The following is a 53251-nucleotide window of genomic DNA, read 5'->3' as shown; positions in this document are numbered from 1 at the left end:
GTGCAGATTTTAATCAATGGGTTTCCGGTTCCGGTGCAACTGCAATTTTTAATAAATCGGCAAATATTGATTTCAGTGTTACCGGTATTTCCTATGATCCGAACGGCAATCTGCTCACCATGAATCAGAAAGGCCTCAAAGGAAGTACTTCACCATTGATTGATCAGTTAACGTATGGTTATCTGAATAATAGCAATAAGTTGAACCATGTCACAGATGCGGCCAGCGATCCCAATACCACGCTGGGGGATTTTAAAGATGGCAGTAATGGCGCCGGAGCTGATTATAATTACGATATAAACGGTAATCTTATTCAGGACAACAACAAGGCAATAAGCAATATTGCTTACAATTACCTAAATTTACCATCTGTTATCACTGTTACAGGAAAAGGAACGATAACCTATACGTATGATGCTGCCGGTAATAAACTGAAAAAAGAGATCGCTGAAAACGGGCAACCTCTTAAAACGATATTGTACACGGGGGGGGCTGTTTATGAAAATGACAGACTGCAGTTCATGATGCATGAAGAGGGAAGAATAAGAGCCCTAAAAGATGCCAATGACAATATAACCGGCTTTACCTTTGATTACTTCCTGAAGGACCATTTAGGGAATGTGCGTATGGTGCTTACCGAAGAGCAGGCAGTAAATATGTATCCGGCAGCGACTATGGAAACTGCTTCAGTTGCCGTCGAAGAAGCGTTGTATCGTAATGTAAACGACGCCACCAGAAGCAATAAACCGGCTGGTTATCCCAGTGATACTTCTGACAATCCAAATGAGAAGGTAGCGAAGCTCAGGGGCGATGGACAAAAAATAGGACCTGCTATTGTGTTGAAAGTAATGCCGGGTGATAAGTTTAATGTAAGGGTGAACAGCTGGTATAGATTGAATGGCGTAACGCCTGGTAAGCCTGTTAGTCCATTAAATGAACTTGCAATGGCGCTTGCTGCCAGCGTAGGAAGAGGGCCAGGCGGTAAAATTGCCGGCCAGCAGTTAAGTCCCGCGAAAATGTTTAACATTGGTGCATTGGAGTTTTTAAAAGACCAGCGTTATAATTCTTCACGGCCAAAGGCTTACCTGAACTGGATACTCTTCGATGATCAGTTACAGTATGTAAGCGGCGGAGTTGATCAGGTAGGTATCGACCAGGAGTTGAAGAAGCATCAGTTTGCCGGAGTTCCAATTAATAAAAGTGGTTTTTTGTATATTTACGTTTCCAATGAAACCCCGAACATTGATGTGTTCTTTGATAACCTGCAGGTAACGCATTTGCCCGGGCCTGTATTGGAAGAAACGCATTATTATCCATTTGGGTTAACGATGGCCGGGATTAGTTCGAAGGCGTTAGGCTATGGGGAGCCTGAGAATAAATTAAAATATAACGGAATTGAGAAGGAAGACGGATTAGATATTGAAATGTATGATGCTCAGTTAAGAGAACTCGATCCGCAAATAGGTCGATGGTGGGAAATCGATCCGAAAATAGAAGATCTGGAAATGTGGTCTCCATACGCCTCTAATTTTAACAATCCAATAAGATTTAGCGATCCGTTAGGTGATAAGGGCCAAACATGCTGTAAAGAACTTTGGAAGGATATTAAGGACGCAGCAGTAGAAACCGGAAAATCTTTATATGATGGTGCTGTTACTGTAGCGCGGGAAATAAATACTACGATTAATCCTCTTACTCCTGTTGTAGAACTTGTCACAGGGAAAAGTGCTGAAAGTGATTTTCAGGAAGATAAATCCAGGGCAGTTTCAGGTGTTCAAACAGCAATGATCTTTTTTCCTGTTGGAAGAGTTGAACAGGTTGCGACTAAAGTAACACAACGTGGTGTGGTTAGCTTAGATAATAATGCTCTTATTAAAGCCGTGGAAGGGGGCGGAAAAGATGCAGTTATTAAATCTATCGGAAGCGATAAGCCGATTGTTTCTATAACTGCTGCAAAAGAATTTCTTGCGAAGGGAGATAAACAGCAGTTAAAGAGCTTTATGATAGAGATTGGGGCAACAATAGGTAAAAATGGAGCATCTGCCAATCAGGTTCAGTGGCTTCAGGCTAAAGCAGCAAGCCTTGGGCGAAAATTGCATACGAATGATGCCAGTATTGTTGGAGGTGCAATTAATAATAACGCCTCTGTTCTTACAAATGACAAACGATTAATAAATTTTTTACAGGCTTTTGGAGTGCCATTTAAAACTCATTAGAATGAGCGCATTTAATATACTAATAGCAGAACTTCAATGTTCGAATTGTACGGTCTATTTCAAAGGTAGGATACAGTTTAAGTTTGGTGATACTTGGCAAATAGAATATAAAATAGGAGATAAGATTACATGGGGTGGAAATGATATAGGCAGGCCAGGTATAAAAGAAGTTAAAGTTTATGGCATATTGGAATCTAGTCATTGCCCTTCTTGTAATTATGAAATTCTTCCAAACGAATATGATATTTTTATTGAGAACGATATAATAAAGAAAATAGAGGTGCTTTCGGATATAAACGACTATTTAGTCGACGAAGGAGGCAATTACAAGATTTATAAAGAATGATTTTTTCATACGCACTCTTACCAATGAATTTTAAGTAGGCAGAGACTGTTGATATTGGTTTAAGATTTATGATTGGCTTTTAATGCGAGAAACTACTAGTATAATTATCTTAGAATAATTATACTAGCTGTATAAGTGATTCTGTCGAAAAACGAAGTTTGTAATAGGTTTTTGAAGGAAATGTTTAAGCCGCAGTGCAGTACTCGCTGCGGCTTTTTTACTTGCTGCGAGTGACATTTTAGATAATCTATGACTAATAGGCAGCCGAAGATGATTTAAAAGACATATATAAGATTGCTGCCCTTGTTAAAGTTGATAGGTTTGAAATTGTTAGGCTAATTTTTAACGAAAATCCTATTTTGAAAAGGCAGCCCAAAAAAGGAAAGCAACTTCAAGGAGGATGGATTAACTTATTAAGACTACTACAAGGAAGGCAACCGGTGTGCATTTATGCAACAAGTTAACCGTAATTCTTCTGAAAGTCAGTTGGCATTAATCGACAACTCACCGAAAAGATTATACGGCCGCCTACTTTGGGAAGCACTAAGTGTATGTGGCAACACTTGCCGTCTTTTAATCTCGAATAAGATTGTTCTAGCATTCGAATTGTCCTGCGATTTTTTTAATCTTTTGTTCCTATACTAGCAAGCACCTTACAGTAACTCCATTGATGCTGTTTTTTAATCATGTGATCATGTAAACTTTTTGACTAGCCAGTAACCCAGGAAATATAGTGGAAGTGCTAAGGTCGGTGCGTTATCGGTCAGGAAGCTAAAGCGCCGGTAGCTAATTAGTGTTGTTGCGCTGACAATCATCCAGGTAAAGATCCTACCCGTGGTGGGATTTAGTTGTAGTATGGACTTATCAATCAATCGTAACACCATCCATCCGGGGGCAAAACCGGTATATCCGATGCAAATTAGAAAAATCGGAATCCAAAGAAAGTTTTTTGCCTTCAACAGGGCTACGATCATTCCCTTTAAAAAATAGATAAAAAAGAAGTGCGCAACAGCAAAAATAGCAGTCGTGGTCATCCACAGGACGGCCGCTTCTTCTTTATTCAATAGTAAGTCGGATAATAGGTAACCGGTAAAAAGCAGCGGTAAATATAGGAAGGTTTCGAGCAGCAGTTTCCCGATCATCCATAGCCCTCCTAGATTACGGTCGAAAAGATATTGTTCACTATTGTTGTGTAGGTATTGCATTATGTCTTCATTTAAAATATTTATTTTATAAGCTATTCAAGCTGCCGTCCTGCCTTCCAATTTCAATATACATAGCAGGGCGGCAGCTTCCCGGCCATGTGTCCCTGCTGCAGCCCTAGGGTATATTCATATAAGCAAGGGCTTGCTACTTACGGGTCGTTTAAGACGTTTGGGGTGGGTTTAGCGAACGCACATAGGGTAAGTAGCGTTCTTCGGTCAAATCTTTTCCTTTCCAAAATGTACCAGTTTTGTGGTTGTAGTGTTCCTCGTAAAAACGGACAGTCTTTTTTTCAAGATCGATAACATACCGGTAGCTGGCATCTGTATGAAGTTCATTCACATGATCTGCAAAGGTTTCAATCCATTCGAGTTCTTTGGATGGGTCATTCAATGCTAGTAAGGGAGTAAGAAATTTTTCAACGATAAATCTTTGGCCTGGTGAACTGGTGCTGCCCAAAACAAAAAGTAGCTTTCTGCCGCCGGTGAGTTTGATATAAACATTTGATCGTGTCATAGCTTTTGTTTTTCAAGGTGAAATAAAAAGGGCTGGTAACGGGCTTTGGTGGCGCCCAGTGCTTTGAGTTGCTTTATGCTGATCAAAAACTTTCAATGATATTATATAACCTTTACGCTTACTGCCCAAGGGTGGCGCTTCCATAAAAAGTGGCCTGTGGTAATAGCGCTTATTTTTTTATCGCCCAGTTGGAGGCCGGGGTATAATCACGGCCAAACCGCAGATGTAATAATCTTAGCGACTATCATGCGGAGATAGTGATGGAATCCGCTCTAGTTGCTTCATAAGAAATGGTTAATGTGCTGAAGAAATGTGTGTTCGTTTCTAAGGAATAAACAAGCTGCCGTTTCACTACCGCACTAGATTTCATTCTTTTTGAAACGGTAGCTTTGCTGCGGGTTCAAGACTGAACAGGCATATAACGCCTTGCCGAAACGATACCCTCTGCGGGTAATGTAAGCTTGCAGGAGTGAACGGTAAACACGCCCAGATAGCCGCTGAAAAGTTCGTGGGGCAAACGCGTCGGGCTTGTGGTCTGTTCCTGCCGTTTGGCGGTGATGGTATCGGCCGCCTTTTGGGCCAGCTTGAGCCAACGGGCTGCGGCAATGTTAATTCGGATTTCGACTCACAGCTTTTTTAGTTTCCTGCCTAGGTTGTAAGGCCGTACTGTTCTATATGGGATAAAAAGCCCTTTATTTTGGTGGGTAAAAGCTCATGTAACAACGTCGCTTTTTCCCAGGGTTAGATAATTCGGTTGCTAGCCGCATTTTGGTTAATTCAATACTTGAAAATGGCCGGTGCGTTGCCCGGCGTTTTCGAAGAAAAAAGGAGCGGGGGAGGTGCCCCGCTCCAGGGGTGATTAGTTCAGGATCAAGGCATCGCTGCCATACTTCATATAAGACTGGCAAAGGTCAAATACGATCTGTGAGCGCTGTTGTGCGTAGCCACCATAATAAAGCGCTTCCATTTTAGTGTCAATCGATTTGTACTCGCGTACATTTTGAAAATACCCGGTGATGGCATTGTATGCCCCGTAAACCGTTCCTTTAGTAGTTTCCAGTTGCTGGGAAGGGCTACCTTGCGCATACCCGACGGCTGCTTCAACGGCGTTTTTAAACCGTGTAGATGTTTCTTCCTCTTTGCCATCCTTTAAGAGGGCGCGTGTTTCTTTAGAGGCGAGGGCTATTTGAATCAGTCGTTTTACCTCGGGGTCACTTATGCGGACTTTAGCCATCTGGTTAAGGATGCCGGAAAGCTGTTCAGTCATGGTATTGGTCATTCCCATCACTTCATGCGCTTTTAGTAGTCGGTCCCTAACATTGGCCGTATGCCGGAACCGTTTTACGTTCGTACAATTGCGGAGGGCTGCATTTAAGGTATTATTGCAGACAATACGAATAGGTGTAAATCCGATTACAATGGAGCCACTGCCATCGTGTGACGTGGTGAGAAACAGGTATTGCCTTAGGACATCGTCCCCGCTACCAACCCGTATATAATTCGGTAGCTTTGCCGTTATAAATATGGTTTCTCCTTTACCCAGCGCTCCCGCTGTTTCATACATGATGCCTCCTTCGCCACCTACAATAGCATCAAAAAAGCTAAACGCGTCCTCGTTCTGTACCACATGGTACTCTTTTCCGAGCTTGGTACCTAATATGTCGCCGTTATCCGTCCGGTAGGTATAAAATGAATCATCCGATACTTTTGCCAGAAATGCGGCGGGCGCGTTTTGATCGGCCATTGTATTGTTATGCAGTTTAGCGCTCAGTTTATCGCCCTGCTGGGTACTGAATGTGAAATAAGAATCCTTGTCTTCTTTATTCCATTGGTCCCCGACCACCGGGTACATATGAATGTTTGGTGCGATACCTACGGTAAAGTTGAGTTGTGCCGCCTTAATTGCTTCGGAGCTGGTAAGGTATTCGCTTACAATCTGCCCTTTTTGGTGCCAGGCAATTTCTTGTTTGGAGAAAAACGCGTATTTATTAGTTTGCTCGTTGAAATTCAGATTATGCATAAAATTTGATTTTAATTGTTATTGTATGGGTGGCGTCCTTAGGCGGGAATTAAAAAGGGAGATCATCCACGGGTTCAGCGATGGTTTCAGGCTTTTCTGTTGCTGCCAGCTTTGGTGCTTCTTCGGTGCTCAGACTTTTTGAGCGACGACCTAAAAATTTAATTGTCTCTATGGTTGCGGTGCTGCTGGCTTTTGCATTGCCGGCGCTATCAGTATAAGCACGTGCGACTACGTTGCATTGGACGCTAAGAATTGTTCCTTTGGTGATGTAAGGAGCTATTTTTTCCGGCTGGATCCAATAGATACAATTGTAATAAAAGGACTTTTGCACCCTTTTGCCGTCTTTATCCTTGTAGCTCATATTTTCTACCAGGTCGAAAGCGGCAAACTGTTTTCCGTTTTGGGTTGTAATAACTTTCGCGTCTTTGGTTACTGTTCCATTAAGGTGTGCCATAACTTTAGGTTTAAATTGTTAAGAAAGATTTTGTGTAGTTGGGGCTTGTAGCGCCCCGTTCTTTCTTTTTGGCCAGCAACGCTGTGCATTGCATCGTGGAGGCTGGAGAATTTTTCGAATAAAAAAATACGACCCCACAAAACTTCCGGTCATGCGTAGCATGACGCCAGCATGTGGGGTGGAGATTTTTTTTGAAGAAACAATTCGTAAGCTCGGAGCGATGCAATACTGATTCTAAAAAAATAAGGCGGTCTAACAAATGTGCGGGTCATTTTACCCAAAGGTTATAGATTTAATGCTGATGGATCTACTATTATTGGCTAAGATTAACAGGATGGCTGCTTCGCATGCATTGTTTACTGCTACACCAAAAAGTATAGTTGAAAAATATTCTTACGACTTTGAACCTACCGAAGGAAGTAAACCTTCACATAACTGGTATTACAGTATCTAATGCGAATTTCAAAGAAGTGGAAGGACAGCGGTTATATCATAACCTGACTGGCCCATCAAGGCGAAGACCCGGCAACGGAGCGTCACAACAACCGTTTGATCAGGGAACGAATCCTAGTAACTAAGATTGCCTTTAATTCATTTATTCTTGCTGCTGCAGGACACAGCCGTAACTACACTGTGTGCTGTAATTACAGTATAGATAATATAGTGCTGAGGGTTGCAGCATATTTTGACCGATGCCAGCCTGTATGTACTCGAATGCTTTATAGTCATAAGATTCGTTTTTATAAAATGCTCAAAAGCATCATGCGAGGAAGTGGGTATGAAAAATATTTTTACACATTCCGATTTAATTAAAAGTCCCGATGTAGAAACATCGGGGCTTCTGGTTAACGGTTCTGATTAGTAGCTTTTTTTTTAGCAGTGGCTGCCGGTCATTTGACTAATTATGTGAACCCAATATTTAGAATCTCGCTCCCAGAACTTCGTTAAATTCTTTTAGATAGCCGAAAGCCCAGGTTTGTTGCCACTAAATTCTAGCAACTTTGATTTATAATGGTCTAGCTGCTCTTTGGCAAAGCAAATAGTTTCTTTCTGTGATTCTACCAGGTTTTGCATTAATGCCAATTCTCTTTCCAGGGTAATTTTTTCCTGCATGATCTTTTGTATTTCAGATTTCAACAAGATAGTTTCATCATCGCGGATACTTTTCATAGGTTCTGCATCATAAAAGAATTTAATAAAATCCTTTTTGAGGGCTACCGAGATAGCCACTAATAAATCTATTGACATGGTGGCGCGATTATATATATCTGGCACTGTCTTTTCATTTTTATGAATGAGGGCACCAAATTCTTTTTGCGTAAGCCGTTTAAGCTCTACCTCCGCCTGAATTATATGTCCAATGTGAATAGGCACAAAATACGGGTGTACGATTTATAATTCTTCGAGTATTTCACTGTCGGCCAGCCCGGTTATTTCCCGGATTACTTTAAGGGCAGCAGCTTTGGTAAGATTGTCACTGTTTTTTTGAATATACCGGGCAATGGTAAACTCGGTACAATGTAAAACATCCATCAGTTGGCGGCGGATGACAGGATTGTTTATTGCTTTGAGTGCTTTTTGACTTAGTTTCATAATTGGATAGGTTTTTCGTTTTCTTTCAAAAAAAATTATCTTTCAAGATATTTTAATAATCGCTCATATTTATTTTTAGTTTCCATGATATATTCAACTGTACACGCGACGTCGTTAGAGCGCCACATCAATTGATCCAATTGCGCCACGGAAATGTCATTAGTTTTTATATCCCAACAAAACTGTACCATTCTTTGAAGCATATCACATAAGTCGAAAAAGCGCGGCATGCCAATTTTTTGCTTCAAGCTATCGGATACGTCTTTAAAGGTGAGCGCGTGTAGCACAGAAACTGAAGTAAGTAAATAAAGCTGAAGATGGTCTTCAAATTCGCTGTTGCCTAAAAGGTAATACACATCCGCCTCGATTTCTCGATCATATTCCATATCTTTCCTTTTTTCGTTCAGGTACTGCTCTATGACGTCTAATAAGTCCTTTTTCAATTGAGAGGGGCAATTACAATGTGTTTGCTCGGTAAGTTGACTGTTCGTGTTTCCCATAAAAAAAGTGTAAGAATTAATCGACTGCCATTGATGGCTTGTTAATCAGTACAACCATCAACGACTCCCAGTAAAAGGATTGCCTGTGATTTTAAAATACGATTGACAATTTCCATAACAGAAAATTTTAAAATCTAATTATTGCTGCGTTCACCTTAAAGATTGCCTCTATCTGTAGCCGAGTTCTTTCCATGGGTGGAAATTTATTCTGGTCCGGATTATCAGCAACCAGCTGAAGATAATTTTTATCTTCTCTCAGGTAAATCTTCCTTACAATTCCCTGAAAGTTGCTATCAATTATGTAATAGTACGATCCGCAGTTGAGCGTTTGAATATCTCTAATCCTGGTAATAATTATCCGGCAACCGTTGGGAAAGGTTGGCTCCATGCTATGGCCGATTACTTCAATTACACCATCCACCTTGCCAAGAAATGGAGCACTGATGCGGTCAACAATCAATTCCGGGTCATTATTGGTAAATAATATTGTGCCGCTGGCTGCTTTGCCATCTATTTGTGGAATAGGTGGGCCATCCGGATTCAAAGGAAGCTTTATAGTTACTGGTTGCTGTTTCTCGACTTCGAAGGCTTTATATTCCTGGCTTCTTTCAAGCTGGTCCAGATAGTCTTTTAATCTAAGATAATTGTTAAGGTTGCTGGGTTTGGTGCCTTTTTCCCATTTATATAGCGTTTCCTTTGCAATACCAGTTGCCGCTGCAATTGCAGGTATATGTATATTGCATCTTTGCCGGATGAGTTTTAACCGAATTCCAATATCATTCATAGTATTTTAATAAAAGATATAAGTAGAATCAATAACTAAAGCTTCATACAGTGGGAGGCACGCGCTTCGGAATCGACCATCAGGTTAAGAGTAAAGCCCCAATGTAGACACATCAGGACTTTATGGTTATGGCTTTGATTAGTAGTTATGTTAGAATGCCATGCGTTCGGGTGAACTGGCATCAGTTGTATGTAAACCGCTTTGATGATTTGGCCGATGTTCATTTGAAAGCAGGTCGAACCTCCAACTGATTAGTCTGTTGGCTGCTTTTATTAAACATAGTACATTACGGTATGTGATCAATGCGCTCAATGGGCTCATGTTTTCTGGATAGACACCAGTAAAACAAATCGATGCTTCCTGCCAGTCATTTAATTCACGGATCGCGTTATTTAAAGGGAATTGATCAAAGAAAGCAGATACTACCTGCATTGGGTTAGCGATTTGCTCTTGACTAAGTATCTGCTGTTTTTCAGCTTCTATCATGTGCCTTGTGGAAGATGAATTTTGGTTTTTTGCATAAATGATAAAAAGCGCCTCTGTCAGTTCAAGCAAATGATCATAAAAAGTTAGTAACTGTTCCCGTTGCTCGCCTTCTTCATATATTGCACAGTCAGCTGATAACGCTATATGTCTCCAGTCGCGCAATTGGTTTCTAAGAAAATCGAGCGATTCATTTTTAAAAACTTCGGTAATTACATACATTGGATCTTCATCCGTATATTCCTGAAGTTGTTTTGGCTTGTTTAATATATGTTCTTGAGTTGCTGCTTCATCAATTACCGTAACCGCATCTGATTTCGCATGCATATTAACTTTGCGGGACCCTGTTTCTGTTGAATGAGCAATTTTCTTAGATTTTATCTTTTGCCTTTTGCGCCTATGTTTATGTATTTTTCTCCTCAATATATGCGCAGCTTCGATTAGCCCTTCAACTTTTTCATAGAAGTAAAGATTGCTGCTGCGTTCAAGTGGTTCGCTCGCAATTTCATTTGGACTGGTTACCACTTCCGAGACCCATTCCCATAGTTTTTCTCGAACATCTCTTAAATGATAACATTCAAAAAAGTCATCTAATACCAGTAAAGGATCTCTTTTTTCTTTTTCGATAAGACGTATTGGCTGGTTGGACCATTGAGGGTGATGGTTGTGAGATTTACCAGAAAACCTTGTACGGCTGGCGGAATTGGTTAATGGCTCATTCATATAAGTATATTTAGTAATGAAAGGATTAATGAGCCTTGAGGGAGGAAGGTTCAGGGGCGGAGCTAAAAGAATTTTAAATACAATAGGGTTGGAACCCGCCTGCCCTTTGTCACGGAGGCCCTGACAAGGCCAACCATCTTTCGATGGCCAGACACAAAAGACATAAGCGAGCCCAACCCTATGTAAATATAAGGGCTGGGCATTACACTTACGTTCTCGCGTCTGTTGAAATTGTCAGGTTTCCGTGGCGAGAAGCTCATAAGTTAATGCCAAATCAATAAAATGTCTATACCGTTAAATCATACTGAATAAATTTTCTTTCATAAATGCTCATACTAAGGTAATAAAAATTTTGAGTTATATGCGATCGCATATCAAATATTTTTTAAAATTCCGTCATTTTCCCTTTTTAGATAAACTATGACTATTCAGGAGAAGGAAATACTGAAAATGAAATTCGGGATGGCTGTGATGAAGAGAATAGAGGAGAATAAGTTAATTGCTAAGGCAAATAAGCAAAAGGGAAAGCTGGATAATGTGACGATTGATAGTTTGAGAAAACTTGAAGCTTCTTCGGGCATACCATACGCTAGTATAAATCAAATAGTGAACGGAAGGAAAAATCCAAGTTTTACAACTATCTCAGCCCTGCTAGAAGGGCTAGACTTGAAACTGGACGAATTCTTTACCGGTTATTACTATAAAATTTCTGATATGGAGCTGGAGAAAAGGCTTAAGAGCAAAAAGGGAAAATAAGGGAGTATTAAATTGCTCAAAAGTCGGTGCTACGGGACATTAAAAGTCTTGCCAGGTGGATTTATTTCGAATCTTTCCTCGAACAGCGTCTATATCTTTCCAAGACATATATTGTAACTTATATTTTTTTTTAGTGAGGTAGGCTCCCCATCGCCAAAACTTAAAAGGGTACATAGGTGTAATCCTATACAATATTGTATCATTGTTGTGGGCCGATTTAAAGGCTTCGAAGATTCTAATGCACAAATCATAATTTCGACCTTTGGTGTTTACTTCGGCAAATGTAAAGGTGCCATTACCATTACTATATAATATATCATCGGGTCCGGTAATCAAATTTAAAGGTGGTAAATTAGTTATAAAGATTAAAGAAACTATGATCAGTAAAAATTTCTTCATACTAATGGGTTATTCGCATTCGCCATGTGATAATGGCGCTATTGTTTTTTTGGATTGATCTATCACAATGCAAGATGATTCTTTATCATTACTCTTTTTCAAGTCTTTAAGTTTTTTGAACAACATTTGCGGCGTTTTATCTAATATAATTCGCGCCGGATGTTTTGAAGGAAAACTAAGATTTGGAAGATAAAAAGTATAAGTATCTATGGTTATGGGTTGCCTTCTTACAGAGTTAAACAGATCCATCGCGAAATTAGTGCAATTGTAACTGTCAGCAGCATACTTTTGTTTAGCAAGCTCAAGCGCTTTTTTTCTAATTGTTTGTCTCGAATTGTTTTTCGGTCAGGTCCATCTCTATGCTTGCATTAATCTCTCTTAATTGGTTATTGTTTATTGTTCCTGGTAATGCCTTAAAGGGATCCAAATAGCCGGGATGTTTTATCGCGTAGAAACCGAACACCTGAGTAATGGATTTTGCTCCGGCTGTTTTTGTGACTACTATAAAAGTATGGCCGGTTTCGCTCCCAGTTGTAGGAGGCAGAAGCAATGGTTTGTCATTATTAGGCACATCGACGCATAACTTTATTGAATATTTCGTTGTGCCTAACGAGGGAACTGCATTGAAACAATTGAATGCTTTTTTTAAATCCAGTGAAGGAGGAGATATGACTATTTCCTCTTCTATTATCCAATGTATATCTCTGGTCGGTAAAGGTTGATTGGCAATTTCGCTGCCGTATCCTGGATAGCGATGCGGTAAGTTAAGATTACATCTTATAAAAGGGTTATTTGGGTGAAATTTTAAATAAGTCATTTCATCTGAATAGGGCAGGATTGCAACTTCGACATTAACGGCGATTTGATTAATTAGTAAGTTGCCCATAATGGATCGTTCTTGTTAAAGAAAATTTTAATATACGAAAAGGATATTGGCGGAAATTCTGGTAAACACAATATAGCAAATATTTATGAAATGTTCAACTCACTGTTGCCGTTAGTTGTTATATTCGTTATTATAGACAAATCTAAACCGCTAACAGTTTTATATGGAAGCCCTTTTCCAGCAGTTTAATTCGATACATCCAATGAGCGATGAGTTGCAACGATTCATCTTAAAGAATTTAAAAATGCGTAAACTAAAAAAGAGGGAACTCTTGCTCAAAAAAGGCCAAACCAATTCGATCGGTTCATTCTTAAGCTCGGGGCTTCTTCACTGCTATTATATAGAAGATGACAAGAAAATTACCTCTTGGTTTTTGCAGCAAAACAAGCTTGCAATATCCGTACAAAGTTTTTTCTCCCAGAAACCGTCCTATGAATGTATTGAAGCTTTGGAGCCTTGTGAACTTTGGTACCTCACATATGAGGAGCTGCAAACTGCATATAAAACATTTTTGGAGTTGAATTTTATAATTCGTGTCCAAATTGAAAAGTATTACATGCTCAAGGAGGAGCATGCCTACCAACTGCAGAGAGCAACGAAAACAAGGGAACGATTTGAGTGGTTTTTAAATAATTTTCCTGACTTAATCACGCGCGTACCAATGAGGTATGTTGCTTCATTTTTAGGCGTTTCAGAAGAAACGCTTAGCCGAATACGCAATCAAAAATATTGATAAATGTCAAGCTGAACCTTGTTGGGTTAGGCGTATTTTCGCTTGTCACCTTGTTCGTAAGAGGTTCACTACCTTAAAAACTTACTTTGGAAAGGTAAACGGGTAACGATTGTTAAGGCTGTTGATGTGCGACATTATTATACAATAAATGTTGGATATACTGCTGCTCACTTATTCTTCATAACAGGATTCTTCGTCAGGGCAGACTAACTTTTTTGCATTCCTATGTTTTATAGCGGCCGATAAACGATCGAAAACCCATTTGTTTAACTACTTAATTACTGATAAACAGAGATATTACCGGTTAATTATTGACATGGTATTCCGTTGTCCAGTGGAAATAGTATTCTGTTTTAATGTCTTATGATGTAGCATTGGTTCAAGGCCAAGTCATTTGCCAGCGTGAAATTGGTCATAGATGCAGATCGTCAAAAACGATATATGGCACAACTTTATCCGAAATGAGATTTTGCCGGCACGTTTGCTTAACGAAGCACCGGGCAGTTCAAACATTTCTTCCTATTTAGAAAAGTCCGGCAAGGAACGCAATGAGTTTATGGATCGGTTGATGAGGGAGGCTATCCACCAGCGAAATGAAGAGCAGTTCAGCATTCTGATTTCCGGTTACCAGGCATTGCTCTGTTTTCTACTCAATACGGTAGACCGGTACCTTCACCAAATCGAAAACGGGCGGCAGCTTCTTGACTTATACACCGCCGTGATGGCGGACCTTCAGCAGTGTCTGCGCTTTATTCAAGAATACTTTCCAAAACATGTTGACCGGAACGCTTATGCGCCTAAGCCGCTGCTGGAGTTGTTCCGAAAGGCAGTCCAGCAGGCAGAAGCGCAGCTGGTACGGTCCTTACAGCCGTCCCAAACCGAAGAGATCCTCCGTGACATCCTTTTGTCCGAACTCAGAAGGTTTGTCGATGGGCCGATACCGTTTGAACAACTTTCCTACCTGAATGGCTTTTTACAGGAGCTATCCATCAGGGAAGTATCCGGCAGGGAGCCTTTTTCGCCGGTGTCGCCGCTTGCTGCATATTGTATCGTAAAAAACTTTAATTCATCCGCATTTTTGCAATTCTGCTTTGGGATTTTTGGCGAACAACTTTCCGGCCTCCAAACGGATGCGGAAAAAAGGGAATGGTTGGAACACGTGCGCAGTTACTTTTACCAGCTTCCCTTTGAAGGGGAAAAGGCCCTGTACACCCAGCGGCCAGCGGTGCGCGATTATCTCGTCACATGGATCGAACACGAACTTTTAGCACGGCAGGCAGGCCAAAAGAAAGAAACAGTCACACGGGTCGAATCCGTCCCGAAGATCAACACTTCAGTGACCGTGCCGGTGCTGGCACTGCTCACACGGGTGTTCAAAGAAACGGGTGTGATCACAAACAGCAATCTCCAGGAACTGTTCCGTTCCATTTCGGCCTGTTATACCTCCCAGCGTACGGAATCCATTTCTCCCGGCAACTTTCACGGCAAGTACTACACAGTAGAGGAAACGACCAAACGTAAGGTTACTGACTTGCTTCTGGAGATGGTAAAAGTCGTGCGCAAAATCCCCTAATGTTGGTTGCCAAACGCCAACGGGCGAGCGGCATCTTTAGCGAAGGTTATACACCAACAATGTATCCGATTGCAGGCAAAAGACGCTGTCCTTTTTCCTCCAAGCTATGGTGTACAACCTTCCGGCGTCCGTAAGCTCCCTTTTGGATATGGTAACCTTACGAACATCCGGCAACCCGAGTGTCTTTTTAAACAGAGTATCATCATTCAGCTCTATTCTACTGTATTGGATCTTTCCTTCCGACCTATAAACAGCAGCTCCGGTGAGGCTATCCCTGTAATAGGTGCCATCGACTATTGGTTTATATAGTACCCCTTATATTGGCAGACATCCGGCGAGTAATGGTAGCCTTTGGCTACCTTGATATAGGTTGTTACGGTCACGCCCTGGTGTTCAGGCGGCTGGCTCCCCGTGCTTTTACACGATGCAATAACAGCGGCTATTGCTATACAATACAGCTTTGTCATCGTTATTTAAAGGTTCTGTTTTTGTTATTATACGTTGGGTCGGAGGCCGCTTTACATCATCACTTCCCTATTTTATATTTCCATCAGTCGACTCACCCGTTCCGTTACACGCTCGCATGGAGCGATTATAATATTCTTTTTGATTGGTTTTCAATAAGCTATTGAGGCTCCTAGGAGCAATAGGAGTGAAAACCCCTTCTTTTCAGTCGTTTCTTTGTTCAGGAAAGCGATTCACGAACAAAATTGAAAACTATGTTGCAGAAATTTTCCTGGAGCGAGTATTGGACGGTGGTGATAGCGGTTGTTGCTGTTTATTATGCGATTGTTTTTCTGCTGTTGTACAAATACGGCTTGTTAAAGACACCGGCATTGAAAAAGTTGGTTCTAACAAGGCCCCAGCAGCAAACGCCGTCGGCTGCGCCAACGAGCGCCCAGGCCGGAAGGACCATTGCAAAGCTACGTAACCAGGCGGAAACGGAAAATCAGTTAAAAAATCTTACCGATGAACTGCTCCAGTTCTTGGAAGACATCGCTGGTAAATCCTTTATCAAGGAGGAAATTATCATGGGCCTGCAGTTGATTGTACGGGAGTACAAGGAATTTTCAGAGACAAACTACAGAAGTGACATTGACGAATTTATTCGAGTGGAAACAGAAAATCATTGTTCTGTCGATCTGAGTGACGAAGAGATCCAGCGTGTATGGATGGGTTAGGATGACGGAATGGAGCTGCCGGTCCCCCCTTTAAGGGCGAACCCGGTTGACTCACCAAGGTTGCTTCGTGTGTACGGTTGATTATTTATCAGTTTAAATAAGCAAGTGAGTTATGAAAATGTGTGTAAGGAATTGCTTAAAAAGCAAAAGGAGGGTCGTGTATGCCTCCGCGTTTACAGTGGCGCTATTACTAGTCGGAGCATCGATCTATGCCCAGGATGGGGCTGCTGGTATCAATGAAGCGAATATGAAGGTGCGCAGCTACTACGCTGCGGGTACCAACCTGATGTATGCGTGTGGTGCTGTTGTCGGCCTCATCGGTGCAGTGAAGGTTTAGTGTGCCAAGAACTGATTGCTGCTTGAATAACAGCAATTGGATGCTTCGTAAAAGATGAGGGTAGGCCCCTCGGAACCAGCTTGCAGGAGCGGGTTTCAAACCAGTGCATGCGGCTTTAGTTAAGAGCTTTGGTCGTGAGCGATGCACGAAAAGTCGGTTTAAACCGGCAGGTAACTATGCAAAAGATGACCGCAAGGGAACCATCAATGAGGTACCGAAAGACGCAAAGACGATGTCAAAACCGAACGCTAAACTTAGTTCGGGATTAGCCTGAAGGAAACCTGTTTACTGTTCAGGCGGCATCCGGTATAGAGATGGCACGAGTTGCATAGAGGCTTTTACGAGGAACTTGGGAACCTGGGCTTAGATGCTAAGGGAAAAGTTCAAGCAGTGAACCTGTAAGAATGAAAGTACCGATGTTAAGCACAGGGGCAGATTGACCTGTAGTAGCGATGAAGCCTTTGTAATGAAGGTGGAGCGAAGGGGTCAACTTATTCAGCAAGTTAAATTAAACAACTAAGCAATTAGGAGGATTTAATGAAACAAGCAAAGTCATTTGAGATTTCCAAACAACTTGTTATGGAAGCGTATCAGAGAGTCAAAGCAAACAAAGGCGCAAGCGGGATCGATGATGTATCGATTGCAAAATTTGAGGAAAACCTCAAAGGTAATCTTTATAAAATCTGGAACCGCATGAGTTCAGGATGCTACGTACCACCTCCGGTAAAATTGGTAGAAATACCAAAATCCAATGGTGGGAAAAGACCTCTCGGTATTCCAACAGTTGGAGATCGTGTGGCACAGATGGTAGTAGTCTTAACTATTAATCTGTCCATTGAGCCGCACTTCCATGAAGATTCGTATGCGTATCAAAAGAACAAATCTGCGCTCAGTGCGGTAGCCAAAGCGAAGGATCGCAGCTACTTGTTTCATTGGGTTGTTGATCTGGACATTTCCAAGTTCTTCGATACAATAGATCACGAACTTCTCATCAAGGCAGTTAACAAGCATGTTACATGCAAGTGGGCATTGATGTATATCCAGCGTTGGTTAACTGTTCCTTACCAGTTGGCAGATGGGTCACAGGTGCAAAGAGACAAGGGAGTGCCACAAGGCTCAGTAATTGGGCCTGTACTCGCAAATCTTTTCCTGCACTACGCATTCGACGAATGGATGAAAAGGAAACATTCCAACATCTCTTTCGAGCGGTATGCAGATGATACGATCTGTCACTGCGTAAGCCTGAAGCAGGCACAGTTCATTCTGAAGGCCATTAAAGAACGGTTCGCAGAATGCAAGTTGGAACTCAACGAGACGAAAACAAAGATTGTTTACTGTAAAAAGAACCATCGCAACATTGAGTATGATTGTATTCAGTTCGATTTCCTCGGTTACACTTTCAGGCCACGGCGTGCAAAGGATAAAACCGGAGAATCATTCCTGAACTTTTCTCCAGCGATTAGTCATGCTGCAAAGAAAAAGATTTGGGAAGAAGTGAGAAGTTGGAATAGACGCTACTGGGTGCAACTCACACTTGAAGAAATTGCAAAACAAATCAATCCTATCATTCAGGGATGGATTAATTACTATGGTCAGCACAATGTAAAAGAACTTAAAAATGCATTGATGCCAGTAAACATGAAGTTGGCTCGTTGGGTTCAGGACAAATTCAAAGGGTTTCGACAACACAAGACCAGAGCGATCTACAGGCTTGGGGATATAGCGTTAGCTAATCCTAATCTGTTCGCTCATTGGAAATGGGGAGTCAAACCTACTGCGAGTCCTAAAAATAGGAAACAAGCAGCATGACTGAATAAGAAGAGCCGTATGAGCTGAGAGGTTCACGTACGGTTCTGTGAGAGGTTTAAGCTGAAATGCTTTTACCTACTCGATTCAAAAATGGAATAGTGGGGACCCAGACACCGGGCGCGTGGCGGCCGCTTGGTTTGGCAGCTGTGTTTTCCTGGTAGTCGTGGCCACTGTGATTAAATCCTTTTTCGGAATCCAATAAAACAATTGTTGTATGAAAACCAGACTACCGGTTGTGGAAATTAAAGGCGTCAGCTACCAGTATGACATGGAAGGAAAAAAGTTGATTGCGGTAGCGAATCCAAAGTATAGCATTCCATTTTCTCGATTGAAGAATGATAAGCAATTTGCCGGTTTTTTTCAGTCGGCCGAGGACATCCAGGATCTGAATCTCCGGGCGGTACATGTCATGATACAAAAACATGCACTGATGGATATAAAACCATCGAAGGAAGAGCAGGCATTTATGCAGAAGGTGTTGCCGCAACCATCCGAGCAACGATTGGAAGAACGCAAGCTAAAGATGAAACCATGTATGTAAACTTAAAAACAGATACGAATGGAAACGAGCGTATACCAGATCAATAAGGGCATTAACAAACCCGTGGAGTTCAAAGGCTTGAAGGCACAGTATATATGGTATTTGGGCGGTGCTCTATTGGCTCTCCTGGTCTTGTTCGCCATCCTTTTTATCTGTGGTGTCAATACGTTTATCTGTTTGGGAATCATTTTGGCGCTTGGCGCCTATGTGGTGACCTATGTTTATAAACTCAGTCATACGCATGGTCAATACGGTTTGATGAAAAAGATGGCAAAGCGGAGCATCCCAACCACTGTTAAAAGCTATTCGAGGAAGGAATTTACCGGACTTAAAAAATAATCAGTTCTGCCGAACAGCAGTGTGATTGAATTCGTGAGTTATGGAAAAAAAGCTGAAGGACATCATGCCCATACTGGGTATAGAGAATGATTGTGTACTGTCGAAGCAGGGGGACGTGACGGTAGCATACGAGGTGACACTTCCTGAATTATTCACATTGAGTGACCAGGAGTATGAGACCCTGCACCAGACCTTAATTAAAGCAATCAAGGTCTTACCCAAACAGTGCGTGTTTCACAAGCAGGATTGGTTTGCTGAATCGAGTGTGAAGGCCGATTTTGAAACCGAGGGGAGTTTTTTATCAAGGAGCAGTGAGCGGTTTTTTATGGATCGGCCTTACCTCGATCACAGTTGCTACATTATGCTGACCAAAAAGCCACAGGGCCGGAAAGCAGGTAGTTCATTATTCTCCAATTTGATTCGCAGCTCGATTGTTCCCGAGGAATCGGTAAAGCCAAAAGTACTGCAAGAATTTTTTGACGCCGTTGGCCAGTTCTGTCGCATTCTCCAGGACAGTGGATTTCTAACCCTACGGCGGCTGACCAGTGACGAGCTGGCGGGTACCGATAATCAGTCGGGGCTTATTGAACGCTATATGAACTTACAGCCCAATGGCGCGGGTGTTTACTTAAATGATATCAATTTTCAGGATGGTATCCGGGTGGGCGACAAGTACTGCCAGCTGTATACGCTGGCGGACGCGGCAGATCTTCCTTCGCACTGCGGTTCGCGGATTAACTATGACAAATTTTCGACCGAGCGTACAAAGTTCAGTGTCGGGTTTGCCTCGGTATTGGGCCAGTTGCTTCCCTGCAATCACCTGTACAACCAGTTCATATTTATTGAAGATGCACAGAAAACAATCAAGCAGTTGGAAAGCAAACGGCTCCGGCTGCAATCGCTGTCCGCATACTCCCGGGAAAACGCCATTGCCCGGGACGCTACAAATGACTTTTTAAATGAGGCCATCAGCCAGCAGCGGCTGCCGGTACGGGCACACTTTAACGTACTGGTTTGGACAGAGGAAAAAGAACGGTTGAAAGACCTCAAAAACCTGGTGAGTTCCGCCCTCGCCCAGATGGACGCGTGCCCCAAACACGAAGTGGATGGTGCGGCACAAATCCACTGGGCAGGCATCCCAGGTAACGCCGGTGATTTCCCATTAAACGATGCGTTCGACACGTTTGCCGAGCAGGCTTGCTGTTTTTTAAACCTGGAAACCAATTACAGGAGTTCCATTAGCCTGTTTGGCCTTCGGTTCGGAGACCGCCTCACAGGAAGGCCCGTGCACACCGACCTTTGGCAGGAGCCTATGGAACGGGGACTAACGTCCAACCGCAACCTATTTTGTCTATCGGGCTCAGGGGGTGGCAAATCGTTCCTGACTAACCATATTGTCCGTTCCTACTGCGAACAGGGTACGCATGTCTTGATCGTGGACGTGGGGCATTCCTATAATATTACCTGCGGATTGATGAAAGGGTATTACTTCACCTATGACGAACATAACCCCATCAAATTCAATCCGTTTTTTATCAAAGCCGGCGAAACGCTGGATACCGAAAAAAAAGAATCGATCAAAACGTTGTTGCTGGCCCTTTGGAAACGCAGTGACGAAAACTTTAACAGGAGTGAGTATGTAGCCCTGTCCAATGCCCTCCAGCTCTACTACAACAGGCTGAAAGAGCGTCCGGAACTGTTTCCCTGTTTTGATACCTTTTACGAATTTCTCCAGTCGGACTATATCGATGTGCTCAGGGCAGACCAGGTAAAGGAAAAGGACTTTGATGTTATGAACTTTTTGTATGTGTTGCGTCCGTATTACCAAGGTGGCGAGTTTGACTTTTTGCTTAATGCCACCGAAAACCTGGACCTGCTGGATCAGAAGTTCTTAGTCTTTGAACTGGATAATATTAAGGATCACCCGATATTGTTCCCCGTTGTAACCATCACGATCATGCAGACGTTCATCGAGAAGATGCGGAAGTTAAAGGGTGTGCGGAAGATGATCGTTATCGAAGAAGCGTGGAAGGCCATTGCCCGTGAGGGAATGGCGGAGTACATCAAGTACCTGTTTAAGACGGTGCGGAAGTTCGCCGGGTCGGTGGGCCTGGTAACCCAGGAGATCGAGGACATCATCAGCTCGGATATCATCAAGCAGGCCATCATTAATAACGCCGATGTGAAAATCCTGCTCGATCAGTCAAAATACCAGAACAAGTTCGACCTGATCCAGCAGATGTTGGGAATAACGGAAAAGCAGAAGGCTGAGATCCTTTCCCTGAACAAATCGCCCGAACCCGGGCGCCGGTACAAGGAGTTATGGGTAGGGTTGGGTAGTTCGTATTCGAAGGTCTACCGGTTGGAGGTGTCACGACAAGAATATTTCACATATACGTCGGACCAGAAAGAAAAACTGCAGGTGTTGCAGGCCGTGGAAAAGTTTGGGGGCGACTACCGGAAGGCCATTGAATATGTGGCCTCGCAGACCGAAGAATAATGTGCCTTTTTAGTGCACAAATGTGGATAACGATTCGGGTTAGAGTTATGGAAAACATGAAAAAAAAGAGCAAATTGTTAGGCCTTTTTGCTAATCAAAACCTTTTAAAAAATGAAGAATATAACTCTAAGTTTGGCAGTGGCGGTGCTCGTTTATGCATGTAATGAAGGCTCCGGCCAAGGACAACAGGCGGAGGAAAGCAGCCAAAATGCGGTGATTAATTTTATTCCTGGCATGTATGTGCGCAGTTTTTATGATTCGATCTATGAAACGACCAATGTAAGAGGTGTTGACACGCTCCGCATCAAAAGGCAGACGGAGACGGGTAGTGAAACGTTCCAGGTTGACCGGTCCAAACGGTTTACAAGAACTGCAGATGGAAAAACGCTCCCTGAATCATTTAGTACCGAGACATGGACAACAAGCTACCAGCCATCTGATAAAACACTTTATATAAAGAACACAGGAGGTACGATTGCTTTCGATGTAAAAAACAAGCTCTTGAAGATTGGCGCAAAAGAATATCAAAAAATTGAATGACCATGAAAAAGAAATTGTGTGTTGTGATCTTGTGCGGATTGATGCTTACTGTAATCCCAATTCAAAGCAGCGCTCAGGACCCGATCATGGAAGTGATAAAAGCGGCGGTGGTCAAAGCCATCAAAGCTATGGATTTACAAATTCAACGGCTGCAAAATGCGACCATCTGGTTGCAGAACGCCCAGAAAACGGTTGAGAATACCATGTCTAAATTGAAGTTGGATGAGATCAGTTATTGGGTCCAAAAGCAGAAGGATTTATACGATAATTATTTTGACGAGCTGTGGCGCGTTAAGAGTACATTAGCCACCTATTATAAAGTAAAAGAGATCATTGAGATGCAGGCGCAGATTGTAACCAATTACAAGACGGCCTACGCATTGTTTCGGCAGGATAAAAACTTTACACCGGAAGAAATCGACCGGATGTACCAAATGTATTCCGCTATTTTGCAGTCCAGCCTGAAAAATCTTGATCAGGTGTACCTGGTGATCAATTCGTTTGCCACGCAGATGACGGATGCCAAACGAAGGGAGATCATCAACCGGGCCGCTGAGAATATTGCTCTAAATAAACGCGATCTCGATCAATATAATGAGCAAAATAAGTTCGTTAGCATTCAGCGGGCGAGCGCGAAAGGCGAAATTGAAGTGGTTAAGAAACTGTACGGCCTCCAATAGCCATTAGTTTCATATATGCGGTGCAGCGTGATTTTGTGAGAATGAAAAGCATATAACATGAAAAAGTTGGTGTGGGTGCTTACCCTTACAGTAAGCATGCAGGTGTGCTATGGGCAGACCTGGAACGAATGGTTTCGCCAGAGAAGAACGCAGCTCAGGTACCTGTTGAATCAAATTGCTGCGTTACAAGTGTACACGGATTATCTTCAAAAGGGGTATACCATCGTAAAAGATGGCACCTGGTTAATTGGGGATATTAAACAAGGTGATTTTAATTTACACAATGGTTATTTTTTTTCTTTACGGTCTGTAAATCCTGCTATAAGAAATTATTCCAGGGTCGCCGTTATCCTTTCTGATCAGGCGACCATCCTCCGGCATTTTAAAGAGCTACTCAAATTTACCGATGGAAGCGGTCAGTTCGCTTCGACTGAGCGCCAGTATATTTCCGCTGTCTTTGCCAATGTCAAATCGGCTTCCCTCCAAAACTTGGACGATCTCACCAGGGTAATCACCTCTGGAGAAATGGAGATGAAGGATGATGAACGAATCGACTTCATTGACAGGATTTACGGGGAAACGAAAGAACAGCTGTCCTTTACTTCTTCGTTTTGCGCTCAGGCCGCGGTCTTGGCTAATCAGAGGGCGCAGGCGGCCCGGGAGTCCTTTCTGTTAAAAAAATTATATGGCTTTGAATAAACGTGAGGTGTATGAAAAAGTGGAGAGTGTTTTTGTGTGGACTGGGATTTTTCCTACTGGCGCAACCTACCCGTGTAGCCGCCCAGGAGTTCGAGATTCAGCAACTGCTGTTGAATGTAGAAAAGCTGGCACAGTTGAAAAGTATCCTGCAAAAGATGTACGACGGTTATGAAATTATCACGAAAGGGTATAACACGATTAAGAACATATCAGAGGGCAACTTCAGTATCCATGACTTATTCCTTCAGAATCTTTTAGGTGTCAGTACTGCGGTGAAGAAGTATAAGCGTGTCGCAGACATCATTCAATACCAAATTCGTATTGTAAAAGAATATCAGACGGCTTACAAGCATTTCAAAGACGATAAGCATTTCACGCCTGCAGAAATTGAGTACATGTCGAACGTGTACAAAAATCTATTTGAGCGAAGTGTCGATAACCTCGATGATCTGATTATGGTCATTACCGCCGGTAAGCTTCGTATGTCCGATGATGAGCGGATCAAAGCGATTGATTCAATTTTCGATGAAATGGAGGATCAATTGGGGTTTCTTAGGCATTTTAACAGCAACGCCTACCTGCTGAGTAAGCAGCGGGCCAAAGAAAAGAATGAGGTTGAAATGTCCCGAATCATTTCAGGTGTAAAATGAATTACCAGCAGCGCTGGAATTGAGGAAAAGAACGGTAAATCATTAAATATATGAACAGAACAACTCAACAGGCATTGCTGTGTCTTGCAGTAGTGCTCATGACGCCTGCCTTGACCTTTGCGCAAGGAGGGATGGCCGGTGAGATCAAAAATTTGCATCAGGTGCTGGCGGAATTATATACAGAGATGTACCCGCTGTGCAAAGAACTGCGCGATGTTGGCCGGGGCATTGCAGGGTTTGCGGCTACCTGGTATATAGCGTATAGGGTATGGGGGCATATTGCGCGTGCGGAGCCCATCGACTTCTACCCGTTGTTGAGGCCTTTTGTGATCGGATTTGCAATTTTGAATTTTCAACTGGTTATTGAGATGATTCGCTTCGTAATGGAACCTACGGTTACGGGTACCGGTGCAATGGTAGATAACTCCAACCAGGCGGTGGCTCAATTGCTGAAAATGAAGGAAGAAGCCATAAAAAAGACAAAAGCGTGGAAAATGTATGTGGGTGAAAGTGGGAGCGGAGATTATGATCAATGGTATAAGTATAATTTTCCAGATGATGACCAAAACTGGCTCCAGGATATTGGTAACCGCATCAGCTTCTTCTCCGAAAAAGCCATGTATAGTTTCCGGAACTCGATTAAGGAATGGTTGAGTATTGTCTTGCAAATTCTTTTTCAAGCAGCAGCGCTATGTATTAACACGATTCGGACGTTCTATATGATCGTCCTTGCGATTCTTGGGCCGCTGGTTTTTGGGCTCAGTGTTTTCGATGGTTTCCAACATACGTTAAGGGCTTGGCTGGCCCGGTACATTAACATTTTCATGTGGTTGCCAGTGGCGAACATCTTTGGCGCCATTATCGGTAAGATCCAGGAGAATATGTTGAAAATCGATATCCAACAGGTATACCAAAACGGCGATACCTCCTTTAGCGCAACGGATGCTGCGTATTTGGTATTTATGGTCATCGGAATTGTTGGGTATTTCACGGTGCCGACAGTTGCCAACTATATTATACAGGCCGGTGGTGGTGGCAATGCGCTGGGCAATAAAACGGTTGCCGCCGGACACGCCATGCACTCTATGGGGACAGCCCTGGAAAGACGGCTCTCAGGTAAATAACTTTTTTGTGGGATTGAAAAATGTGTGCAAAATGTTTAAGCAATTAAAAAATATCGACAGTGCCTTCCGGCATATCAAATTGTTCTCCATTTTCCTGATGCTTGCATGTGTTTGTATCGCCGGCTATTCGCTTTATACCAGTGAAAAGGTCCTCGAAAAAGCCAACCAGCGCATTTATATACTGGCCAATGGCAAAGTACTGGAGGCCGTGGCTTCTGACCGCAAGGAGAACATACCGGTGGAAGCACGTGACCATGTACGTATGTTTCATCACTATTTCTTCTCGCTCGATCCCGACGATCAGGTGATTCAGGCCAATATTACAAAAGCTTTGTACCTGGCGGATCAGTCGGCAAAGATCCAGTATGACAACCTGAAAGAAAACAGCTATTACAGTAATCTGATTTCTGGCAATATCTCGCAGGAGATAACGATTGACAGCGTTATGGTGGATGTCAATAAGAGTCCGATCTACTTCCAATGCTATGCCCAGCAGAAGATTATCCGTCCATCAACTATTGTTACCCGTAGCCTGGTAACGGAAGGATACCTCCGTAGTGTAGCCCGTTCCGATCACAACCCGCATGGATTTCTGATTGAGCGCTGGAAAACCCTGGAGAACCGGGACCTAAAAACTGAAAATCGATAGTTATGTGGTGGAATCGCAAAAAGAAACAGGAAAACGGGTCGCCTGATAGTCGTTCGGCTCGCAGGCTTACATCCGGCGTCAGCAATTATGTTACCGAAAAGCAAACAAAGATCGCCGGTTTTCTCAATCGTAAAACGGAAAAACTTTCTGCCGGGGGCAAAAAGGCCTTCCTGTTTGCTGTCTGCCTCCTGTTCGGGGGTATGAGCCTGTATTTGGTGGTCAAGCCCTTTTGGCGCCCGTCCGCGCCCGATGCATCGATCAAGCCAAAAGCCATATCGGTTCCGGAACATGCCAACAAAACGGGGGATGAAAACCTGTATCCGCGTGTACTGGTAACCGAGGCAGACATAAAAGAGGTCAGGGACTTCAAGCGGTATACGGATAGCCTCAAAAACACGGCAAACGGCAGATCCCTTTATGACAGCATACTAAGGGCCAGGCCGGGCCTGATGGATACGGTCGGTATGCTGGAAGAACTGTATTTATTACAACAAAAATAAAAGTGAGTATGGAAAACAATGTGCGGTCTGGAAAATTACAGAAACAAAAAAACTTCCTATTGATGCTGCCCATTCTGGTTGTGCCGTTTTTCACGATCGCATTCTGGGCTATGGGTGGCGGTAAGGGGAAGCCTGCAGAGGACGTTGTTCAAAAATCAAACGGCCTCAATTTAAACCTTCCCTCAGCCAACATAAAAGATAACGGCAGGGAAGATAAGTTAACCTTCTATGAAAAAGCCCAACAGGTCGAACAAAAGGCGGAAGCCGCCATCAAAAACGACCCCTACTATCAGCTGCCCAACCAGGGTGCCGCGCACAGGGATACGAACGAGCTCGCCGGCATGATGGCTCGATATCCATCGAAGTATACCACCGGTCTTAACCCTTCACCAGAGCATGGGCCGGGTTACAAAGATCCCAACGAGGAAAAGATCATGCAACGGCTTTCGATGATCCAAAGCCAGATCGATAAACCGCAGCCTGGTCCGTCAGGCAGGACTACTGATCATTCAGAAGAAACGACGCCTATTTCCGCGGATGTAGATCGACTTGAGGAGATGATGAATATGATGAAGGACCGGCAGCAGAACGATCCGGAAATGGAACGCCTGGAAGGAATGCTGGACAAGGTGATGGATATACAACATCCCGATCGGGTGCGGGAGCGCCTGAAGGAAAAGTCGCTTCAGCAGAAGAAAAAGGTATTCTCCGTCAGCCGGTTTGACGATAGCAGAAGGGTGTCCCGGTTTGGAATAAAAGATAGCGATGATAAAAACAAGCGGCTGCAGCCATCGGGTCTTCATAGTGTCGGTGAGCCGGAGGCGATCGAGGGTTCCGACAATGCCATTGAAGCGGTTGTGCATGAGATGCAAACGCTGGTCAACGGTTCGGTCGTTAAACTCAGGTTACTGGACGACATCTATATCGCGGGCACACTGATCCCTAAAGACAACTTTATATATGGTACCGCCGCCCTCAATGGTGAAAGGCTGGAAATAATTATCAACTCCATACGCTACAAGCAATCCGTTTTTCCGACGCAGTTGGAAGTACACGATATAGATGGACTCGCTGGTGTATATGTACCGGGCAGTATTACCCGCGATGTGGCGAAACAATCCGTTGACAACAGCATGCAAGGTCTTGAAATGGCCAGCTTAAAGCCCAATATCGGCGTTCAGGCAGCCACGGCTGGCATATCTGCTGCTAAAAATCTATTAAGCCGAAAAGTACGGCTCGTTAAGGTGACGGTAAAAGCCGGCTATCACGTATTGCTCGTCGATAAAAACAACCAGGAATAAAATAGGTCTTCAATCTTAAATAACCATAATATGAAACAAGTTGTGATGTTGATTCTTGTGAGTTCCATTTCTTTGTTTGCATGGTCTCAACCGGTGGTCTTACACATGGGAATTACCACCGACAAAACCACCAGTTTGTTATTTCCCGCCGCCATTCGCCATGTCGATCTCGGCACGCCGGATGTTCTCGCCGAACAGGTAAAGGAAGCGGAAAACCTGGTGCTGGTAAAAGCCGGCCAGGCCAATTTCAAGGAAACAAACCTGACCGTGGTAACGGCGGACGGCCGCCTGTACTCGTTTAGGGTGGTATATGATCCGGCTCCCTCCATGCTGGTGCACCGGCTGTCGCCCTCCGTTGCCGCTAATAATGCGAATATCGCTTTCCACGGGGAGCTGATGAAACCGCAGGACCTGGAGGCGTACTGCAAGGGAATTCTGGATAACCACCGTATGATGCGAGGCATAGTCGATGCCAGTTGGGATGCAATGGCAAGGGTGGATGGTATCTATATAAAGGACAATGTTATTTTTTATCAACTGCTGCTGGATAACCACTCTACGATCAACTATGACGTGGATTTCATCCGTTTTTATATCCATGACAAAAAGAAAAGTAAACGTACCGCTGCGCAGGAAATTGAACTCAAGCCGCTCTATATCGCCGGCAATGTCAAATCGGTGGAAGGCATGAGCCGCAATACCGTGTCAGTCGCTTTTGAAAAGTTCACCTTGCCAGACGCTAAATACCTGGCCATTGAGATCATGGAAAAAAATGGCGGGCGTCATTTAAGTCTGAAAGTAAGCAACCGGAAAATTGTTCGAGCACAGGTCCTTCCAGACTTACAATAAGGGTCGAAACTGCAACGGGCCCACTGTTTACCTGCGGTGCTTTGAGCCGCCGCAGGCTTGTACGCCTGTTGAATAAACGCTCATTTGAATTTTTATCAAGTTCAAAATTACAACCTTATGGATCATAAAATAGGACAGCTTCGTCAACCGGAGGCGTCAGCCGAAAATAGGTTATGGCTTGACCATATGGTAACAACGCTTCAACAGCGGGTAAGCGCCACGGGGATTGACCGCGACGTCCGTTATGTAGTGGAAAATAACATTCAAAAAAATCCTGAGCGGTTTACCCTTGCCCTGGAAACAGAAACCGGTAGGGATAAGCTGGGTCTAAAGCTGCATTTTATCAAGGAAGGCTCCGATTATAATTTCCCCGGTTATGAGGCAACGTTGTTTCACCATACATTCATTGCACACAGGCAAATCAATGGAATTGACACCCGAAACCTTGACAACCGGATGAAGCAGGCGGACTGGCACTACGGGATTGCGGAAAGCGATGAAAAGGTAATCAAGGGCTACAAAAATGCAGAGGCCATAAAAGCGGATTTACGGCAACTGGCCCAGGACGGACAAGGAAAAATTGTAGCTGCGCAACTTTGGAACAATCATGTTCCGGCGAACACCGTCACCAAACCAGATTTTTATTAGCGCTATAGAAGCTGCCCATGATCTCTATCACAAAAGCTTATTTTCTGCAGATGTGAAGATTGGGGAAGCCCGTGATATCCTCAAAGCAGAACACCAGTTACAGCAAACGTAATTCCTTTCAGCTAATCCGGTACATAGCCCCAACCTGGTGCAGTCCGATCAGCAAGTAAAGGATAGCAAGCACTTGGCCACAGCTTCACAGAACCATCGGGCATCTTCAAAAGCAGAAACGCCAGCTAAAGAGGCAAAGCATAAGCATCGCCGCAGATTGCAGTACCCCTGATAAGGGCGTCTGCATGGGAGCGTGAATAAGATTTAATGACAATTAAAATTGTGTGTATGGTAACTCCTGCTGAATATATCGCCAATGAATTTAAGAAAGTCGGTAAGGCAGACGCCTTTACCCCTGAATTGGCAGAGCAAATTAAAAACGGCGTGCCCTATATAAAGCATCCCCACCTGGAAGTGGATAGGGACGGCAATAAGGCAACGACCACGTTCCATATCGTCAAATCCGCCAACAGCGATAATTATTTTCTCAACAAGTTTGACATGCAGGTCCAAAGGGCCGGTAAAAAAGAAGATGTACAGGATACGTTTTATATAAACGACGTCAAACGGAATGCGCACAACAAAAAGCTAGACCCAGCAAAATTCTTTACGACTTTCACCGTAAAAAAAGCCTTCAATTACCTGATCGGGCGACCCGTACGCAACCTGTACCAAAACGTGCAAAACCAGTCACATAAAGCTTGGGATCAGATCGACCTTAAATCACCTCTTGGAAATGGCCGCTATGAACTAAAGACCTGTAACGATAATTATGGATTCGACCTGGACAAAGTAGCGGCTAATTATAGCATGAGAGAACTTGCCAACCCGCAGTTTAAAAAATCACTATTTGAATCCCTCGAAAGGGGAAATCTTCAGTCTGCCAAGTTTGTCGGTAATGATGGTAAGATAACTGAACTTTTCGTCAGTCCCAATATCCGTTTAGGCACCTTAAATGTATTCCGGCATGACAAAGAAACCAATACAAAAATGCCTGTTCAACTTGCCGATCTCGAAAAGAATGGCTGGATCAACAAAGAGTTTGCGCAAACCGTTCGGGAGCGCGTTAAGGAATTCACCCAAAAATATGGACAGGCTAACAAGCAGGGCCCAGCGGAAAAAAATGCAAGGATTGAAAACGAAAAGCCGGCAAAAAAGGAAGAGCAGGGAGAGAAGGCGACAAAAAAGAATAAGATAAAAGAGAAAACGGATGTCTCAGAGAAACCCAAAAGGAGCCATAGAATAAAGCAACAATAAAAAATGTGGATATGCGCAGCAAACTTCATAATAATGATTTCAAAATTCAGACTCCTTCTACCTGGCTCGGTAGATTGTTCGAGCGGTTGAAGCGTTTTTTGCACCCTTTATGCACTGCGGGCCTTCATTATCAAACAACATAATTATAAAGTCATGGAAGTGCAAAAAGAATATGTGAGAGACTTTAATAGTGTATTGGTGGACTTTCTAACCGTTGCTGCGGAAGACCCGCGGATCAGCCCTATTCATATCAGCCTCTATGCGGCCATACTCCATCAATACAAACTGCAGGAGTATAAGTTACCGGTTTCGGTATATAGCAAGGATCTGATGCGGCTGGCAAAAATTTCCGCAAAGACGTATCATAAGAGCATGCAGGAACTGCACCGGTATGGCTTCATACACTATTTGCCTTCTTATAATCCAGTCCTCGGGAGTTTAGTATATCCAATAAAATTAAATGCAGCATGAAAGTGTATATTATTGAAAAAGAACCGGAGAATGAATATGGTATTGTCAAGGTTGCGGCCAATTTGGTAGCCGAATTTGAGCTGCTGCACAGGGATAAAATTGTGGACGAAGGAAACTCGATCCACGATGTGCTAACGAAATTTGTCGGGTTGGAAAGACGCCTGGTAATGAGTTGGTCTTTATGCCAGCCAAGTTCAAAAACGATCGATTGTGAACCGGCGGTGTCGTTAGGGTAGCATTGAAAAAGTCGTTAGCAATATTGTTTAACTGTTTAATGCGGTGTATGATCGTTGATATTGTGACTAAAGAAGACTTGCAGGAATTTCGAATGCAGCTGTTGAATGATATAAAGGAGCTTTTAACGCGGGAAAAGGAGGAAAAAAGGGAGCTTGAAGTTATTGAGGGCTATAAAACATCTCACGTCCGCAAGATCCTGGGTTGCTCTGTCAATAAATTAGTGTCCTTGCGAATTTCCCGAAAACTACGAATCAAGAAAATAGGAGGGACCATATATTATAATAAAGAGGACATTAAACGGTTGTTGGAGGAAGGCTTTTGAATGGTGACGACTGCAAACAGCCTTTTTTATCAATTTGAACCGAAAGTTGATCAAAAATTTGCTTGAGCGCAGAATTTGAAATGCATACAAAAAGTAAGCTATACGGTTATGAAAATTGAAATTGTAACGAAGGAAGATTTGGAATTAGCAAAAAATGAAATAATACATAGAATAAGAAACTGTCTATTCGTTAGCCAACAGACTGTTGACGGTTATAGAACAAAAGAAGCAAGGTTAGCTTTAAAATGTTCGTCCGGAAAATTTAGGTCCTTACTGATCGCCGGAAAATTGCGGGCGAAGAAAATAGGAGGAACGATATCCTATCTTAAATCTGATGTGGTGAAGTTACTAAACGAAGACTTTAAAGATGGATAATCTTGCGAACTATTATATTGAGCGATTTTTTGAAAGGGTTAAACAGGATAAGAATCTGCATTCATCCCACATTTCTCTATACATGGCAATCATTCGATTATGGATGGCTCAGGCCAGTGGAGATCAGATTACAGTGAGTAGGCAGCAGCTCATGGAACTTTCAAAAATAGGGGCCAAGGCAACTTATCACAGATGCATCACATACCTATGTGACATTCAATTGATCAAATATTACCCTACATATGATTCTTTTGTTGGTACCAAAATTACTTTACTCGAACTATAGGCACTTTTGGCGAAACCTTCTCGTTTGATTTCTACAAATTACGGGAGTGTAAAATAAACTGTGTCATTTAATAATTCAGATAACAAATTTCATCTCGTTGGGAATTGATGTTTTTACTTGATGCAGCTCGGCTTTGTACCGAAGATCCTAAAAGGGAGTGTAAAATAAACTGTGTCATTTAATAATTCAGAGAACAAATGTCATCTCGTTGGGAATTGATGTTTTTACTTGATGCAGCTCGGCTTTGTACTGAAGATCCTAAAAACATCGGTTGCCAACGAGACTTCTTATAGCCTCAACTTTAAACGATCACCAAATTTAATGGATAGTTGTGATACGGTCAGGCTCCAGTTTTTGTAAAGGCTGTGTCCACTTCTTCTGGATGTTTTGTGTTGCCAGGTAAATAAGCTTCAGCAATGCCATGTCCGAGGTAAAAGCTCCCTTCGTTTTGGTTACTTTACGCACCTGTCTGTGGAATCCTTCAATAGTATTGGTGGTATAGATTAATTTGCGGATGGCCTCCGAGTACTGAAAATAGGTGCTTAACTTATCCCAGTGACGGCGCCAGGAATCGATGACCACGGGATATTTTTTGCCCCATTTTTCTTGTAATTGTTCTAACTGATGTTCGGCTTCGTCTTTGCTTACAGCCTGGTATACGGGCTTTAAATCAGCCATAAACAACTTCTGATCTTTGCTGGCTACATATTTGATGGAATTGCGTATCTGGTGTACTATACAATCTTGCACTTCAGTGGCAGGATAAATACTGGCAATGGCTTCAGCAAAACCCTTTAAACCATCAATACAGGCAATCAGTATATCAGACACCCCCGTTGTTGCAGGTTGGTTAACACTCCCAGCCAAAAGTTCGCTCCTTCGCTCTCCGATACATAGGTACCCAAGAGGTCCTTGCGTCCCTCTGCATTTATGCCAAGGATATTGTAGACGCAGCGGCTAACAACCTTACCTTCCTCCTTGACTTTATAGAACATGGCATCTAACCATACGACGCAATATAGTGGCTCTAAAGGCCGGGCCTGCCATTCTTTTACCAGGGAATGATTTTGTCAGTAATGGAAGACAGTGTGGTGGCTGATATCTCCGTATCGTACATGTCTTTGATATGGGCAGATATATCCCAGAAGCTCATGCCATGGCCATACATCCCGATGATCTTGTTTTCCAGGCTCTCGGCCAAAATAGTCTCACGCTTTTTAATGATCTGAGGCTCGAAGGTCGCCGACCGATCACGCGGTGTCTCCAGGTCGATTGTACCGTCCGCTGTTCTGAGTTTTTTGTTGCCTTTGCCATTTTTGCGATTCCCGTTAGCCCGCTGCTCTTCATCCAGATGGCCTTCCATCTCACCCTGACTTGCCAAATAGGGATTTACCAGAACGCAATTGCTCAAGGGGCCTGCGCTTGAGCTCTTCATAGTCGAATTTTTCTTTTTTGTCCATAAAAAAACTGTATTAAAGGTCTTGATTTTTTAACCTTTGACACAGTTTATTTTACAGTCTCGCGGAGTCTTTACCAATAGACTTAATTATCAACGTTCCTGTCCCGGTAGAACCTTGCCCGGGTTTTGTTTTATCCTCCCAATAAATTAATCCCACACTTTTGCTTATGGTTTCAATTGCCTCTTGAGATATCGAACGTTGGTTACAGGACAAAATGATTAATCCAGATAAAATGAATCGTCTCATAGAATTAATTAAATGTTAGCGTATGCGTGCCTTCGTATAAATCAAAAAAACTTAAAGTCAAATTCACGCGATTAAAACTTTATTATCGCTTGTATTTTGCCAAAGAATCTTCAAGACCTTTTAGTCTGGTGTCGAAATTTTTTAAAGAATCATACAACGGCTGGATCCTGGCATCTTGTATGTTTATGGTTGGTAATGGCGTTGGTTTTTTCTCTCGGCTATTTATGCCTGTTAATATAAATGTAAGAATAGATCCCTAAACCACTCCGCCGAAGGTCTGTAGTGGATTATATTTCTCCCACCACGGTCTGTCAAGCGGAACAACTACTATTTCAAAGCTGCCATCATCTTTTCTGTTTTCATACATTGTGTAGTCCCGTGTTCATTCCATTCGCCTGCCAATGTCACGGATAAAGTTAGGATTCGCGTCTGCTACTTTTAAGTCATTTGTAAATATGTCCGTAAGGTTTATGCTACTATGGCCACCCTTCTTTCGATTAAGGTAATCTTCCGCATATTTTTTAAGAGCAAATTTCAAAGGCTCAATGTCGTTTGAATCAAGAGGCTTTTTATTTATTAATTTTTGGATGTCGGCAGAAAAGTTTGGTAACATATATTATCAAGAATGGTATATTTGTACGCTTTGCAAATAGGCATTTCCAATGGTAAATCGGACAATCCAGGTTCTTTCAGTTAGGGCAACAGGAAATATTGTTTTCTAAACGAATGGAGCGGGACTGTTATGGTCTGAATGCTTAGGTTATCATTGATATACTTAACCAACATAGTGTCAAACTCAAGGAAGCTTTGAAAAACATCGGAAATGATTCCTGATTTCTCATTTTGCACATAACCCTCGCGTATCCTTGCAGTAATTTCGTTCTCTGTTTCACTTGCAAAACGCATTCGAATTGTCGCTCTTTCATCAGGATTCATCTTGTACTCATATGTGGTGGAATCAATTTCATTTTTGGTAAAAAATAAAAAGACGCCGTTTTCCTTATTCAAGTCCTTGGGTAATATTAGTGATATGAATTCGGGTCTGTTTTGACCAGTTTTCTTCCCGACACATACAGTTAACCAGTCTCCTTGTCGTTTATATTTATTGTGGTATAGAACGTTTAAATACATAGCCACTCCATTTTCTTGAATGTCAAGATCCCAAGTGAACACGTCAGCGGCAGATTCGGTAAGTTTGATAGCGAATTGCTCCATTTCAATAATAACCTTCTTACTTATATTAAGGGCGGCAGGTAGCACTCTCTCAAACTGGACCTTTACTCCGTTTAACAAAGGGATTAATTTTGGATGGAACTCTTTTGCGTTTTTTCCATCTGTGTATTCCTCGATATTGTTGGAAATGAAAAATGCCTGAAAGCCGAAGCGGTCTTGTTGACTCTTTAAATACTCTACAGCACTCAGGAGTATTGCGGCGTCACCCACGTTATTTTTCTTGTTATGAAATGGAGCCTGGTTATTGATTGATAATTCAAAAATCTTCAGTTTTACCTCTTGCGATACTTCCACTTTTTCACAATCATTGAAAATAAAATCTTCAACTTTTTGTATGTGTGTTGCATTCAGACGAATCTCTTCCTCAATACCCTGGATAAATTCTTCTTTTAGTTGCTTTAAATCGCCTTTTGTGTACTTTTCAATTTCTTTGAAGGCATTCTCCTTGTCAGCGAGTTTCTGCTCCAGTTTTTTAATTTTTGCTTTACAATGCTCCTTATTTCTATTCCATTCGGTTATAATGATGTCATTGATTATAACCTGTGCTAGCTTTTTATCTTTTAGTTCCTTCAATGATCTTAACAATTCATAATGCAGGGCATCATGGTGTTTATTGCTAATAGGGTCAAGTCCGTTGGCTAAGTAAATCCAATTATTTGTGTCAAGAATTAGGTATATCAAACGTGTTGTGTTTTTTGTTTTTCAATTAAGGTAGCCTATAACCGGGAGGGCTTTGAGCAGGAAGTTCCAGATAGTATTTGTCACCTGCATGTTTCCTTTCAATTAAGGGAACCGATTTCTTGGATTTACCCATCTAACAGAGGATTCGTTATAGAGGGGCATGGCCTATAAATATACACAAGGTTTTACTTGGGTATGGTGGATCAAAGTACAGCATTCGGATATCCTTTCTATTTTGCTTTGTGACAAATTAGAAATTTTTGCCCTCTTTTATTGAGTCGTTTTAAATATTTTTCGTTTTCCCGGTAGGCTTATTTCACACGTTGACTTTCGGCACCGTACATGTTTTTATGTAGTAATTGTAGTTTTTTGCTGCTGTATTTTGTCAAGGCGCGCATATCCGTGTTTAATTAAGAATAAAACATCACCTTTTTCCAACCGAGGGCTGTTGCCGGAGCGGTTGAAATTCGTATTGCCCAGAGGTGTATGCGGTATTAAAACCAGGTTCTCCGGACAACCATATTACTATATGGTCCTTATTCTATCTCAGGATTCATCAATAAGTTTCGATCGTTTTTATATAACCTTTAATTTGTTGTTTTATGTCAAAAATTAAATTGTTTTTGATCGCTACTGCTATTGTCATTGGTATCGGTGGCGCTATTGCGTCACGGCCAACCGCTTTGTGCGAAAACCAAACCCAATACTTCCAATGGGGTACTTCTTATTTCCCGGCAGGGCAATACGGAACCGACTACGTCTGCCTATCGAGCGCGGGTGTCTGCACTTTTTACCGGCCCAATCCAATGGATCCAAAGGGTTATGTTCCTTGTCGTACCGGAACCTTTGAGTGGGTTGAATTAAAACGTACGGGGCGTTAACTGTTATTTTCTCTGATTTTGTGGCATCCCGGTAATCTGGATGATATCCGGCGGTATTGGAAGTATATAGCGCGGGTCTTCACTCTGAAGTGTGGCCCTTTCCCCACTAAGTGATCGCGTTAGTGATATCCGCGCTCCTTCTTTATCATATCGCCTGATGTCGCCCCAGCGGATGCCGCGGTAGATGAGTTCTTTTCTCCTTTCCATCCTTATCCATTGCAAGGCTTGTTGTGCATTTGCGGCGACAAGCGGAGAAACAGGGCTTATATAGCGGTTCTCTCGTAGTTTATTCAAGTCCGTCATTGCCTCCATTATATTTCCAGCAAAGGCGTATGCTTCCGCCCTGATTAGGTACAATTCGTCTGTAGCGAGCCCACTAAATTTGAATTCAGTGCCGGTGTAATTGAAGCGTAAAACCGGCAGGCCTGCTGTATTCAATGAGAAAAAAACAGTTTTGCGGAGGTCATTACTCTCGTATGACCGATACAGGTTGGAGTCAACAAAGCATTTATTCTTTAACAAAATACTCGTTGTGGAAAGCAGGTGGCTGTCATAAATCACTTCATCATTGCGTCCGCTAAAGGGATCGGAGGAAGATTGATAGATGTTGTTAAAGTTGATCAGGGTGGGGTAGAGTTGTAAAGCACTGTCTGCATACAGGCCGGCTTTTCTGTATTCACGCATGCTTAAATAAATCCTTGCCAGTGTTGCATAAACCGCCGGAAGGCTGGGCCTGTTTTTCTTTGTGATTTCTACTTTACCAGGGACTAGATGCCGGGCTTGTTCCAAGTCTTCAATGATTTGCCGATAGACGATCCTTACCAATGCGCGCGTGGACTTTGGTTCTGGGTCAGATGTTAGCCGAATAGGTACGCCGAGTGTCGTAGAGGTACTGTCGAATAGGCTTGCAAACTGCAACACCACATGATACAGTGCATAAGCTCTGTAAAAAAAGGCGCGGCCTTTAATGTAATTTCGTTCGACAGAGGTATCCGCCGGATCGATATGGGGTAAGCGGTCCAAAACAGTGTTGGCTTGAAATATCTGCTTGTATAATACGTTCCAGTCACCCACCTCCCCACGACCTTCAAAGATGTCTACTTTCCAGAGGTAAGCATTCCGTTCGTTCGGATCCAGGGATAAGCCTGTTGTATCGGCCGGCAGGTAATAATCGTTTGCTGAAACCTCGTTCAAACCCGGCGTTTCCTGCATAAGGGGCATGTTATCGAGTAAAGCCTGAAAGTCAGCCAGTGAAGAAATAGGCGCCAGTTCTGAGTCGGGATTTTCTCCCATGTCTTTATCAGTGCATCCCGACGAGAAGATGAAGACTATCATTAGCGAAATAACGTATATTGATACCTGTTTCATAGTGTGCAATGAATTATCTAAAATGACCTTTAATTCCAAAGGAAAATTGTTTTGTAGCCGGGTATCCGGTGATTTGGTCGGGGTCAATTTTTTTATCTCCAGCTCTCCAAAGAATGCCCAAGTTTGAGGCGTTTATGTATAAAGTGCAAGTTGCCAATCCTAAGCTGGCAAGCAGTTCTTTTTTAATATCGTAACTGAATGCAATATTATATAGGCGAAAATGATCTGCTTTTTGTATCAACGCCTCTGAGTAATTGTAAAGAAAGTCGCGGTCTTTGTTGTTTGGATATATCATGGAAGGGACATTCGTTTTCTGTCCCGGGAACTGCCATCGTTGTTCTATATCGCCTGATCCCGGAGGCGAAGCACCTTTAAAAACGGCATCGTAATCAATGGAAGGACGCCTGTAGAAATAACCCAGCTTATAGGTCACCAAAACGGAAAGCATGAACTGACGCCAGGTAAATTCATTACCGATACTACCAAACACGGCGGGGCTGCTCCTTCCATGGTACCGTAGGGTATTGTATCCGCGGCTTTTGACAATGCTACTGTAGTCATAACTGTGGCTGCCATCCTGATACCCGATGGGGTTACCAGTTGCCGTGTCTGTGCCGCCATACCTAAAGCTGTAAATGCCATACAAGGGTTTGCCCGGTACGATGGACAGGTATCGTTGGTCGCAATATTGCCATGCTTCCCTTAACGGATCTTTAGTCTCTGTAACCTTTTCTTTCAGAAAACTGAACAAAAAGCGAGTGTGCCACTGAAATCTGCGATTGATGTTCTGACTGTACACGGTTAGGTCTATATTATCTGTACGCATGGACGCCACATTCCCCGTCAAAGAACTATTACCGGTAGTCGCATCAAAGGGCTGATAGGCCAACAAATCGCGGGCATTTTTTCGGTACCAGTCCAAAGTACCCGAAAGGAAATTGTTTTTAAACCGGAAGTCAGTCCCTACATTCATCGTGAGCACTTTTTCCCATTTGGTAGAGGCCAGCGGTGGGTTATTAGCAATGGCCATCCGGTCACCGTTGGCATTATATCCTTCTTCTGTATAGGAAGGGTACATCGCCACATTCACCGGCACATTACCCGTAGTTCCTATGCTCGCACGGAATTTCAGAATTTCAAGAATCCGGTGCCATTGATAAAACGATGCTGAGCTAATGTTCCAGGCAAAACCAGAAGAGAAAAGCGGGATGGTGTTGTCCTTGAATTTTGAACCAAACATATTGGATTGGTCGATCCGGGCGCTGGCCGAGAAATGATATTGGTTTTTCAGGCTCACGTTTCCAATGGCGTAATAGGATCTGAAGCTGTTGAGGAAGGTACGGCTGCGAGGCGCGGTAGGAATTCTCTGCAGGGACGATGAGTTATACAGCATCGTAAAGGCGGTATTGTAATCCACATTTGTTTGCCCGTTGGGGCGGCTTGCATCATAGTTATAAACCAGGTTAGGGGTCACTTCACCCTTTACCCGCATTTTATCCGTACCGGTAATTAACGTAAGCTGGTTTTGATTAAACCAGGTTTTAAGATAATTCAACTGAAACCGATAATCGGTAATGGTATTCTTGTTTTGTACTTTTTCTAAAATATGGCCCCATTCAATAGGCCGTTTGTTGTCGCTTGGCTGGGTAAAAGAATTCACCATGTCGCGTACATAATAGCTATGCTTATTCCTGAGGTCCCTGATCGAGGCTGACACCAATTGGTACTGGGTATAAAAAGAAGCTTCGAGGCCCGGGAGCATTTTTTTAAAGATTTTGGCCGTTCCTGAAAATTGTATGCGCAAGTTTTCATCTTTCGTCGTCTTATCTCTTAACCTAAATTCATTCAGTGGATAATAGTTCCATGGCAACAGGTTATGTTTGGGCACTATGGTATCAATGTAGGGTTGACGTCGCAAAAAAGGAAAACTGAGCGGATCCCCATTTTGATCTGCCAACCGGGCGTATGGGGGAACCACATCAACAACCGCATCGGTGTTTCTCTGTTCGTGATTGGTATAGGAAATGTTGGTAGAAAGCCCGAACTTTTTTTCATGGGGCTGGTACTGGCCAGAAAAGGTCGCGGTCTTTCGCTGTTCAAAACTGTGGTAGAGCTCCGGAAATCCGTCCAGGTAACTACCCGAAACGAAGTAGGCAAATTGCTTTCCTCCGCCAGAGAGGTTAAGCGATAGGTTGCGGAAATAGCTTTTTCGGTAATAATAAGTCTCCTTATCCTTTCTGTTGTCTTGCAAGCGCCAGTCTTTGAGTGTTTCTTCTAATTGGTCATCTGAAACCGATCCTTTTCGATTTTTAATCAGTAATTCAACAACAGGAGAAAAAGCCGGGCTGATCAGTTTGTCCAAGGCTCGATAATTTTGATGGCCGAACCAATAAGTATCCACATCAATGCGATCGTTCGCGCTCATAACATTTCCATAGTAAGCATCCGGCTCCGATCCCACTGTCGCAAAGGCATCAAAAGAAAAATGGGGGGAGTGCTTGAACTGACCTGCTTTTGTCGTGAGGGTGATCACGCCGTTGCCCGCCCGGGCGCCCCAGATAGCGGCAGCGGCGGCATCTTTTAAAAAGACGATACTTTCAATGTCCTGGGGATTAATATCGGTTATCCGGCCTTGGTAGGCGAAATTATTGAGAACCAAGAGCGGGTCTGGGTTGCCATGGATGGTGACACGGGGGCCGAGTGTAAAATAAGTAGGTTGGTTGATGCCCGCGGTTTTATTTGTGACCCCAAGCAGGCCAAGGGAATTGCCGGTCATCGTTTGAACGATATTGGCGTACCCATTGATCATTTCTCCCAGAATCCCAAAAGAACCGGTAGCTCTTGGCACCTGAATGTGTTGGTAACCCGTGTTCGCCCGAATGGTTACCTCCGGTAAGCTGCCCCTGTACTTGACCAGGATAGGAATGAATCCCCGGTTCTGTACCGGTACATACACTGTATCAATAAATACTCCGAATACTTCGAGAAAGCCGGTTGGATCTACCCCATTTAAGTAAAAGCGGCCATTAGGACTAGAGACGATGATGTTATTGATGTTCCCGACTTCCCTGATTTTTATCCCTGAAACCGCTTCGTTGTACTCATTTACGATGAATCCCCGCACTGATATCCGGGATGATGTGTCTTCCATTCGGGGCGTTACGGTTATTTCCTCTATGTAAAAGCGGCCCTCTCTCTTGACGCAAGTGAACGGTTGATCGGTACATACAACTTTTAAAGCATCTTCCAGATTGGCATTATTTAACGAAAGAGAAAGATTATGCCCTTTTTTTAATACTTTTTTATTGTAGAAATATTCATAGCCGCCGCTCTGTTCGAAAATCATTTTAAAGGCTTTTTTCGGCGAAATGTCTTTCTCCTGGATGTTGATCTTGTTTTGCGCCTGTAGGGAAGCCGGACGTAGAACAAGGAAGAAAATAAAAACAAAAACAATGTTTGCTCTCATAGCTACTGTCAGTTATTGATTGGTTACGACGTCACCTTAACCAGGCACAAACGATCGATCGCCTTTGCCTTGGATTTTTATGGCGTACGAATAGGTTCTTTTACTATTTCACTATCAGCTGCGGACCACGAGTAATCTCATGGCCGCAACGATAGCGCCGCTCGTCCACATTACCAGGTCTTGACAATAGGAGAAGGTTAATGATTAATGAAGCCCGAAAGCTTTTATCGTTTGTTATTGCGTTTGTTTATTATTTACGGGAATCAAGGTTATTACTCTATTCCTGTTTATAATCTGAACCTTATCCTCAAATATTGCTTTTAGTGCGGCCTCAACAGGTTGATCGCGCTTAATCATACCCGTATAAACGTCATTGGCGGCATCTTTGAAATTAATTGTGACATTATACCAACGCTCCAACTGCCGAATGATGGAGCTCATGCTTTCGTCATCAAAGTCAAAAAACTTATCGTCTTTCCATGCGATGGATTTCTCTATCGTGCTATCCTTAAACACTTCGATTTGTTTCGACGGCCGCACTGAAGCCGACTCGCCCGGTTTGAGTATTTTTTGCTCCTTTCCCCGCACAATTTTTATTTGACCTTCTAGAAGCGTTGCTTTCACTCTTCCTTCGTTCCGGTAGGCGTTAATATTGAACTTGGTTCCCAACACTTGCACTTCAGTATTGTTATTTACCATGACCCCAAAAGGTTTGGATTGGTCGCTTTGGATCTCACAATAGCCTTCTCCCTCTAGTTGCACACTACGGGTAAGCGTACTGCTTTCAGCGGGATAGCGAACAGAAGAAAGCGCATTCAGCCAAATCCGACTGCCGTCAGGTAATTGAAGCTGGCATTGGCTTCCCCAAGAGGTCACGAGTTTGATCGCATTCGATGAAGAAGAACCCTTATAAGCGATCAGCTTACCTTTTTTCGTCACCTGCTGGCTATCGTTGTGTACAAGTATTCCGTCTTTGGCGCCCTGAATCTCCAGGATGGAATCTCCTATGGCCAAATAGATTTTGGCGGAGTCCATTTTCATTTCGGATTTGCCGGCGTTTTCTTTTTTTACTACTGTTTCCTTGCCGGCTTTATGTTCCTGCCCATGCCATAAAAGGTATGTCACTACTGCTATTACAATAATAAAAGGACTGGCATAGATCGCATTTTTTATTCGCCGCCGCTTTCGGATTTTTCCAAAGACCTTTTGTTTCGCAGCTCCCACATTGATACTCATATAATCAGCCAATTCTGCCTTTACAAACTCACGGTCGGTATATAAATTATAACACTCGCGGTTAGAGGGTGCAGCATCCAGCCACTCATTTAACTCCAGTTCTTCCTCTGGCGTTAATTGGTTTCTTTGTTGCTTGACGAACAGCCATGCAAGGTGATTCTGTCTCATGGTTCAATGGTTAGAGTATTATTATGTGTTCAATGGTATCGCTTGTTGAGCCGCTCCGTATGGGATACGGACGGATAGCCGAGATATTAATTTTTTTTCAAAATATTTTTTAGTTGGGAAGATTACATGCAAGACTCACGATTAGGGCGAGGAGAAACTCATTTCGGTTAAACAGGGCAGTCTTTAGCAATTGTATGGCCTTATGCTTATTAACGCTCACACTATTTTCTGAAATACCCAACTGTCCGGCAATCTCCTGTATATTAAGACCATCAAAAAAAGAGAGCTTAAAAACTTCCCGGGGACGATCCGGAAGTTGATCGAGTTCCTCGCGAAGAATTTCCATAAGTTCTGCACCCAGCTCTTGAGATTTTTCCTGTTGTTCAGTGGGAAGTTTTATCATTTCCTTTAACCAATCCCTTTGGAGTTTTTGCTTTCTCAGATAATCAATGCAAGCGTTTCTGGCTGTGGTGTATAAAAAATGGTAAACGTAATTTTGTGAGTCAAACTTTTTCCGACCAGCCCATAGTTTGTACAACACAGATAGGGATATGTCCTGCGCCTCTTGCTGGTTGTTCGTTATCCGCCAGCAGAAAAATTCAATTTTTGGATAGTAGTGATCAAAGAGTTTCTCGAAAATGATTTGGTCGCCGTTCTTGAATTGCTGTATTTGGTAGTCGGTAAATCCCGCATTCATCGGTTAAAGTTTTTTGCAACGAAGTGCAGCATGTATGCATGGCACACCAGTTTGTTGCTGAATGATAAATAGAAAATGTCTTGATGTTAATAATATATATAGCGTAGCAGCTACGTATGTGTAGCGCGCACACTTAGAGCGAACCATCGCGAAGCCTTTTTGGAGCGGACCGTCAGTACCGTTATGTACTGTCACGAAGTTGGTAAATGATTAGTGGGACGCAATTAAATCAATAGAGATGAGTCTAGCAAATCCAAAAAATTCGGTGCTGATTTAAAATTAACTAATGATTTTGAAGAAGGAAGGATGTTTTATTAATCCAACTTCGAGAAAGTTATTGAAAGCATCAAAAAACAACGCAATTTCTTTGCAAATTTTCTGTTGTATCGGTTTCAGATAAGACAAATAAATTGATTTCGGTCAATGACCGGTACAAGAGCGATTAAGTTTTGGTATGATGCTTATCTTATAAACCCGATAATAACTGTTTTGACACAAAAAAAGCAGAAGAAATTGCAAAAAAGATCTTGAAATGAGTGTTCACACTTAAGTGAACATTATGGCATTTTATTACTGCATAAATTGTGTTCGTTAAACACAATAGTGCTTGATCTTCGTTTATATCTAAGGGCTTAATAACTTGCAGTAAATCCAAGCTACGATGATCTAAATTAATGTGCATTGCCGTGTTTGGTAGGCAATAAAACAGCTAAATTTTTTTACAGAGTTGCGCCATCACCATTAAATAATCATAAACCTTTTTTTTCGTGCCTTCGTCTATCTCGTAGAATTTGCTGCGCAGGTGGACGAGGGAAATTTCGGATCTGCTTTTGATTGTAAAATGAGCAGCAAAGAATCTTATGACCTCCATATTATTGGTATTGGTAACAATACCTACGCGAATCAAAACGGAAGCCAATACAAGGCTTGGGATCAACTTTATCCCAGTACTATTTTGCCGAATGGCCGGATGAAGGAACGCACGTTTCATGAGAATTATGGTTTTGACGTGCAAAAAGTTGGTACCAATTACCGGATTATGGACTTGATAATTGAGGAACATGCCAATCGCTTGTATCAAAACATTGAAAGAGGCAACCTTCAGTTAGCGAAATTTCTCGGGAAGGACGGCGAAGATGAACAGCTTTTTATAACGCCCAATATACCCGTTGGTTGTTTTGATGTTTTCACCCTTGATAGAAAGCCTGTTTCCCTTGAATTGCAAGTAGAAAAAGGCTACAGCACCGAAGTACTTTATAACTATGATTGTCGAAATGGATAGAATCGCCAGGGGCATGGAATTCTGGAATAAGCGCGAGGATGAATTGAAGAACCTATTCCGGGATTCCAACTTTATCAGTAAGCGACATTTTCTTGAAGAGAAACTAAAACATATGGAATCACTCCGGGATGGGTTTAGATACCAGGTGCTGACCAGTAACGAAAAATCCACCATGAGAATGCTAAAAGGTCAAATTAATGATTTGGAGCAAAGGCTTTATCCCAACCTGGTCGTGCGCTTATTCAAAAAGTTGCAACGGGCGCTGACGCAGGGTGTTACAATTACTATAAGTCCAACCGTTTCATCCGTTCAGAAGGCGGATCCTTCACCCCGCCAGCAGCGGGTAAAGCACGCCGATGCGCTGCCTAATCAGCAAACGCAGAACAACCAGTTAAAAAATAACGACGGAACTACTCAGCCTATAAAGAAGGATCAAACGGATCTCGGGGCCGTGACTGAATATAAGAAGCGGTTATCCGAAAAAAACAATGTGCAGCAGCCTAAGGTGATCAAACATCGTCTGCGGTAGGGGGTGTTCGTGTCATTGTTTTGCATTGTTTAAAAATTGAGGAGTATGAATATTGAGGTAAGTGATGTCAATGAATTAAGGAGTTATCTCCAGGATCAATTCCGCGCCCGGGTCAAAGTGGATTTCTTTTCCGATGTACCAGGATAAATTGGCGGTAGGTGATCTCAGAACTTTTGGCAACAACCATACACAAAAATTGGCAACAAGAGTGCAGAGCGGTGTCAAAAATAAGGGCATTGATTTAGTCTTCAAAAATTGTTTTCCTGTTTTCCAACCGGTAGCTCTTACCGGACAGGTTAATCACTTCACACTGGAACAGTAAGCGGTCTAATAATGCCGTTGCCAGTACTTCATCTCCGAGGTTGAGCAACGTTAATTTTACAGAATAACTTTATATGTGGTTGTGCAGGATCATCGTTCTCGTAGTAGGAGGATATTATGTAACCTTTATAGGCGCCACGGAGGTCGCACAGGCCCAGTATGTTAAGTAGCCAATTCCACATAACATGCCTGTTAATAAATCCTAACAGCGTTGTTACTGAACTGGCTGCTAATAGTATATAGATCAAAATAGCAAGCAATGAATCTCCTTGTTGATGAAGAAAAAAAATTCCTAACTCGTGCAATCCAAATTTAATGGCAACAATCAGGCAGATTAGAAGAACCAGAATTCCCGGTGGGTAGTTCTTGAAGGAAAACTTATTCATCGCGATGTCTAAAGTATAAGAATTTTTTCTACAATGCAAGGACAGACTCGTAATATAGAGATCTTTGCAATTTATTAAGATAATGCTAACGTAATACCCAAGAAATGAGTCTCGCAGGGACTAAGGCTAACACGGTAAATGCAGATGATATTTGTACGTGTATTGCAACGGAGAACAGTATTCTTATTTGTTTTTGTATTTTATGTGTATCGTAAACATGTTTATGATAGGAGCGAATGCTTAAACTTGCGTATAATAAGCATCTGATTTTAATAAGCTATATTTGTAACTGAATTTGCGTTGAGGTGGATCAATAATAAGTGGTGAGTGAAACAGTGAGTGTCTTGAAATCGTCCTTTGTAAATAACTGGTTACTAAATTACAACGTGCGGGGTAAGAGACCCTCTCTCTCCGCTCGGCTCAGTTAAATGAGATAAACTTAAAGTAATAAAACCTGCAAAATCAATGATTTGCAGGTTTTTTGCTTTTTAGGCATGGCTGTTTTTACTGCACTTTATGGGTGCGTTTTCGGATTATCTGATAATATTGTGCCGACCAGCAGTCCAATAGTTGCAGAACAAATAATTCGTCGTTGGGATGTCGAAACACTCTCGGAATATAGCCTTAAGCTTGATTTGTTAGTTATTGATCTGTTGGAGGGTTTATAGACCTTTCTTCCATTTACTTCCTTCCTGGATCTGATATCCCCAACATTCTTCTAGTTCAACCTTCTCCCATAACTTTTCACTTTGCTGTTTTATTTTTTTGAAGCCTTCGATGGATTACCTAATTGAAGGTATTCGGATAAATTCATTTGACTAATATTATAAATTGGGCGTCAAATTATTTCAGCTTGTCCAATTTGTCTGGTGCCTTCGTGTATCCACCAGATCCGCCCTTTATTCAAGTGTTTTTCAATAGGTTGGTTAATTAAAAATCGAACTGTTACTTCTCCTTCTTCTCCCGGTTCAAAAAGTGCTTTGCCTTCAAGTATTATGTCCCCAATAAAGGTCTCTAATATTTGTCCGATTCAAAAACATGGTTTGGTCTATAACCACTAATAAATCCAGTTTGTCGACCACCCGCTTCTGTTGATTTAAGTTTTAGTATTGCCTTTATTGAAATGAGTTCGCCAGGGTTTTCATATTCTAAGTCTCTAATACTTGCCAGCGTATATTTATCATAGGCCATAATATCAAATATTTTTGATTGGCCAGTGTTAAGCCAGCGTTTATATATGAGATTTCCATTCATGTACAAATACAGTTCATTACCTTCTATTTTTATTAGTATAGCCATTGGCTTATATTATTGCTGGGTATATTTAGTTAAAAAAAATCATTACACTAATTTGCTTTCCGCTTTAACGCAGTTTCAAGCTCCATGGCGTTAGTTGGTATATTTTGCTTCTTGTTTTCCAATAAGTATTTCTTTGCTAAATCTTGTATTTGAATTGGATAATCATCAATTTCTTTAGGTAGTTGAAGACTAATATTATATTTTAGTTCAAGATCATCAGTAATAAAGAATTCTGACATTAGGATCTCTTTTTGCCTTTGGTAAGCGGCAATTTGTCTTGGGAACTCTCTTTCGTAAACGTCCAAATCTTCTATAAATTCGTCATCGAACGCCTCTGACTCGGGTTCCCACCGGAAAACATCGTAGCCTTTACTTTTTTTGGTTTGATATGTTTCATCTTCGTTGAGTGTATATACCGTCATTGTATATACTGTTAGTCGTGCCCAGTAAAGAGCATTTATAACGCCAATTTTTTTCTTCTTATCACCAGTTTGAAAAATGTCAAGTAAAATTTGTTGAATTTCAACATAATCAAATACCCTCCTGCATGGGCGTATAAACTCATTATTAAAGCTGGGATCGCGTTCATCCACAGCGGCATTGATCATTGGCTTCAAAAGTTCTATAGGAAAAGTATCAAGAACATCAAGCAAACCTGCTACAAACCATTTTTTCTCATTGTCTCTTAAAAATGATTTAAGAATATTGATTTCGTCTTCTGTAAAACCTGAGTACTATTTTCTGAATTGCTTTAGTACAATGGGCTTTCCCCATCCATTGTTGTTACGGATATTTACTAATTGCTTTTTATATACTTCGTAAGTATGTAGAATTTGCATTAATTACGAGATTTCTTTTTTTTACTCGCAGGCTTCTTTTCACTTTTTACAGCATCCTGCTCTTTACGATTTTTTTCTATGTTTTGATCCCGTTCCTTGCGTTTTTCCAGCAGGTCGGCAATTTTCTTAAAACGCTCTTGTTCTAACTGAGCTTTTTTATCGATTTGTGATTGCGAATACTCCTTTACTTTTTGTTCAATTTGTTGAATTGCCAAAGTCGGGGTTAATTCTATTAACATAACTGGTTCTACAGAATTTTCTAACCCTTCCGTATCGACTATATTTGATAATACAATGCTTTTGTCATTCATTGGAAACTTTTCTTGATAAAATTCCATCATTTGCCCAAAAGAGAATTTTTCAAGTAAAACAGCTATGTCAACAAAATCTTTCTTTTCCTTTCTGTGGCAAATAGCATCAAGTTTAAAGGCTGCAATATCTTCAAGACTTGCAAGGCGGATTTCTCCTTCAACAGTGGCGGGGCGGATAAACTTTACGGCCCAGTTATATATATCAAGTTTCCGGAAATCATCTGGTCGACCGGGCAGGGGAAGGGTAAAACTCATTCCATTCCTGGTTTCATTTAAGAAAACTACATCCGGGTTATACTGTAAAATGGCTGTTTTTACGTCCAGGATATCGAAAGACCGATCGGTAAAAAAATCAAGATCATCTGATTTACGATGGCCAATTTGTAGTGAAAGGGCCGTACCACCAACCAGTGAAAAAGGGGATAATTCTGGTAGCGTTGAAAAATCTGTCAGGACTTGAAAAAGTGGAAGGTCAATTGTGTTTAAGTGAAGCATAGGCCTTAAAATCTTGTAATGGTAATCCTAATAAAGCGTGGGCAAGAAAAAGCCCTTTCCTGCTCAGGTACTTATTGTTCTGTAAAATTGCACCAGCCTCATCTTTTCCATAAATCACAATAAATGAAAGGACATCATCGAGCTTTCCCCTTTCGAAGATCCGGGAAATAATAAAGTTCCTATCCCGTGATAAATCCAATTTATCCGGGTCTACGTCCCAAAATGCATACTTTGGAAACAGAATGCCAATATCTTTTCCACCTTCCATACCCTAAAAATACCACAAATTCCTGAGTATTAGAAACCTGAAAATCAGAGAATAATACGAGAATTTAAGTTCAAATTATTGTCTCAATTTCATTTCAAGTTCATCCGGGTTTTTAAAAACGCCGACGTTTCCTGTGTCTTTAAAAAAAACTCTTGCATTTTCAACTCCTTTAAGTATTTCAGCCCGCTCTTTAGCCGAAAGACTGGATAGTTTATACAACCTGGAAATGTTCTGTTTTAAATTGTCTTTGTCTGAGCCATAGAGCTTATTAAGGAGTGCTGCCGATTGATCATTTGCAGGTAGTAAAGGCGTGTTGCTAATTTTAGAATTGACGTAATGTATGATAATTAGTGTAGGAGCCTGGTACTGGGTGCGTTTACACTTCGTTGTTTCTTCTGCCTGGTTCGCCAATTTTTCTTGTTCACCAGAAACTACCTCTAGTTTTGGCAAGAAACTCCAAAAGAAGGAGGGGAAATAAATAAATGCCGTAAGGCTAACCAGTGCTGGTAGGCCGGCAAATAAAATAGAGGCAAATATGGTAAGCCAGCTATCGCATTGCGGTAGTATAGACAGAATAGCAATAGCCATGATCACGCCAAAATGTATTAAAACCTCTCTGAACCAATAACTTGCAGGTTTAAAGAATCTTTGATTGGATGTTTCTATTCATACTTATTTGATATTTTAGCTGCTGCAAAAAGGGACGAAACTAAAGTGTTAGAATATTTGCATATTAAATTAAGATTATTGGCTACTGCGAAAGATTTGAAAATAACGGATGACAAGTTTGATGTTATTGGTATTCATGACTGGCCTGATGTTTTTAAAAAAATAGAATCGAAGTTTATTGTTAAGAAAAATACCAATACCAGATTTAATTGGTGGTGGGATAATCTGAAAAGTGACAGGTTTTCACTGGAATTTCCTAATGATGATGCATGGAAGTATTTACATCTGCTTATTGATAAGGATGAGAAAGTTTGGTTTATTGTCTGTGATTCCAGCCGTGATCCTAGCAAATATTGGCTTTTTGAAGGTTTTATTGAGCCAATTCAACAAATCTTAGGTCAATTAAACGCCTTTGAATATTACGTGGTATCCAAGAAGTATGACTGGTTCCTGGCTGAAAACCATCATGGATATCTAATTGGATTAGGTTCTGTTAAAGGTAAAATGTTAGAACTTAAAGATAGTATTTGATAAGGCTTTTATTCCTCCGGCGTGTTCAAGTCGTCATGAGGTGGGAAGGTATTAATAGTCATAATGAATAAATGCTTGTTGTTATGAGCTTAAGCCCGGAATACAGTGTTGATATTATTGTATTGGTTAGGTATAAAAATAAATACACCTGGTATTTACAAGAAAAGGAATATTGGGTGTTAGATTATAATAAGTGGGCTAGTGTCTTTGATAGTTTAGGACATGATGATACAGCCTATGGTGACGATTTGAGGGATGATTTTCCTATTCTGGACAGCGACAATTGGTCTTCATATGAAAAGGTAATAAAAGATCATGTAGTAACTAAAGAACAGTTGAGTGAGATGATTAGGGAAAGTCTGCCTATTGAGAGTTGGGACGAAAAAGGCGAGCTTTTCCCTTCACTTTTTGTAGATTTTGATAAAAAGGAATTGTTTTCTCTTTTTCCTGAACCTTTATCTTTTGAAGATTTTGTGCCGGATAACTGGGTAGGTAAGTATGATAATTTTTATGAGTTAATACCCGCAACTGAAAAATACTGGATCATCGATGGTGCCGATCATTTGCCTGCTGCATAACAGGAGAACTAACTAAGAGGTACAATTGGTGAGAAACTGAAAGAAAAATTCTCAAACTGTCGGATGATATACTAGCTAGAATACTTAATCCTTTACTGAGGCTTTCTTTCTTCTTCGTAAAATCCCCTTCGTAAAGTTCCTCATAATGCCGCTAGTCGTCTATCGTCTATGTGTAGTATAATGCCTATAAAAATGAGTTTTTTTAAAAATGGCCAAATTTTTGCTCTTGAGGCTTGTCCGAGATAATTTCTAAGTCCTGTTTGCCGTTAGCTAACGTTAATGAAGCATTTAAGAAACCCGATAACCCCTAATAGCATTTCATGAAAGTTTATTTGTTCTTAATTTTGAATTTAATTGCTACAGCCTCCCTGGCTCAACAGAAGCAAACGGTTGAGCCTGCAGACTCAGTGCTGGCAACATATTTACAGCGTCAATTTTACTCCGAAAATTTTGTAGACAGTTGTTATACCGGAATTCATTTTCTGGAAATAAGTTTCTCTTCAAAATCGATGTCCACATTTATTTCAGGCAATTTAAATTCTGTTTATAAAAGGCGCATTGAAAGCCTGCTTGCCGATCCGCTAAAGATCTGGGACAGGCGCTATGTTAGCTATTGCAAAAAGAATAAGATTCACATCGTACTGCCCATTTTATTTGTTATAAATGCAAACTGTTACAGGTTGAATGACCCAGGCAATTCGGTAGATCATTTGAGCAAGGCAACTGTAAATGAACTAGCGATCAAAATATTGAATAGCCAGTCTTTATCATTAAAGGAATCTTTTAATCAAATTGGGCTTCAGCAAAAAGGAAAAGTTACCAATTGCATACTGGTATCCCCCTGTACGATTAGCAGCAGGTTAAACAAGCAAAAAATAATGATGTGATTATTTCTCTGCTGAATGTTTGTGAACGCAAAAAATTGCTATCAAAAATGATAACGGTTGGGCCGTTAAAGTCTCAGCCTGTCTTTTTCTTCTTCGTTGCCTGCCGACCGGTTCCTTTTGCCCTTCACCTGATCATTGCCAAAAGTGCGGGTAATGGTAAATTTCACGGCCGGTCGGGTAAAAGTTAATTCAGCGGTTGCAATCAGGTTTTTACCAGGTTTATTGATCTCTGGTTTATAAATCATCGTATTCAGCATATTGCTGAAGTTGAGCCGTAACGATGTTTTTTTGCTGGCAAATTTTTTTTGAATGCCAGCATCCAGCGAACCAACGGGAGAGAACCGGTATATGCCAAATAAACCGCCCGAGTTATAGAAACCGGACAACGATAATGAAAAATCTTTGGGCAATGTAAAGGTCTGCTGGCCCGACAAAAAGAGATTCTTATTCTCGATACGCAACGACTGTTCATTATAAAATCCGTTGATCTGCTGAAAACTTCCATTGATGTTCAGTTGCATATTCCACCATTTAGTTACGGTAACCGGTAAAGACAAACTGATTGTCACCATCTTTCTGTTTTCCTGATTTTCGGCAGCCAGTGTTTCTTTATTGGTGATGGAGTCGATCTTTGGAGAAAAATTGGTGATGGGATCGGCTTCATAACTTAATGCAATGGATAGTATCTTCTTTTTCCAGGTATAATTCACGTTTATATTATCGCCGATGGATGGCTGTAATCCCGGATTGCCCGAAAAATAAGTGTTGGGATCCATGAAAATTACAAAAGGGGCCAGGTTCTGTCTAATACGGAAGTCAATGGGCCACCCATTACGGAGGATAGCGGGCCAGCCAAAACGGCGCATGCTGGGCCAACCGCAATAAGCTT

General features: G+C 42.0%; 56 protein-coding genes and 1 pseudogene. 33 read left to right on the top strand and 24 right to left on the bottom strand.

Going from position 1 to position 53251, the window contains the following annotated elements:
• The coding region (locus tag JUB15_RS27800) for an RHS repeat domain-containing protein (RefSeq protein WP_305068369.1) at window positions 1-2216 on the top strand (2216 nt) is incomplete at its 5' end.
• Window position 2217: 1 nt separating this feature from the next.
• Complete coding sequence (locus JUB15_RS27795; RefSeq protein ID WP_207515984.1) at window positions 2218-2562, top strand: hypothetical protein; 345 nt, start codon at window positions 2218-2220, stop codon at window positions 2560-2562.
• Window positions 2563-3254: 692 nt separating this feature from the next.
• Here JUB15_RS27795 and JUB15_RS27790 read toward each other — a convergent pair.
• The 9 genes from JUB15_RS27790 to JUB15_RS27750 form a co-directional block, all read right to left on the bottom strand.
• Window positions 3255-3767 carry a hypothetical protein gene (locus JUB15_RS27790; RefSeq protein WP_207515982.1) on the bottom strand — a complete coding sequence of 171 codons (513 nt, stop codon included), beginning with the start codon at window positions 3765-3767 and terminating at the stop codon, window positions 3255-3257.
• Window positions 3768-3927: 160 nt separating this feature from the next.
• On the bottom strand, window positions 3928-4281 hold the full coding sequence (locus JUB15_RS27785) for a penicillin-binding protein (RefSeq protein WP_207515980.1): 354 nt from the start codon (window positions 4279-4281) through the stop codon (window positions 3928-3930).
• 859 nt (window positions 4282-5140) lie between these two features.
• Window positions 5141-6301, bottom strand: coding sequence for a DUF932 domain-containing protein (locus JUB15_RS27780; protein ID WP_207515978.1), 1161 nt, complete (start codon window positions 6299-6301; stop codon window positions 5141-5143).
• A 49-nt stretch (window positions 6302-6350) separates the two neighbouring features.
• On the bottom strand, window positions 6351-6755 hold the full coding sequence (locus tag JUB15_RS27775; RefSeq protein ID WP_207515976.1) for a single-stranded DNA-binding protein: 405 nt from the start codon (window positions 6753-6755) through the stop codon (window positions 6351-6353).
• A 954-nt stretch (window positions 6756-7709) separates the two neighbouring features.
• On the bottom strand, window positions 7710-8129 hold the full coding sequence (locus JUB15_RS27770; RefSeq protein WP_207515974.1) for a hypothetical protein: 420 nt from the start codon (window positions 8127-8129) through the stop codon (window positions 7710-7712).
• An 18-nt stretch (window positions 8130-8147) separates the two neighbouring features.
• Window positions 8148-8348 carry a hypothetical protein gene (locus tag JUB15_RS27765; RefSeq protein ID WP_207515972.1) on the bottom strand — a complete coding sequence of 67 codons (201 nt, stop codon included), beginning with the start codon at window positions 8346-8348 and terminating at the stop codon, window positions 8148-8150.
• A 35-nt stretch (window positions 8349-8383) separates the two neighbouring features.
• Window positions 8384-8734, bottom strand: a complete 351-nt coding sequence (locus JUB15_RS27760; protein WP_207515970.1) for a hypothetical protein — start codon at window positions 8732-8734, stop codon at window positions 8384-8386.
• 241 nt (window positions 8735-8975) lie between these two features.
• Complete coding sequence (locus tag JUB15_RS27755; protein ID WP_207515968.1) at window positions 8976-9632, bottom strand: LexA family transcriptional regulator; 657 nt, start codon at window positions 9630-9632, stop codon at window positions 8976-8978.
• Window positions 9633-9782: 150 nt separating this feature from the next.
• Window positions 9783-10838: a hypothetical protein gene (locus tag JUB15_RS27750; protein WP_207515966.1), complete on the bottom strand. Its 1056-nt coding sequence runs from the start codon at window positions 10836-10838 to the stop codon at window positions 9783-9785.
• Between the two features lie 420 nt (window positions 10839-11258).
• Here JUB15_RS27750 and JUB15_RS27745 point away from each other — a divergent pair, with 420 nt between their 5' ends.
• Window positions 11259-11594 carry a helix-turn-helix domain-containing protein gene (locus JUB15_RS27745; RefSeq protein ID WP_207515964.1) on the top strand — a complete coding sequence of 112 codons (336 nt, stop codon included), beginning with the start codon at window positions 11259-11261 and terminating at the stop codon, window positions 11592-11594.
• A gap of 39 nt (window positions 11595-11633) precedes the next feature.
• On the opposite strand, the gene JUB15_RS27740 is transcribed toward JUB15_RS27745, so the two are convergent.
• Window positions 11634-11993 (bottom strand): hypothetical protein, encoded by a 360-nt coding sequence (locus JUB15_RS27740; protein WP_207515962.1) that lies wholly within the window; start codon window positions 11991-11993, stop codon window positions 11634-11636.
• A 316-nt stretch (window positions 11994-12309) separates the two neighbouring features.
• Window positions 12310-12879, bottom strand: a complete 570-nt coding sequence (locus tag JUB15_RS27735) for a hypothetical protein (RefSeq protein ID WP_207515960.1) — start codon at window positions 12877-12879, stop codon at window positions 12310-12312.
• Window positions 12880-13042: 163 nt separating this feature from the next.
• On the opposite strand from JUB15_RS27735, the gene JUB15_RS27730 reads away from it, so the two are divergent.
• The 24 genes from JUB15_RS27730 (at window position 13043) to JUB15_RS27615 (ending at window position 32245) form a co-directional block, all read left to right on the top strand.
• Window positions 13043-13612 carry a Crp/Fnr family transcriptional regulator gene (locus JUB15_RS27730; RefSeq protein WP_207515959.1) on the top strand — a complete coding sequence of 190 codons (570 nt, stop codon included), beginning with the start codon at window positions 13043-13045 and terminating at the stop codon, window positions 13610-13612.
• Window positions 13613-14030: 418 nt separating this feature from the next.
• Window positions 14031-15185, top strand: coding sequence for a hypothetical protein (locus tag JUB15_RS27725; RefSeq protein ID WP_207515957.1), 1155 nt, complete (start codon window positions 14031-14033; stop codon window positions 15183-15185).
• 719 nt (window positions 15186-15904) lie between these two features.
• A complete protein-coding gene (locus JUB15_RS27720; RefSeq protein ID WP_207515955.1) occupies window positions 15905-16366 on the top strand; it encodes a hypothetical protein in 462 nt (153 codons plus the stop codon).
• A gap of 112 nt (window positions 16367-16478) precedes the next feature.
• Window positions 16479-16703, top strand: a complete 225-nt coding sequence (locus JUB15_RS27715) for a DUF4134 family protein (RefSeq protein ID WP_439651025.1) — start codon at window positions 16479-16481, stop codon at window positions 16701-16703.
• 537 nt (window positions 16704-17240) lie between these two features.
• Entirely contained in the window at window positions 17241-18512 is a 1272-nt protein-coding gene (gene ltrA / locus JUB15_RS27710; RefSeq protein ID WP_207515953.1) for a group II intron reverse transcriptase/maturase, read from the top strand.
• Window positions 18513-18594: 82 nt separating this feature from the next.
• Window positions 18595-18714 carry a DUF4134 family protein gene (locus JUB15_RS27705; protein WP_439651026.1) on the top strand — a complete coding sequence of 40 codons (120 nt, stop codon included), beginning with the start codon at window positions 18595-18597 and terminating at the stop codon, window positions 18712-18714.
• 12 nt (window positions 18715-18726) lie between these two features.
• Window positions 18727-19053, top strand: coding sequence for a hypothetical protein (locus JUB15_RS27700; protein ID WP_207515951.1), 327 nt, complete (start codon window positions 18727-18729; stop codon window positions 19051-19053).
• Between the two features lie 18 nt (window positions 19054-19071).
• Window positions 19072-19392 (top strand): DUF4133 domain-containing protein, encoded by a 321-nt coding sequence (locus tag JUB15_RS27695; protein WP_207515949.1) that lies wholly within the window; start codon window positions 19072-19074, stop codon window positions 19390-19392.
• A 40-nt stretch (window positions 19393-19432) separates the two neighbouring features.
• Complete coding sequence (locus JUB15_RS27690) at window positions 19433-21892, top strand: TraG family conjugative transposon ATPase (RefSeq protein WP_207515947.1); 2460 nt, start codon at window positions 19433-19435, stop codon at window positions 21890-21892.
• 111 nt (window positions 21893-22003) lie between these two features.
• Entirely contained in the window at window positions 22004-22432 is a 429-nt protein-coding gene (locus JUB15_RS27685) for a hypothetical protein (RefSeq protein ID WP_207515946.1), read from the top strand.
• A 2-nt stretch (window positions 22433-22434) separates the two neighbouring features.
• Window positions 22435-23112, top strand: a complete 678-nt coding sequence (locus tag JUB15_RS27680; protein ID WP_207515944.1) for a conjugal transfer protein TraI — start codon at window positions 22435-22437, stop codon at window positions 23110-23112.
• A gap of 57 nt (window positions 23113-23169) precedes the next feature.
• A complete protein-coding gene (locus tag JUB15_RS27675; protein ID WP_207515942.1) occupies window positions 23170-23811 on the top strand; it encodes a hypothetical protein in 642 nt (213 codons plus the stop codon).
• 11 nt (window positions 23812-23822) lie between these two features.
• On the top strand, window positions 23823-24461 hold the full coding sequence (locus JUB15_RS27670; protein ID WP_207515940.1) for a TerB family tellurite resistance protein: 639 nt from the start codon (window positions 23823-23825) through the stop codon (window positions 24459-24461).
• Between the two features lie 50 nt (window positions 24462-24511).
• A complete protein-coding gene (gene traJ / locus JUB15_RS27665) occupies window positions 24512-25585 on the top strand; it encodes a conjugative transposon protein TraJ (RefSeq protein ID WP_207515938.1) in 1074 nt (357 codons plus the stop codon).
• 31 nt (window positions 25586-25616) lie between these two features.
• Window positions 25617-26234: a conjugative transposon protein TraK gene (gene traK, locus JUB15_RS27660; protein WP_207515936.1), complete on the top strand. Its 618-nt coding sequence runs from the start codon at window positions 25617-25619 to the stop codon at window positions 26232-26234.
• 2 nt (window positions 26235-26236) lie between these two features.
• Window positions 26237-26734, top strand: a complete 498-nt coding sequence (locus JUB15_RS27655; RefSeq protein WP_207515935.1) for a hypothetical protein — start codon at window positions 26237-26239, stop codon at window positions 26732-26734.
• Between the two features lie 8 nt (window positions 26735-26742).
• Window positions 26743-28035: a conjugative transposon protein TraM gene (gene traM / locus JUB15_RS27650; protein ID WP_207515933.1), complete on the top strand. Its 1293-nt coding sequence runs from the start codon at window positions 26743-26745 to the stop codon at window positions 28033-28035.
• Between the two features lie 30 nt (window positions 28036-28065).
• Entirely contained in the window at window positions 28066-28884 is an 819-nt protein-coding gene (traN, locus tag JUB15_RS27645; RefSeq protein ID WP_207515931.1) for a conjugative transposon protein TraN, read from the top strand.
• Between the two features lie 117 nt (window positions 28885-29001).
• A complete protein-coding gene (locus JUB15_RS27640; RefSeq protein ID WP_207515929.1) occupies window positions 29002-29532 on the top strand; it encodes a hypothetical protein in 531 nt (176 codons plus the stop codon).
• Window positions 29533-29871: 339 nt separating this feature from the next.
• On the top strand, window positions 29872-30840 hold the full coding sequence (locus JUB15_RS27635; protein WP_207515927.1) for a hypothetical protein: 969 nt from the start codon (window positions 29872-29874) through the stop codon (window positions 30838-30840).
• A gap of 153 nt (window positions 30841-30993) precedes the next feature.
• Complete coding sequence (locus tag JUB15_RS27630; RefSeq protein WP_207515925.1) at window positions 30994-31311, top strand: hypothetical protein; 318 nt, start codon at window positions 30994-30996, stop codon at window positions 31309-31311.
• Window positions 31308-31547: a hypothetical protein gene (locus tag JUB15_RS27625; protein WP_207515923.1), complete on the top strand. Its 240-nt coding sequence runs from the start codon at window positions 31308-31310 to the stop codon at window positions 31545-31547. The genes JUB15_RS27630 and JUB15_RS27625 overlap by 4 nt, the downstream gene beginning before the upstream one ends.
• Before the next feature lie 47 nt (window positions 31548-31594).
• Window positions 31595-31870, top strand: coding sequence for a helix-turn-helix domain-containing protein (locus JUB15_RS27620; protein ID WP_207515922.1), 276 nt, complete (start codon window positions 31595-31597; stop codon window positions 31868-31870).
• A gap of 108 nt (window positions 31871-31978) precedes the next feature.
• Entirely contained in the window at window positions 31979-32245 is a 267-nt protein-coding gene (locus JUB15_RS27615; protein WP_207515920.1) for a helix-turn-helix domain-containing protein, read from the top strand.
• Window positions 32246-32818: 573 nt separating this feature from the next.
• Here JUB15_RS27615 and JUB15_RS27610 read toward each other — a convergent pair.
• Together JUB15_RS27610 and JUB15_RS27605 are read right to left on the bottom strand one after the other, a co-directional pair.
• Window positions 32819-34017: pseudogene (locus JUB15_RS27610) on the bottom strand (IS256 family transposase).
• A 913-nt stretch (window positions 34018-34930) separates the two neighbouring features.
• Window positions 34931-36151 carry a PIN domain-containing protein gene (locus JUB15_RS27605; RefSeq protein ID WP_207515918.1) on the bottom strand — a complete coding sequence of 407 codons (1221 nt, stop codon included), beginning with the start codon at window positions 36149-36151 and terminating at the stop codon, window positions 34931-34933.
• Window positions 36152-36753: 602 nt separating this feature from the next.
• On the opposite strand from JUB15_RS27605, the gene JUB15_RS27600 reads away from it, so the two are divergent.
• Window positions 36754-37032, top strand: coding sequence for a hypothetical protein (locus JUB15_RS27600; protein WP_207515916.1), 279 nt, complete (start codon window positions 36754-36756; stop codon window positions 37030-37032).
• 3 nt (window positions 37033-37035) lie between these two features.
• On the opposite strand, the gene JUB15_RS27595 is transcribed toward JUB15_RS27600, so the two are convergent.
• The 4 genes from JUB15_RS27595 to JUB15_RS27580 form a co-directional block, all read right to left on the bottom strand.
• Window positions 37036-38400 carry a RagB/SusD family nutrient uptake outer membrane protein gene (locus JUB15_RS27595; protein ID WP_207515914.1) on the bottom strand — a complete coding sequence of 455 codons (1365 nt, stop codon included), beginning with the start codon at window positions 38398-38400 and terminating at the stop codon, window positions 37036-37038.
• Window positions 38401-38413: 13 nt separating this feature from the next.
• Window positions 38414-41866, bottom strand: coding sequence for a SusC/RagA family TonB-linked outer membrane protein (locus tag JUB15_RS27590; RefSeq protein ID WP_207515913.1), 3453 nt, complete (start codon window positions 41864-41866; stop codon window positions 38414-38416).
• 234 nt (window positions 41867-42100) lie between these two features.
• The gene (locus JUB15_RS27585; protein WP_207515911.1) at window positions 42101-43270 is read right to left on the bottom strand and encodes a FecR family protein; all 1170 of its coding nucleotides are present in this window, start codon (window positions 43268-43270) and stop codon (window positions 42101-42103) included.
• Window positions 43271-43379: 109 nt separating this feature from the next.
• The gene (locus JUB15_RS27580; protein ID WP_207515909.1) at window positions 43380-43967 is read right to left on the bottom strand and encodes an RNA polymerase sigma factor; all 588 of its coding nucleotides are present in this window, start codon (window positions 43965-43967) and stop codon (window positions 43380-43382) included.
• Between the two features lie 802 nt (window positions 43968-44769).
• Between JUB15_RS27580 and JUB15_RS27575 the strand changes: the two genes are divergently transcribed.
• Window positions 44770-45249 (top strand): hypothetical protein, encoded by a 480-nt coding sequence (locus JUB15_RS27575; protein WP_207515908.1) that lies wholly within the window; start codon window positions 44770-44772, stop codon window positions 45247-45249.
• Window positions 45242-45778 carry a hypothetical protein gene (locus JUB15_RS27570; RefSeq protein WP_207515906.1) on the top strand — a complete coding sequence of 179 codons (537 nt, stop codon included), beginning with the start codon at window positions 45242-45244 and terminating at the stop codon, window positions 45776-45778. Before JUB15_RS27575 ends, JUB15_RS27570 begins: the two co-directional genes overlap by 8 nt.
• A gap of 241 nt (window positions 45779-46019) precedes the next feature.
• Here the strand turns inward: JUB15_RS27570 and JUB15_RS27565 are convergent, their stop codons facing one another.
• From JUB15_RS27565 to JUB15_RS27540, 6 genes are all read right to left on the bottom strand, one after another.
• Window positions 46020-46148: an ATP-binding protein gene (locus JUB15_RS27565; RefSeq protein WP_439651024.1), complete on the bottom strand. Its 129-nt coding sequence runs from the start codon at window positions 46146-46148 to the stop codon at window positions 46020-46022.
• Between the two features lie 1351 nt (window positions 46149-47499).
• A complete protein-coding gene (locus JUB15_RS27560) occupies window positions 47500-47784 on the bottom strand; it encodes a hypothetical protein (protein ID WP_207515903.1) in 285 nt (94 codons plus the stop codon).
• 47 nt (window positions 47785-47831) lie between these two features.
• A complete protein-coding gene (locus JUB15_RS27555; protein WP_207515901.1) occupies window positions 47832-48437 on the bottom strand; it encodes a hypothetical protein in 606 nt (201 codons plus the stop codon).
• 185 nt (window positions 48438-48622) lie between these two features.
• Window positions 48623-49429 (bottom strand): nucleotidyl transferase AbiEii/AbiGii toxin family protein, encoded by an 807-nt coding sequence (locus tag JUB15_RS27550; RefSeq protein WP_207515900.1) that lies wholly within the window; start codon window positions 49427-49429, stop codon window positions 48623-48625.
• Window positions 49407-49697 carry a DUF6922 domain-containing protein gene (locus JUB15_RS27545; RefSeq protein ID WP_207515898.1) on the bottom strand — a complete coding sequence of 97 codons (291 nt, stop codon included), beginning with the start codon at window positions 49695-49697 and terminating at the stop codon, window positions 49407-49409. The genes JUB15_RS27550 and JUB15_RS27545 overlap by 23 nt, the downstream gene beginning before the upstream one ends.
• A 75-nt stretch (window positions 49698-49772) precedes the next feature.
• A complete protein-coding gene (locus JUB15_RS27540) occupies window positions 49773-50285 on the bottom strand; it encodes a hypothetical protein (protein ID WP_207515896.1) in 513 nt (170 codons plus the stop codon).
• A gap of 159 nt (window positions 50286-50444) precedes the next feature.
• Here JUB15_RS27540 and JUB15_RS27535 point away from each other — a divergent pair, with 159 nt between their 5' ends.
• From JUB15_RS27535 to JUB15_RS27525, 3 genes are all read left to right on the top strand, one after another.
• Complete coding sequence (locus tag JUB15_RS27535; protein WP_207515894.1) at window positions 50445-50897, top strand: DUF6756 family protein; 453 nt, start codon at window positions 50445-50447, stop codon at window positions 50895-50897.
• A gap of 83 nt (window positions 50898-50980) precedes the next feature.
• Window positions 50981-51475 carry a hypothetical protein gene (locus JUB15_RS27530; RefSeq protein ID WP_207515892.1) on the top strand — a complete coding sequence of 165 codons (495 nt, stop codon included), beginning with the start codon at window positions 50981-50983 and terminating at the stop codon, window positions 51473-51475.
• Between the two features lie 320 nt (window positions 51476-51795).
• Window positions 51796-52362, top strand: coding sequence for a hypothetical protein (locus JUB15_RS27525; RefSeq protein ID WP_207515890.1), 567 nt, complete (start codon window positions 51796-51798; stop codon window positions 52360-52362).
• Window positions 52363-52427: 65 nt separating this feature from the next.
• On the opposite strand, the gene JUB15_RS27520 is transcribed toward JUB15_RS27525, so the two are convergent.
• On the bottom strand, window positions 52428-53251 hold an 824-nt coding region (locus JUB15_RS27520; RefSeq protein ID WP_207515889.1), incomplete at its 5' end, for an outer membrane beta-barrel family protein.

The organism is Longitalea luteola, assembly GCF_017356035.1.
GTDB lineage: Bacteria > Bacteroidota > Bacteroidia > Chitinophagales > Chitinophagaceae > Niastella > Niastella luteola.
The sequence above is the reverse complement of the archived record's forward strand: the minus strand, read 5'-3'. Positions and strand labels throughout refer to the sequence as shown.

What these genes read in the sequence shown, in the direction of transcription:
- JUB15_RS27795 (WP_207515984.1), top strand. Translation starts at nt 2,218, where the DNA reads ATGAGCGCATTTAATATACTAATAGCAGAACTTCAATGTTCGAATTGT.
- JUB15_RS27790 (WP_207515982.1), bottom strand. Translation starts at nt 3,767, where the DNA reads ATGCAATACCTACACAACAATAGTGAACAATATCTTTTCGACCGTAAT.
- JUB15_RS27785 (WP_207515980.1), bottom strand. Translation starts at nt 4,281, where the DNA reads ATGACACGATCAAATGTTTATATCAAACTCACCGGCGGCAGAAAGCTA.
- JUB15_RS27780 (WP_207515978.1), bottom strand. Translation starts at nt 6,301, where the DNA reads ATGCATAATCTGAATTTCAACGAGCAAACTAATAAATACGCGTTTTTC.
- JUB15_RS27775 (WP_207515976.1), bottom strand. Translation starts at nt 6,755, where the DNA reads ATGGCACACCTTAATGGAACAGTAACCAAAGACGCGAAAGTTATTACA.
- JUB15_RS27765 (WP_207515972.1), bottom strand. Translation starts at nt 8,348, where the DNA reads ATGAAACTAAGTCAAAAAGCACTCAAAGCAATAAACAATCCTGTCATC.
- JUB15_RS27760 (WP_207515970.1), bottom strand. Translation starts at nt 8,734, where the DNA reads ATGGAATATGATCGAGAAATCGAGGCGGATGTGTATTACCTTTTAGGC.
- JUB15_RS27755 (WP_207515968.1), bottom strand. Translation starts at nt 9,632, where the DNA reads ATGAATGATATTGGAATTCGGTTAAAACTCATCCGGCAAAGATGCAAT.
- JUB15_RS27750 (WP_207515966.1), bottom strand. Translation starts at nt 10,838, where the DNA reads ATGAATGAGCCATTAACCAATTCCGCCAGCCGTACAAGGTTTTCTGGT.
- JUB15_RS27745 (WP_207515964.1), top strand. Translation starts at nt 11,259, where the DNA reads ATGACTATTCAGGAGAAGGAAATACTGAAAATGAAATTCGGGATGGCT.
- JUB15_RS27740 (WP_207515962.1), bottom strand. Translation starts at nt 11,993, where the DNA reads ATGAAGAAATTTTTACTGATCATAGTTTCTTTAATCTTTATAACTAAT.
- JUB15_RS27735 (WP_207515960.1), bottom strand. Translation starts at nt 12,879, where the DNA reads ATGGGCAACTTACTAATTAATCAAATCGCCGTTAATGTCGAAGTTGCA.
- JUB15_RS27730 (WP_207515959.1), top strand. Translation starts at nt 13,043, where the DNA reads ATGGAAGCCCTTTTCCAGCAGTTTAATTCGATACATCCAATGAGCGAT.
- JUB15_RS27725 (WP_207515957.1), top strand. Translation starts at nt 14,031, where the DNA reads ATGCAGATCGTCAAAAACGATATATGGCACAACTTTATCCGAAATGAG.
- JUB15_RS27720 (WP_207515955.1), top strand. Translation starts at nt 15,905, where the DNA reads ATGTTGCAGAAATTTTCCTGGAGCGAGTATTGGACGGTGGTGATAGCG.
- JUB15_RS27715 (WP_439651025.1), top strand. Translation starts at nt 16,479, where the DNA reads ATGAAAATGTGTGTAAGGAATTGCTTAAAAAGCAAAAGGAGGGTCGTG.
- ltrA (WP_207515953.1), top strand. Translation starts at nt 17,241, where the DNA reads ATGAAACAAGCAAAGTCATTTGAGATTTCCAAACAACTTGTTATGGAA.
- JUB15_RS27700 (WP_207515951.1), top strand. Translation starts at nt 18,727, where the DNA reads ATGAAAACCAGACTACCGGTTGTGGAAATTAAAGGCGTCAGCTACCAG.
- JUB15_RS27695 (WP_207515949.1), top strand. Translation starts at nt 19,072, where the DNA reads ATGGAAACGAGCGTATACCAGATCAATAAGGGCATTAACAAACCCGTG.
- JUB15_RS27690 (WP_207515947.1), top strand. Translation starts at nt 19,433, where the DNA reads ATGGAAAAAAAGCTGAAGGACATCATGCCCATACTGGGTATAGAGAAT.
- JUB15_RS27685 (WP_207515946.1), top strand. Translation starts at nt 22,004, where the DNA reads ATGAAGAATATAACTCTAAGTTTGGCAGTGGCGGTGCTCGTTTATGCA.
- JUB15_RS27680 (WP_207515944.1), top strand. Translation starts at nt 22,435, where the DNA reads ATGAAAAAGAAATTGTGTGTTGTGATCTTGTGCGGATTGATGCTTACT.
- JUB15_RS27675 (WP_207515942.1), top strand. Translation starts at nt 23,170, where the DNA reads ATGAAAAAGTTGGTGTGGGTGCTTACCCTTACAGTAAGCATGCAGGTG.
- JUB15_RS27670 (WP_207515940.1), top strand. Translation starts at nt 23,823, where the DNA reads ATGAAAAAGTGGAGAGTGTTTTTGTGTGGACTGGGATTTTTCCTACTG.
- traJ (WP_207515938.1), top strand. Translation starts at nt 24,512, where the DNA reads ATGAACAGAACAACTCAACAGGCATTGCTGTGTCTTGCAGTAGTGCTC.
- traK (WP_207515936.1), top strand. Translation starts at nt 25,617, where the DNA reads ATGTTTAAGCAATTAAAAAATATCGACAGTGCCTTCCGGCATATCAAA.
- JUB15_RS27655 (WP_207515935.1), top strand. Translation starts at nt 26,237, where the DNA reads ATGTGGTGGAATCGCAAAAAGAAACAGGAAAACGGGTCGCCTGATAGT.
- traM (WP_207515933.1), top strand. Translation starts at nt 26,743, where the DNA reads ATGGAAAACAATGTGCGGTCTGGAAAATTACAGAAACAAAAAAACTTC.
- traN (WP_207515931.1), top strand. Translation starts at nt 28,066, where the DNA reads ATGAAACAAGTTGTGATGTTGATTCTTGTGAGTTCCATTTCTTTGTTT.
- JUB15_RS27640 (WP_207515929.1), top strand. Translation starts at nt 29,002, where the DNA reads ATGGATCATAAAATAGGACAGCTTCGTCAACCGGAGGCGTCAGCCGAA.
- JUB15_RS27635 (WP_207515927.1), top strand. Translation starts at nt 29,872, where the DNA reads ATGGTAACTCCTGCTGAATATATCGCCAATGAATTTAAGAAAGTCGGT.
- JUB15_RS27630 (WP_207515925.1), top strand. Translation starts at nt 30,994, where the DNA reads ATGGAAGTGCAAAAAGAATATGTGAGAGACTTTAATAGTGTATTGGTG.
- JUB15_RS27625 (WP_207515923.1), top strand. Translation starts at nt 31,308, where the DNA reads ATGAAAGTGTATATTATTGAAAAAGAACCGGAGAATGAATATGGTATT.
- JUB15_RS27620 (WP_207515922.1), top strand. Translation starts at nt 31,595, where the DNA reads ATGATCGTTGATATTGTGACTAAAGAAGACTTGCAGGAATTTCGAATG.
- JUB15_RS27615 (WP_207515920.1), top strand. Translation starts at nt 31,979, where the DNA reads ATGAAAATTGAAATTGTAACGAAGGAAGATTTGGAATTAGCAAAAAAT.
- JUB15_RS27600 (WP_207515916.1), top strand. Translation starts at nt 36,754, where the DNA reads ATGTCAAAAATTAAATTGTTTTTGATCGCTACTGCTATTGTCATTGGT.
- JUB15_RS27595 (WP_207515914.1), bottom strand. Translation starts at nt 38,400, where the DNA reads ATGAAACAGGTATCAATATACGTTATTTCGCTAATGATAGTCTTCATC.
- JUB15_RS27590 (WP_207515913.1), bottom strand. Translation starts at nt 41,866, where the DNA reads ATGAGAGCAAACATTGTTTTTGTTTTTATTTTCTTCCTTGTTCTACGT.
- JUB15_RS27585 (WP_207515911.1), bottom strand. Translation starts at nt 43,270, where the DNA reads ATGAGACAGAATCACCTTGCATGGCTGTTCGTCAAGCAACAAAGAAAC.
- JUB15_RS27580 (WP_207515909.1), bottom strand. Translation starts at nt 43,967, where the DNA reads ATGAATGCGGGATTTACCGACTACCAAATACAGCAATTCAAGAACGGC.
- JUB15_RS27570 (WP_207515906.1), top strand. Translation starts at nt 45,242, where the DNA reads ATGGATAGAATCGCCAGGGGCATGGAATTCTGGAATAAGCGCGAGGAT.
- JUB15_RS27560 (WP_207515903.1), bottom strand. Translation starts at nt 47,784, where the DNA reads ATGGCTATACTAATAAAAATAGAAGGTAATGAACTGTATTTGTACATG.
- JUB15_RS27550 (WP_207515900.1), bottom strand. Translation starts at nt 49,429, where the DNA reads ATGCTTCACTTAAACACAATTGACCTTCCACTTTTTCAAGTCCTGACA.
- JUB15_RS27545 (WP_207515898.1), bottom strand. Translation starts at nt 49,697, where the DNA reads ATGGAAGGTGGAAAAGATATTGGCATTCTGTTTCCAAAGTATGCATTT.
- JUB15_RS27540 (WP_207515896.1), bottom strand. Translation starts at nt 50,285, where the DNA reads ATGGCTATTGCTATTCTGTCTATACTACCGCAATGCGATAGCTGGCTT.
- JUB15_RS27530 (WP_207515892.1), top strand. Translation starts at nt 50,981, where the DNA reads ATGAGCTTAAGCCCGGAATACAGTGTTGATATTATTGTATTGGTTAGG.
- JUB15_RS27525 (WP_207515890.1), top strand. Translation starts at nt 51,796, where the DNA reads ATGAAAGTTTATTTGTTCTTAATTTTGAATTTAATTGCTACAGCCTCC.